Consider the following 57,671-nt stretch of genomic DNA (forward strand, 5'->3'; position numbering starts at 1 on the left):
TGGTCATATGTCTTAAACTTCTTACAATAATGATTGGAATTGTGCGCAAGGGTTAACTGTTCGACTTTAGCGCCCGGGATATAAGAAAGTAGCTGATTGAAGATCGGCTGTCCGGTAAAAAATGTACTTTTGGGCATAAGTTCAAACTTTGGGTGTGGTAATTCAAAGTTAAACTTTACAGGGGCTATTTGCCCCTGTTTTTTTCTTTAATATGTTTACCGGACAACAGTGAGTTGTGAGTTGTGAGTTGTGAGTTGTGAGTTGTGAGGAATCGACCAGAGACTTTATTGTTTTAATTATTTCAAACTATTTTTCGAAAAGCGACAATGACCAATGACAGCGAAGCGAAATGACTAATGACAAGCGCAGCGTAAATCATGGCATCGAATTTGCATTAGACACATTATAAACATAAAGAGATATGTGCCGGCTTTTGATAATTGACGATAACCCGATTGAACACCTGATTTTACAGCGGATGATTGACTCCGGTAAGCTCTTTCAACATGTTACACATAGCTCGGATGCCCGGTTGCAAATTCAATCTTTAAGGGAAAACAGCAGTTTTAATGATAAACTTCCTGATTTAATATTTTTAGATCTTCATATGCCCGATTTTAACGGCTGGGAATTCCTGGCTCAATTTAAGGAGTTAATTCCCCTTTTTAAGAAAACAGTTGATGTATACATTGTATCGTCATCCATTGATCCCAGGGACTTTTCAAGATCAAAGAATTATCCGTTCGTCAAATCCTTCGTCTCCAAACCTTTTAGTAAACAAACTTTAAACGATACCTATTTAAGGTACTCGGCGGCGTAACAGGTCAAACGCATCTAATTGGGTTAACATAACTTAACATATTTCAGATAAAATATTTACAAGTTATTGATAGTCAATATTTTATATTTTGTCATGGTTAACACTAAACCTGATAGCACAATTCGCTCTGCCGAAACAGTATTTAGTAATCCTGCGTTTTTTTCCACCATTTTTCTATCGCCGATAGTATCTCATCCACTTTTATAGGTTTGCTCAGATAATCATCCATGCCGGCAGCAAGGCATGCCCCACGGTCTTCGGGCATAGCATTCGCTGTCATCGCCACAATAACGGGCTGATGAAGATGTTGCTGCCTAATTTGCCTGGTGGCCTCCAGCCCATCCATCTCGGGCATCTGAACGTCCATAAAAATCAGCCCATAATTTTTGCGGGTAAGCGAATCCAAAGCTGCCAGTCCATTCGGGGCCACATCAGGTGCATAACCCATTTTTGTGAGTACCCGCATGGCCAGCTTCTGGTTAATCAAATTATCTTCTGCTATCAGGATATCTATCGGATATTGCCTGGCAAATTCTTCAGTAAACAGGTTTCCGCGCACATGGGGTTCGTGGGCCACATCAACCTTTTTTAACTGGCTAATGATAGTGCTATAAAGCACATGATATTTAACAGGTTTGGCTACTACAGCGTTAAAAAGACCAGGTTCTTTTTTGTACTGTTCATGGCTTGCTGGCCCAAGCAAAATCACACGCACAGCGGGGTAGCTGGCCAGTATAAGTTTTGTCATCTGGAAGCCATCCATTTCGGGCATATTAAAATCGGCCAATACCAGGTCAATCTTATCATTCACAGCCAATATTTCCAGGGCCTCACTCCCCGACCCTACCGCTGTCGCAGTAAATTCCCATTGTGCAAGTTGCGCCTGCAATACCCCGCGGCTTGCATCATTGTCATCAACAATCAATATATGTTTTCCTTGCAAGCCGGCATGGCTTTCCAAATGCTCGGCTATACCACTTTCATGCCCCTTTGCCGATTTAATATGGAAACAAAAAGTAGTACCTTTCCCAAATTCGCTTTCAACTTTAATATCACCGCCCATCAGTTCAATCAGTCGTTTGCTAATGGTAAGGCCTAGCCCGCTCCCACCGTATTTGCGGGTTGTACCCGAGTCGACCTGTGAAAAAGCATGAAAAAGTTTGTCTAATTTTTCGGACGGAATCCCTATACCTGTATCGCGGACGCTAAACGATAAAGCGAAATCCTGGTTGTGGCCGGGCACCATACTTACATTAATAACAATCTCGCCCCGTACAGTAAACTTAACGGCATTACTCACCAGGTTTAGCAGTACCTGCCTCAGGCGCAGCTCATCGCCAAAAACAACTACCGGAACATCGGGTGCAATCTGGTAAAGCAACTCCAGGTTGGGTTTAAACGCACCACCTGCAAACACATCGAGGGTACCCTCAATACAGGTCCGCAGGTCGAAATCGTTTTCATCCAGCTCCATTTTCCCCGATTCTATCTTCGAAAAATCCAGGATATCGTTAATTACAGATAACAACGCATCGCCGCAATTTTTAATGGTTTCGGTATACTCTTCCTGCTCGGGGGTAAGCTGCGTGCCCGATAAAAGCATGGCCATGCCCACTACACCGTTCATCGGCGTGCGTATCTCGTGGCTCATGGTAGCCATAAAAAGGCTTTTGGCCGCGTTGGCCTGCTCGGCCTCCATTCGTGCTTTATGCTCATCAATTGTCATTTTGGCCAGCAGCTCGGTACGTTCCTGTACTTGCCGCTCCAATACCAGCTGCCGCAGTTTGATAAACCTTACCCGGTACCTGAAAAGCCCATATATAGCGGACGCTAAAACGATAACGGCGAGCAATTTGAACCACCATGTTAACCAAAATGGAGGTACAATGGTAATTTTAAGTGCAGTTGTCACCGGCGACCATTGCCCGGCGCTACTCTGGTACTTTATTTTAAAATAGTATTCGCCGGCAGGCAGGTTGGTGTAGGAGGCAGTATTCCTGCTCCCAACTTCACTCCACTGGGTATCATAATTCTGCAGGATAAAGGCGTATTTTTTCCTGTCGGCAGAGGCAAAGTCGAGGGCAGCATATTCCATCGAGATATCAGATTGCCTGTAGGATAGGGTAATACTCCTGGTATCAGCTATGTCCTGCTTCAGCGCGTTTGGATCATCCGCACGTAATACGGTGCTTACAGGTTTGTTGAAAACAAGAAACGATGTTATAACCACCGGCGAAAATGGTGCCGGCCGGAGTATCCGCGCCGGATAAAAAGCGTTAAAGCCATTAATGCCTCCAAAAAAAATCGCCCCATTGCTTGTCCTTAAAGCCGAATGTGGTTTAAAATCATCGCCCTGTAAGCCATCTTCGGTTGTGTAATTTTTAAACAACCGCGTAACCGGGTTGTACATCGATATGCCGTTGTTGGTACTGGCCCAAAAATTACCGGCACCATCCTCTTTTATCGCATAAATTATATCGCTGGCCAGGCCATCTTTTTTGGTGAAAACTGTAAAATGCTTAGTAACCGGGTCAAATAAATTAAGGCCACTAATGGTACAAAGCCATAATTTACCTTTGCTATCTAAAAAAATATCTGTAACCGTATTACTGCTCAGGCTGTTCCGCCCGTCCTGGTGCCTAAAATGGGTAAAAACGCCTGTTTTACTATCTAACATATCAAGCCCATTATCATTTGTGCCAATCCACAAGTTGCCATCACGGTCTTCGCACAAATCATAAATGCGGTTGCTGCTGATGCTTTGCGGGTTATGCGCATCGTACCTGAAATGTTTAAACTTGCCGATTTTATGATTATAAAAGTCCAACCCGTCATTAAATGTTCCCAGCCAGGTGTTTTGATCTTTGGTATGCAGTATGGCGTAAATATTATTGCCGCCTGGCCCATCCGGTTTGGCGGGGTTTGCCTTATAATTTTTAAATGCGCCCGTTTTAGGATTAAATATACTGAACCCATCGCCCCAGGTGCCAATCCATAGGTTTCCATCGGGGTGTTGGGTTGTAGTTAGCACGTAATTGCCTGCAATACCGTTTTTGCCGGCGGGCGGTTGTTTATAATGCCTAAAGGACCCAGTTGACCGGTTAAACAGGTCGAGCCCGCCGCCATCGGTACCTACCCAGATATTTTTATCCCGATCCTCAAACAGGTCAAGCACAAAATTGCTCGAGAGGCTTGATGGTGAAGAATTGTGCTGGTAAAGTGCAAAGCTGGAAGTTGCCTTTTTATAAAGGTTGATTCCACCACCAAAAGCGCCCAGCCACATATTGCCGGTTTTATCTTTATAGATGGCATTAATAGTGATGCCTTTTATACTGTTATTGTCAATATCGTCATGCTGGTAATTATAAAGATTGCCAGAAGCATCCAATAAATTTAGCCCGCCATGTTCGGCCCCTATCCAAATATTGCCATCATCATCCTGCCCCAGGCTATTTACTGTGTTTACCGAACTGGTATTACCCAGGCTATCTTTATTGTTTATGTGCCTTAAAGTGTGCTTTGCAGGATTAAATACAAAAACCCCCTGTGATATAGTGCCCAGGTACAGGTTGCCGGCCCTATCTTCATAGATGCAAAAGATATGATCGCCTGATGCGCCTACATCATTATCTGAATATTTAAACCTCGAAAAGTTATTACTTGCCGGCTGGTAAAGGTTTAACCCGCCGGCCGTTCCCACCCACAGGTTGTGGTGCGAGTCGGTAAAAACTGTGTATACGGTATTATTGCTCAGGCTATTACTATCCACGTCGGAATGTGTGTAATGCCTGAATTTGTTTGAACGCACATCGAGGTAATCAAGCCCTCCGTTTTGGGTCGCTATCCACAAATTGCCCGCACTATCAAAACTTAGCCGATTAACCACATCTACAGCCAAGCTTGCGGGGTCATGGTCGTTATGCAGGTACCTGATAAAGCGGCCGGAAGCCCTGTCAAACTTATTTAATCCACCTTTGGTGGCTATCCAAATATTTCCGGATTTATCTTCTGCCAGGTCGCTGATAACGTTGTTGCTTAACGAACTGATGTTAGCCAGGTCAAACCGATAGTTGGTGAATTTATACCCATCGTACCGGTTAAGACCATTGCCGGTGCCAATCCACATAAACCCGCGGCTATCCTGGATAATACTGCTTACATCAATCTGCGATAGCCCGTCCCGGGTTCCGATATGCTCAAACTTCAGGCTTTGGTTTTGCGCAAAACAAGCCAGCGGCATGCCCGCAAATAAAAAAACACTAATCCATAAATGAATGATCTGGCTGGCTTTAAGCACGAATTGTATAATTAGGTCTGTGCACTGTGGTTTATGGCAGTACTACACGTAGTTTACGTATTTTTACGCCACAAGTTTCGTTTCCAGAACGGCGGACCCGTTTTTTTAAAAAACAGGGCGAAATTTTGGCACTTTTATTTTTAAATGCTATAAATTCCTTATTCCGCATTATTCACCCTGGGTGCGGATCTTAACTTAATTGATTTGCCCTCCGCTTTCTCCACTTAACAATTTCATACCAGGCAACAGATGAAAATCCGGCACCAAAAGCAAACGCTAATTGAAACAAACTCAGCGATGCAAACCCAAAGAAAACGGATAAAGGTTTTACGTAAAGCAATAAACCAGTAATGATTATGGTGATACCAATTATGAGCAACACCAAATTGTTTTTATACTTTATAGTTGTAAAAAGTGAATAATAAAAGGAGCGATTTACCAGCGTGAGCAATACATTGGCAGCTATAAGGCAGGTAAAAACCATGGCGCGGGTTTGCGGCTCATTTAACCCGGCTTTTACCGCCCATTGGTAGGTAACTAAAGTTCCGGCGGTTATCATTAGCCCCTGCACAACGCTGGTGGCTAACTCCTTCCAGTTAAAAAAAGTAGTAGTAAATGGCCGGGGCTTTTGCAGCATGGTATTTTTTTCCATGGGTTCGTTTTCATAGATGATAGAACAGGTAGGCCCCATAATCAATTCTAAAAAAATAATATGCACCGGCGAAAATATGTTGGGATATACCCAGCCGAGTGCCAGAGGGATAAACACCGTTAGTATGATGGGTATGTGGATGGAGATGATATATTGTATTGCCTTTTTAAGGTTAGTATAAATCTTGCGGCCCATGGCCACTGCATCTGTCATTTTTGATAAATCATCTTCCAGCAATATGAGCGACGCGGCCTGCCTGGCAATTTCTGTTCCCTTTTTGCCCATGGCTATGCCAATATGAGCGGCTTTAAGTGCAGGGCCATCGTTAACGCCATCGCCTGTCATGGCTACTATTTCCTGTTGCGCTTTTAATGCATTAATAATCCTGAGCTTTGCATCGGGGTACATACGGGTAAAAATGTTTAGCTTTTCAACACTATGCTCAAGCTGTTTGCTATCCAGTTCCATCAGTTCATCACCACTGATGCATTTATCGGCGCCCTTAAAGTCAATTTGCCGGGCAATTGCGGCTGTGGTAGCAGCATTATCTCCGGTTACAATCTTCACTGTAATACCTGCCTTATAAAAGGTTTCGAGTACTGCTTTTATATTTTTTTTAGGCGGATCATAAAAAGCCACCAAACCTTTAAACCCAAATTCAAACTCCTGTTGTGTAGCAGGAAAATTGTCTCCGGCAAAATGGGCCTCCGCCACCGCCAAAATACGATAGCCTTCAGATGCAAGTGCATCAATAGTAGTTTGCAACTGCTGTAGTTCGGTTTCAGCCAGTCCGGCTACCTTCATTATCGCCTCGGGTGCGCCTTTGGCTGCTATAATCCGTTCCTTATTGTCGTTTTCAAACAAGTGGGTCATCATGGGCGGCTTACCACCCAGCGGGTATTCGTGAACCATTTTATATCGGGGCCTTTCATCGGTTACGGCCGTTTTTGTATAGGCCTCATGCAAAGCAATTTCCATAGGATCAAAAGGAATAGGCTCGCTGGCCCACATCGCCAGCCTTATAAGTTTCCGTTCAGGTTCATCGTATGTTCCACCGGCATCCGTAACCTTGCCCGATTCGAGTGCGAAAACCTTAGCCAGGCTCATTTTATTTTCGGTAATGGTACCGGTTTTATCGGTACATATCACAGATGCGCTGCCCAGGGTTTCAACCGTTTTCATTTGCTTAACTACTATACCCATTTTCATTAAGCGCCAGGCACCTAAAGCCATAAACGAGGTAAAGGCGACCGGTATCTCCTCGGGCAAAATACTCATAGCCAGGGTAAGCGCCTTAATCAGGCTATCAGTAAGGTTGCGGGAATGCGTGTAGTTAATAGCCCATACTATAATAAAAATAATGGCGCCGGCAACCACCATTTTTTTTACAAAATTGTTAATCTGTAGTTCAAGCGGGGTCTTTTCTTCGCTAATTGCTTCCAGGCTTTTGCCAATAGCGCCCAGCCGGGTTTTATTGCCAATAGCCGTTACTTTGGCAATCGCCAGGCCGCCGGCCACCGTAGTACCTCGCAAAATTGTATTATCTGTTGACGATTTATCTTTATAAACCGGCAGCGATTCGCCGGTAAGGATACTTTCATTTACCGAAAAATCATTCGATTGGATAATTACGCCATCGGCCGATACAGAAGTACCTTCTTCAACAATCAAACAATCGCCAATAACCAGGTCGTCGCTTTTTATTTCTACTATAACACCATCCCTTATCACTTTGCAGGTTGGCTGCGAGTAATCTTTAAGCTTATCAAGGGCATTCCTGCTCCGCGAATCCTGGTATAGCGAAATGCCCGATACCAATATAACGGCCGATGCCAGGAAAAAGCCGTCGCCATTTTTCCCGCTGATAAAATAAATAGCCGCGGTAACCAATAATAAAATAACCATTGGCTCCTTTGCAATACTTTTTAGGGCATCAATAAAACCGTTTTCTTTTTTATAGGTAAGGCTGTTGGCGCCATACCGCTGCCTGGCCTCTGTAACCTCCTTGCTGCTTAGTCCTTTTATATCCAGGTTATTTAATGTCATTTGGGGCTTTTGAATCGGCAATTAGTAAAACAATCGTCAAACAAACTACTTATTGAATGTCTGCGGGAATAACCATCAGTGGGATATGATGGTGACCAAGCGCTTTCTCGGTGGTAGATTTCTTAAAAATACTTGAAAGCAAGCCATGCTCATAATGAACCAGCGCAAGCATATCCGATCCGTTCTCTTTGCAAAGGTGGTTCAGCCTGTCAATTACATCTTTCCCGCGTATCTGTTTATAAACAATGGCCGAATCTTCAAGCTTTTTGATATGCCTTAGCAAAGCTTTTTCTTTATCAGTATCCTCATACTTTTCAAACACCGATATATGTACTATTTCCAGCTCAAAACCCAACTTGTTGCTCAGATTGGCCAGGTAGGTGACGGCAAAATTATCAAACGGTTCAAATGCAGTTGCTAAAGTGATTTTCTTCAGCTTTTCCAGCGTAACCTTTGGAGGAATAATTATAACCGGGCATGATGCATGGTCAATCACATCCATAGTATCGCTACCAAAAAAAAGATGATTAAGCGGGCTGTTTAAACTGCCGCCCATTACTATAAACGATACTTTTTTTTCATTAATAACTGCCGCCAGGTTATTTCCCAGCGAGCCTTCGCCACATTGCATGTGGATTTGGGGCTTAAATGCTTCATCAACCTTCCCGTTGTGTAAATGGYCCAATTGCCTGGCCAACTGATGAAGCGCGGTGTTGCTGTCCCCTTTCCGAAAAACAAGCTCATCAACCGCTAAAGGTCCACCTGCATAAACAGGTATTACCGGATGGTTATAGTATGAATTAAAAATAATGATGTCGTTGTGCAATTTCGCGGCAAGCAGCGGGGCTGCCTTGGCTGCGTGGTTTGCATTTTCAGAAAAATCGGTAAGCACGAGGATGTTATTCATATCGCCTGAATTATTAAGTAAAAATAACCTTAAATAAAAGCGTAACTTATAATGCAAGTCATTAACAAATCTGATTTCCATCACTTTATGAACGCTGTAAAAAGGCATGGGATGAGATTTATTGGGAGGATGCTTTTTTCGCGCTAAAGCGCAAAGCACAAAAAACAATCAAATCGCTTAGTTTCTTAGCGCCTTGCGAGTTGTAAAATCGGGAACTCTGAAGGCCAGATGATGTACATCGCATGTCGGCGAGTTGACTCACCCCGACGAGGCTGCGCCCGTCTGCCCCTCTCTCCGACTGCGTCGCATAGAGGGGCTAAAAAAATATTTTTCTTTCCTCAACCCTCTTCGCGGCGCAAGCCGGAAAGAGATTCGGCCAGCGCAGCGTAGCCGGGGTGAGTCGTGACCAGCGTTCAAATCAAATGTGCGTGTGAACCAACATGTCAGGCAGATTCGATTGCATGCGGGAGACGCATGTGATGCGTCTCTACAAAAAACATTGCAACCTCCACCTATTTTGCTTTATACCCGGCAATCGCTAACTTGCCCTTATGATTAAACCGTTATTAATAACATTGCTTGCACTATCTGCCGGGGTGGCAAACGCTCAAAGTTCAAATGCTATTGATAGTTATTACCCCCTTTTGCGAAATACATTTATTGAGGCCAATGCTTATAAAACGGTAGCGTTTGTTGAAAAACGCTGGAGGATTCCCGGTAATTCGGGCTTTAACGAAAGTATATACGAAGTTGAAAAAACACTACAGCAGGCCGGATATAAAAAAGAGGTAAAAGGTGAGGCCGACGGTCCGCTAACCTACCGCATTGAAACCCGCGAAATGCACCGCCCCACCTGGGAACCGGTAAACGCGGTTGTAACCATTGAGGGCGACGCAAAACCCTTGCTTACGTTTACTACCAACCGCAACATGCTGGCTATTTATTCAGCAAGTACCCCGCCGGGAGGAGTTGACGCCGATGTGCTTTTTGTTGATGAAGCCGGCATGAAAAACCTCGACGGCAAGGATTTAAAAGGCAAAATTATTTTTGCCGAAACTAATGTGGGCAGGTTTTATACATCGGCTGTTAAAAACGGCGCGCTTGGTGCAATGGGTTATAGCATGCCAGCCTACACGCAGCCCGAAAAAAATGTAAATTCTATCCAGTTTGGCGGTATCAGGTACCAGGATTCGTTAAGCCAGAAATTTGGGATCCTGCTTTCGTATGCTGCTAAAGAAAGGCTCAAAGCGGCTTTACAAAAAGGGCCGGTTAAGGTTCACGTTGAGGTGGAATCAAAAATATATCCGTCAAAAGAGCTCACCATTGTGGCTAATGCCCGCGGCACAGCCAAACCCGACGAACGTTTTGTATTTAGCGCGCATGTACAGGAGCCGGGCGCCAATGACAACGCTACCGGAGTAGGTACGCTTGCCGAAATGGCAAGGGTAACCGCGAAGCTTATCGCACAGAAAAAATTTAGCCCTAAACGTACCATCACGTTTTTATGGGGCGATGAAATTGTATCAACAGGCAGGTATATTACTGAAGATACCCTGAGGGCCAAAGGTATTAAATGGGGATTAAGCCTGGATATGGTGGGTGAAGATGTAAGCAAAACAGGCGGCAGTTTCCTGATTGAAAAAATGCCCGACCCATCGGCTATCTGGACCCGTGGTAAAGATAAGCATACTGAGTGGGGTGGCAGTGAGTTAAAAGAGTCGGATATGTTTCCGCATTATTTTAATGATCTGGTGCTTAACCGCTGCATGCAGCAGGGCCGCGATAATGGCTGGGTAGTAAAAAGCAACCCTTTTGAAGGCGGCAGCGATCATACCCCATTTTTGCAGGCCAAAATTCCCGGTTTATTGATGTGGCATTTTACCGATGTATTTTACCATACCGATGCCGACAGGTTAAATATGGTTTCGGCACAGGAAATGAAGAATGTGGGTGTAAGTGCGTTGGCTACAGCCTATACACTAACCGCGGCAGATGAACCAACTACGTTAACACTGATTGACGAGCTGCAAAAAAACGCGGCCGACAGGCTAAAGGATGAATATGCTTTGGGCGCGCAGGCCATTAAAGACGGATTGCCGGCCGATGCCGAAAAACATAAAATTGATGTATGGGCAAAATGGTATACCGATGCTTTAAGCAAAATGACAGATATTAACGTTGAGGGCAGCACAGCGCCAATAAATACCAGGATAGCAAACGCAAAGCAGGCAGTGATGAATTTAAATTTAAAAATTGACGCCGATCTTAAATAACAAGTAACATTTTGCCGTTTCAACAATTCAGCTAACTTTGAATAAAAATACTATGCACGCATAATGATTGCACAGGCTATATTTATCATCATTTTAGGGGCGGCCGTTTACCTGTTTGCCAAAAACGCAGTCAAAATAAGGCGCAACATATTATTGGGTAAGGATGTTGACCGCAGCGACGAGCCGGCAACGAGATGGGAAATAATGGCCAAAGTAGCCCTTGGCCAAACCAAAATGATTAAGCGCCCTGTTGCGGCCATAATGCATTTTTTTATCTATGTAGGCTTCGTTATCATCAACCTGGAAGTGCTGGAGATTATGATAGACGGCATTTTTGGGTCGCACCGTATTTTTTCGACCCCACTGGGTGGCTTGTATAACCTGCTGATAGGCGGTTTTGAGGTGCTGGCGGTGTTGGTACTTGTTGCCTGTATTGTTTTCCTAAGCCGGCGTAACATTGTGCACCTGAAGCGCTTTTCGGGCACCGAGATGACCCAATGGCCAAAATCAGATGCCAACTATATCCTTTGTATAGAAATATTGCTAATGACCGCGTTTTTAACCATGAACGCGGCCGACTATAAACTACAGCTATTGCATTTTGAACATTATGTAAAAGCAGGCAGTTTCCCCGTAAGCTCGCTTATAGCGCCGATTTTGCCCGATAGCGCAGCTTCATTGGCGATGCTGGAAAGAGGTTGCTGGTGGTTTCATATTATAGGTATCCTTGCGTTTTTAAATTACCTGCCCTACTCCAAGCATTTTCATATCCTGCTGGCTTTCCCCAATGTGTATTACTCAAACCTGAACACCAAAGGAAAATTTACCAATATGGCATCGGTTACCAACGAGGTTAAGGCCATGCTCGATCCTTCCTTCGTTCCGGAAAACACAGGCGAGCCTGCAAGGTTTGGCGTAAAAGATGTAACCGACCTTACCTGGAAAAACCTGATGGAGGCCTATACCTGTACCGAGTGCGGCAGGTGTACATCGGTGTGCCCGGCAAATATTACCGGCAAACTATTATCTCCGCGTAAAATTATGATGGATACCCGCGACAGGCTTACCGAAGTGGGCAACAACCTGGATAAACACGGCAAGGATCATGATGATGGCAAATCGCTGTTGGATAATTATATCTCCCGTGAAGAACTTTGGGCCTGTACTACCTGCAATGCCTGTGCCGAGGCCTGTCCGGTAAATATCAACCCGCTGGAGATAATTGTCGAAATGCGCCGCTACGTAGTGATGGAAGAATCACAGGCACCGGCAAGCCTGAACAATATGTTTAGCAATGTAGAAAATAACGGCGCCCCCTGGAAGTACAGCCAGGCCGATAGGTTGAACTGGGCAAACAACGATTAATTACAGGTTTTATTAAATACAGATATGCTGCAGGATACCGCAACCATCGAACTGAAATATAATTTATTTATTGAACGGGCAGCCGCAGCCAAATCGGTATGGGGATTGAAAAGTAAAACAGGCTGGGCCAATTCGCACTCGAGCGATGATGAAGACATTAGCGTGATTCCATTTTGGTCGGACAGGGCTCTGGCCAAAGCTTGCGCACGTGATGATTGGAAAGGCTACCTGCCGGTTGAAATTCTGATAGCCGAATTTTTAGAAAGCTGGTGTGTGGAAATGCACGAAAACGACGTTCTGGCCGGTATTAACTGGGATGCCAAATTGTTTGGAAAAGAAAGCCCCGCCTTAAATGTAGCACTTGATATCCTGAACCAGTTAAGTACCAACAACACAGCCATTGTATTTAAAAACTACAATGGCGTAGATGACTTTATAGCCAATATAAACGAGTTGCCCGACGACTTATAATCCGGATTTTATGACAAACTTCAAAATACCCACCATGGCCCAAATGGCCGCCGACGGCATTGAACCCGAAATACTGTTCTGGGTAGGCTGTGCAGGTAGTTTTGACGAGCGGGCGCAAAAAATAACCCGCGATATATGTAAAATACTGCATCATGTAGGTATCAATTTTGCCGTTTTGGGTACCGAAGAAAGCTGCACCGGCGACCCCGCCAAGCGGGCCGGTAACGAGTTTTTGTTCCAGATGCAGGCCATGACCAATATTGAAGTGCTTAATGCTTATAATATTAAAAAAATAGTAACCGGCTGCCCGCACTGTTTTAACACCATCAGGAACGAATATCCGGGTTTGGGTGGTAATTATGATGTAATACACCATAGCCAGCTGATACAACAACTGATTGATGAAGGTAAGCTGAAAGCCGAGGGAGGCGAAAGCTTCAAAGGCAAAAAAATCACCTTTCATGACCCCTGTTACTTAGGCCGGGCAAATAATGTTTATGAGGCCCCGCGTGCCGCGCTGGAGATACTGGATGCCGAACTGGTTGAAATGAAACGTTGCAAAAGTAATGGTTTATGTTGCGGCGCAGGTGGCGGGCAAATGTTTAAAGAACCCGAACCTGGTAAAAAAGAAATTAACCTTGAACGCATGCAGGATGTAATTGAGGCAAAAGCAAATATTGTAGCTGCCGGCTGCCCCTTTTGTATGACCATGCTTACCGATGGCGTTAAGCTCCAGGATAAACAGGACGAGATACAGGTGTTGGACATTGCCGAAATAACGGTAAGGGCAAATGGGTTATAATAGCGCTTTAAACAAATGAAGATTTATTGGCTAGCTTTTATGTTGATGATTACTACCGTGTTGCGGGCAACGGAGCGCGCCACTTGTATGATTCACCCAATTAATGAAAGCGAGTGGATTGAAGGGCAGTTAGCAAACAAATTTTATAAATTACATGAAGTTCACGTTGTTGTTGAGCAGTTGCATCGGCTAAACTTCCATCTTTCAACAATGGTTGTAAAAAGGCCGACTCCGGATGAGCCTTATTATATAGTAGACGTAGGCCACTCTGGTATTTATCGGTTTGAAACCCGCTACGAATTTAAAATAATGAAAGTTGATGTTAACAAGATAGACATTAAACCTTACGTGGCGGTATGGGATGGATTTAAAGGCGATTACCTGCCACTATATAAATATCGAAAAATCCATCGCCCTAAATAGTCGATATTATAAGCTCTTCGCTTTAAAGTAATTCAACGCTATTTTCAAACTATCCAATCTTGCGGGGCTCATGTGTTTTACGGGCAGTTCAATGGCGGTAGCCATCGAGTCTAAGTCACCTTTAGGGTCTTCGTAAGTTTGTACAATAATATCGTCGGTTAGGGTACTTAGTTTAAGGGTTCCTGTGGTATCACTGCCCAGGTATTCCACGTTGTTGAGGCGGTGTAAATTAAACGAAAAATACTCTTGCCTGTCGTGTTGATAAGTTTTCCTTAAACGCAAAAAATAATCGTTGGTAAGTATTAATTCCCACTTTTTCAGTGCGATATCCGGCGGCGGATTAAATGACTCTGTAAGGCATTTGTTGCTCCAGGCAAGCCATTCCTGGTCGTCCAAACCCGGTTTAAAACCGTAAATAAAGCTACTGGAGGCCAAAATTGCCATAATTGCCGCAGCTTTTTTTATTAACGACGAGATTGATGTTTCCATGACAACAAAATGTTACCCTAAGTTAATAAATTGATATTTTTGCAAATGGAATTTTCTCAACAGTCAAGAGTTTGGATCTACCAGGCCGACAAAAAATTAACCGACGAAGTGGTGCAACAAATCCAGCAGGAACTGGATAAATTCACTACCGGATGGACAGCGCACAACAACCAGTTAAAGGCCAAGGGCGAAGTGCGTTACAACCGTTTTTTGATACTCATTGTTGACGAAAGCCAGGCAGGCGCCAGCGGCTGTTCAATTGATAAGTCGGTACACTTTATGCAGAATATCGGGCAGCATTTTAACATCAACCTGTTCGACAGGTTTAACCTGGCCTACCGAGATGGCGAAGAAATTTTATCCCTCCCCCGCCATGCTTTTGAGGATATGCTGAAACAAGGCAAAATAAATACCGAAACCATTGTATACAACAACATGGTACAAAACCTTACCGAACTGGAAACCAAATGGGAGGTACCATTTAAAAACAGCTGGCATATTCAGTTGTTCAGGGATTTGGTTAATGGTTGATAATCATTAAATTTGTATATGACAACTTTCACTGTACAAGTAAAAGATAGCGATGCGGAGATGCTGCTAACGATCTTGAAAAAATTCAAGGCAAAAGTTATTGAGTTGCCAAAAGAAAGTGAACTTACTCAGGAGATAGCTACGGCATTAAACCAAGTAAAACAGATCCAATCCGGCGAGATAGAATCACTTAGTCTTAAGGATATATAAGATGCCTAATAAGATCTTTTATACGCCTATTTTCATCAAAAAAGCTAAGGAGTTAAAGAAAAAGCACCCGTCTCTGTCTGAAGATCTCGAAAAGCTTCAAGAGCAGCTAATTAACAATCCAAAACAAGGCGCTGATCTGGGCGGAGGATTATTTAAGGTGAGATTGACCATAAAAAGTAAAGGAAAAGGAAAAAGTAGTGGGTATAGAATAATAACCTACCTTGTTAGCCAGGCTGACGAAAACATATTTATCAATATGCTTACGCTATATGATAAAAGTGAAGAAAGTACTATCAACAAACAATTCCTGTTGAAGCTAATAAAAGAGCTTTTCTGATGTAACCCTTTACTACACAATTTATCTGTTTAACGCAATAAAATGCCCCTCCAAAAACCGTTCTGTGCCAAAGGGCTTTCAGTCTGAATTGACATCAATTAACCCTATCCAATCTTACCGGCTTTTCACCCGGGAAATTAAATACTAAATATTTTTTGCTGCCTTCTGTTTTAAAGTTGATATCGGCCTTTTCATCCTCATACATAAAAAATGAATCTTTGGCGTAAGGCGCAAACTCCTGGGGCAACTGGTCGTTTTGTTTAAAGTATAGTTTATCTCCCGACAGGTACACTTTAAACGTATCTTTTTCGTCGCCGGCTACCTTGTAATTACCGCTGTACGGTTCAAGCTCTTTTGCGGTTAGCATGATTGCTTTATGTTTTTGGCAATACGCAAAGGCTATGGCGTTTTGCATTACCTGTGCCAGGGCTGCACCATGATTTGCGCCCGGGGTAATAGCAAAATCAATATCCAGGTTTTTACAGTTTTGCTTTTTCATGTAAGTAGTAAACTGCTCAATATTCTTTGCATTTTCGTGCTCGTATGATCCCACGCCTAAAAACACCCGGCAATTAAGATCGGTATGACTTGCAAAGTATTTTTGCGCCGATGGTATTAGTTCCCTGCCGGTATTACCGGGTGCGCCTATGAATACCATATTAAACAAACCGGGATGGTTAAACAATACCATGGTGGTAAACATTCCCCCGAATGAATAACCATATAAAGCCTTATTATCATTAACCCTGTATTTGCTTTGTATAAAAGGTATTACTTCCTGCTCAATAAATGATATAAATTTCGGCCCGCCGGTTTCGGGGTTAAGATCCCGGTTACGTTTGTTGGGGCGACTGCCATAGCCTATGCCTACAATCAGGGCTTCGGTAGTTTTATAATCCTGCCTCAGCATGTTAAAGCAGTTCATGGCAACGGTCATATTCCAGTCGCCATCGGTCATGTACAGTACCGGGTATTTGATTTTTGTGGTATCGTAGCCCGGCGGAAAATGTACATAAATGGTATAATCTTCGCCGATGATTTTTGAGCTGTACTCCCATGAAACCATATCCTTATCAGTAAACGGGCTGGGCGAGGTGGTTTTTACCTGGCAGTAACTGGTACCAATAGTAAAAGCCAGTATGATGATTCCAGTAAATAACCTGAATACTCTTATAGTCATAGCCTTATATGATTTTGTGTGACGAAATTACCTGCTTTAGCTAAGATGCAAAATATCTCTTAAACGTTGCAAGCCGGTTGCGATTTAACAATTTGTTACTAAATTTATTTCATGGAACAATACGATAGTCGCGTTGATGCTTTTATTGAAAAAGCCTCGGATTTTGCCAAACCAATATTGGAATACATCAGGGAAATTGTACATGAAACATCCCCCTTATTGATGGAAACCGTAAAATGGGGCTTCCCTTTCTTTGATTATAAAGGCCCGGTATGCCAGATGGCTGCTTTCAAAGAGCACTGTTCATTCGGTTTTTGGAAGGCAACGTTATTGAATGATCCTCATAGTGCATTGAGCATTGGAGATGGTTCTGCCGGCAGCTTTGGCCGGATAACCAAAATAGAAGACCTGCCATCTAAAGAAATCCTGCAAGATTTTATCCGGCAAGCCATCGCCCTAAACGAGAGCGGCAAAAAAACACCCGAAGCAATAAAAAAGGCGTCAGCGCCCAAAACCGAATTGGTTATCCCCGAATACTTCACGGAGTTTTTAAAAACCTACCCTAACGCGAGTTTTAACTTTGATAAATCCAGCTACTCGCATAAAAAGGAATATGTGGAATGGATTGTAGATGCTAAAAGCGAAGCTACCCGTCAGAAACGCATGGAAACTGCCGCGGAATGGATTGCCGAAGGTAAATCAAGGCACTGGAAGTATAAATAGAAGCGAAGCTCCTGAAGCTACAGTGTACCCACATCTTTTAATAAAAGAAAATTGTCATTTCGATGGAGCAAGGGAGGGCAAAGAGTGGGAGCGCGAAAGAGAAATCTTGAACGCCCTGCATTCCAATTGGCTGGTTTGGATGTAGGGCGTTCAAGATTTCTCCTCACCCCTGCGCAAAAGCCCCTCCTGGTTCGCTCGAAATGACATTCGGTTTTATTAATTGATGAGATCCAAAAGATGTGGGCAAACGGTAGCTCCTGAAGGGGGAACGAAAGTTCGTAAAGACCATACTAAATGCAACTGTTGTTCCCCCTTCAGGGGGTTAGGGGCTAAAAATCCAATGGCCCCAGCCTTTTCATGTTTTTCATGATCAGATACTGCCGGTGCTTTAAATACCTTGTAGGATTTGTGGCCGACCATTTAAGCGGACTTGGGAATATTACCGCTATAGCGGCGGCCTCGTGTTTTGTAAGCTCCGAGGCATGTTTATGGAAATAGGCCTGCGATGCAGCTTCGATACCGTAAATGCCGTCGCCCATTTCAATCTCATTCAGATACATCTCCATAATGCGTTTCTTACTCCAGAAAACTTCTATCAGCACGGTAAAATATGCCTCGATCCCTTTACGCAGCAACGAGCGGCCTTCCCACAAGAAAACGTTTTTGGCTACCTGCTGCGATATGGTGCTGCCACCGATCAGTTTTTTACTGTGCGCGTTTTTTTCGATAGCTTTTTCTATCGCCCTGAAATCGAAACCATGGTGCTCTAAAAAGCTTTGGTCTTCGGCGGCCACGGCAGCGCGTTTCATATTGTCAGATATCTCGTCGAAACTTACCCATTGCTTATCTACTTTCCAGTCTACACCACGGGCTTTTTGTTGAAAACCACGCTCAATCATCAGCCAGGTAAAGGGCGGGCGCACAAAGCGAAACAACAGCACGCCGAACAAACTAAGCCCGAAAAAAAGGATAAATCCCAGCTTAAAAACTCTGAAAACAAGCTTAAAAATACCGTTAAACCTGCTTTTTGATACCGAACTTTTTTTACCCGGCTTTGAGTTGGATAATTTTGATGAGTTGTAATTGCGCTGCACTATTGTAATAAGTTTCTATAAAATGAAAAAGGTGCTTTGCATTGCAAAACACCTTTTAAAATTCTAAAATTTAAGTCAGAATCCGAAATCGAAACTCCAAATTCCGGAATATAAATTACTCAGCTACTACCGAGAAAGGAACTTGTACCTTAACTTCTTTGTGCAGGTTAATGTTTGCGATGTAATCACCAACAAACTTAGGTTCCTGATCAAAGGTGATACGGCGACGGTCAACATCAAAACCTTCCTTTTTCAATGCATCAGCAACCTGGATGGTATTGATAGCACCGAAGATTTTTCCGCTTTCACCGGCTTTAGCACCAATGTTAAGTTTAACACCTTCTAAACGGGCGGCAATTGCATCGGCATCCTTGCGGATTTTTTCTTGTTTAAACTGAGCTTGTTTCAAGTTTTCAGCTAAAACTTTGCGTGCACTTACAGTAGCTAATATGGCGAAGCCTTTAGGTAAAAGGTAGTTACGGCCATAACCTGGTTTAACGTTTACTACATCGTCTTTATCACCCAGGTTTTTTACATCTTGTTTTAAAATAACTTCCATTTCTTAAATCTCCTATTATTTTAATGAATCTGTAACGTAAGGTAATAAGCCAATGTGACGGGCACGCTTAACAGCCTGGGCCACTTTGCGCTGGAATTTTAATGAAGTACCTGTTAAACGGCGTGGCAATACTTTACCCTGATCGTTAATGAACTTCAATAAAAAGTTAGCGTCTTTGTAATCGATATACTTAATACCATTCTTTTTAAAACGGCAGTATTTTTTACGGTTATCCTCCACCTTTGGAGCAGTAACGTATTTAATTTGTTCGTTTGCCATTATTTCGAAGCCTCCTCTGTTGCTTTAGGTTTCTTGTTAAAGGCACCGCTACGTTTTTTGTCGTTGTACGCAACAGCATGCTTATCTAAAGCAATGGTCAGGAAACGCAAAACACGCTCATCGCGCCTTAATTCAACCTCCAATTTGTTAATTAATTCACCCGGAGCCTTAAATTCAGTTAAGTGATAGTACCCTGTAGTCTTTTTTTGAATAGGGTACGCTAATTTTCTCAAACCCCAATTATCCKCCTGGACAATTTCGGCTCCGCCATCAGTTAAGATTTTGCTGAACTTGGCGTTAGCCTCGGCAGCAACTTCTACTGATAACAACGGGGTTAGAACGATCACGATTTCGTACTGTTGCATTATTATACTTTGATTTTTAATTAATTACCCGCTATTACGGGGCTGCAAATGTAGTGATAATATTTTTACCATTCAAATATTTTCAGCTTGAAAATTAGCATATTTACCATCTAAAAATAAATTGTCAATTTATTTTTGCGACAAACAAAAACATGAAAAAACATCTACTCGTTTTCACGGCTATTCTTACATTAATTATTACGACCGCTAAATCCCAAACGGTTACTCCCGGCCCAGTAGAAAGAAGACTTGCTGACAGTATCTGCAGCAGCCTTTCAAAGCTCGACCTCTCAAAAATTACTACCAAGAGCGAGGCTGTTAAAGCTTATACAAGTTGCGTGATGGCGCATGCCGATATGTTGCCGGATTTGGCAGCTGAAAAGAAAGTGGACATGACTGATCAGGCGGCTATGCGCCTTGTTGGTATTGAATTAGGCAAAGACCTGATGAAGCAAAACTGCAAGTACTTTTTACAGCTATCTACAGCAATGGCAAAAAAAGAGGACAGTGAGGAGGCCGCTACCAGTTCAACACTCGGCACATTTAAAAGGATTGACTTGAAAGGGTTTAATTATATCGTGATAAAAGATGATCAGGATACCGAAAAATCTTTTTTATGGTTCGGCAATTTCCCGGGTTCTGAAAAATTCATAAAAACACCCGCTTTACTTTTAAATAAAAAACTCAAAATAACCTGGGCCCCAAAAGAAGTTTATATGCCCGAAGCAAAGGGGTATTATACTATTAAAGAGATTTTAAGAGTCGATTTTCTTTAATCCGTTATTTGGCAACAAACATACCCTTCTTACCTCTTGTTACATATCATATAAAACATAATCTAAATATGGCCATATCTTTAATGCGTTCGGCAAACATTGAGCCGGAAAGTTTTTTAGCTAAAATGAACACCAATGTATTGTCTTTGGGCGGCGGGAATGACGATGAGATTGAAGGCGATTGGGACGATGAGGACGACGAAGATTTTGACGACCAACTGGATGCCGAAAGCGACCTGCATGATATGCAGACAGGCAATGATATTGACGACCCCGACCCTGACGATGATGACCACCTGCCGGATGACGATTTGCAATAGTGTTGGCTGGTTTTATCCGGTAAGTTGAAAAAAAAGTGTTAGTTATTGGTTACGGCAAATAGCTCGTCCAAATTCAATATAAAACCAGGTAATATGGGGGTGCTTAATTTGTCGCCGGTGGTGAGCAGCCTTGATGCCTGGTAGATGTTGTCAATTAAAGTATATTTGAGAAATGTTTTTTCGGATGGATGGATGATCCAATATTCAAGAACACCATTTTCTTCATAAACTTCATATTTATTTTGAAGTTCTTTTTTATTGTTTCCTGGCGATAAAATTTCAACAACGATGTCTGGCGCTCCCAGGCACCCTTTTTCATCAATTTTAAGAGGGTCGCAAACTACCACAATATCCGGCTGTACTACAGTTAAAATGTCTTTGTTGTCTTTTTTTGATCTCGTAGTCAATCGTACATCAAAAGGAGGGTGGATTACCTTGCAGGGTTTGCCTTTGAGATAGTTATAAAGCTCATTAAAAATAGCGCCCGAGATTAGTTGATGAGCAGATCCCGGGGCAGGGCTCATTTTAAAGATTTTGCCTTTAATTAACTCCAATCGTTCATCAAAAGCCCATTTTAAATAGTCGGCGTAAGTGTATGATTTAGTAATATCAAGGTCTGATAACTGCATGGTATTTGAACTTTAATCAAAAATACGCATTTAATTCATTTGGTTAACGCTATGGTAGTGTCTCAGTTTGAAAATTAAATTTATTTTTTTATTTCTTACTTTTGCTTCATGTCTAAAGAAGAAAAGAAACGGAAAGATATGAACCAACTCGCTAAACTCATAGTAGATAAGGCGACAGAGGAGAAAAACATAAAACAGCCAACTGTAAAGATGTCTGTTTCGGCGAATAAAAAGTGATTGTTAATTATGTTTATTTCTCATTTTCTCTTCAAATCTTGCTTCTTTCTCAATTTCTAACTGTACAAGGCCCGCCCATATTACGAATATAGCATATCCTATAGGGATAAAATATCCGACCCATTCGGGTAGTCTGTCGAAATAAAGGCGTTTTCTTTCGTCGAAGTTTAACATAAAGAAAATTTGGGACGTTATTAATGCCGATAAAAACATCCAAACTACAGTCATCTTTGTCATTACTTATCTAAAAGTTACAACTACTTCTGTCGGAGGTATGCGTTCCCGGCTTGTTCGCCACCAATAGATTTTCCCATCTGCATGTGCGTACATCATTTTATAGTCCCAATAATGCCAATTCATTTGAGGTGCATAAACTTCGTGGGCATAGATAAGGACTTCGCCGCCGTTGCCGTCGCTTGTTGTTCTGGCAGGTGGCCCCCATGACATTATAAGCCTACTGGTTGGTTGACCCATCCAAGAGTCCATAATTTTTCGCTGGCTTGTGCAGCCAATGATTATGAGAGACAAAGCAATGGTGGTAATAATTTTTCGCATGGTGCAATAAGGCCTTTAGTGCCTTTAGCCCCTGCCTGGCGGATTTAAGATAAGAAGCGTGGGGCCTCACCGGACAGCAGGCACGACCAAGCGCCTATATACGAGTGAAAACTCCCCACGCTGTTGCGTACGGCAGTATCTCGGCTCGTATAGTTCGGGTGTTGTAATTTGGTCGTTTCGCTGCCCTGAACGAGTTCGCTTGAAATAAAGATCAAATATAATTATTGAACGGTAAAAAAAAATAAAAAACTCGCTTGTTTTGCCAATACAAATCTATATATTCGCATATGGAAATTGAGATATTAAAAGGTGCATCCTTAAAGTCACTAAAACAGCAGCGGGATCAATTCGCCGCTTGTGTTTCCAAGCTTGATGAAGCTATAAGAATTTTAGAAGGGAATCCTGAAAAACCAATAGATTGGAAAAACACAGCATTAAGATGCCTCAAGCATCAGGATAAGTTCATGACTACTGTAGGTATACTTGAATGTATGTTCTATAATGAGAAAGAAAAACTGGCTGATGATAGAAAACGAAAGAACTATATTAATGCCTTGTCTTTGGCATTAAATAATTTATGCGAGAATGAAAAGCTAGGACGTTTGACTTATACCGGAAAAAAGGGGTACTTGTATGGGTTAATCGATTGGTATGAACAGGATAATACAATTAAAGAAATATACAGTCGAAAAATAGATGAAGATTTAGATATTTTTTAAATAAAAAACCGCATTTCGAAGTTTGAGACTCGGAGAAATGCGGTTTTTAAAGACATTGCAAGTAAACTCGCTGTGAGGGCGTTGATTAGGGACGGAGGCCATGGAGGTTTAGCCGTCCCATCTTGCTTTTTGCTTACACAAATGTAAGCAACTGTGACCTTATTTACAAATTTTTGCTTACAATGAATCGTTTACCTCTTGCCAAAAGAGTTCAAATCATAAATTTACTAGTCGAGGGAATGAGTCTTCGAGCAACTTCGAGGGTCGCTGATGTTAGTATAAACACAGTTACCAAATTATTAGTTGACGTTGGTAAGGGATGTTTAGATTTTCATGATGCTACCGTCCATCATATTAAATCAAAGAGAGTTGAGTGTGACGAGATATGGTCTTTCGTTTATTCAAAAAATAAAAATACTCCAGAAGAGGATAAAGGCCATAAAGCCGGCGATGTCTGGACGTGGGTTGGAATAGATCCTGAAACCAAACTTGTTTTGTCCTGGTATGTGGGCAATAGGGATGCAGATTCTGCGTATGCGTTAATGAAAGATATAAAGAGCAGATTAAAAACCAGGGTTCAGATGACTACGGATGGTTTTAAGCCATATTTAGAGGCTGTGAGCGAAGCTTTCGGATCGCGGGTAGATTTTGCTCAACTTGTAAAGATATACGGCTCAAATGCAGAAGATAATACCATTGAGAGTGATGATAAAAGAAAAAGATATAAAGGTGCTAAAAAAGTAAGAGTACAAGGTAAGCCAGATCCCAAGTATATTTCTACAAGCATGATTGAGCGGCAAAATTTAACTATGCGGATGCATATGAGACGATTTACCAGGAAAACAAATGCGTTTTCAAAGAAAGTTGAAAATCATTGCTTAGCAATAGCACTTCATTTCGTTTATTATAACTTTGCTAAGATTCATACAAAACTGAGAGTGACGCCTGCAATGGAAGCTGGGTTAACTAAAGACATAATGACTTTGGAAGAAATTGTAGGCTTGGCTAAATAAAAAAATCAAACTGAGACACTACCAACGCTATACTCCTTCCAAAATTTTACCAACATCAGCTTTAAACAAACCTAATTTCTCATTAACTTAGCGGCTGTGGATAATTTCATTGTTTCGGCCCGTAAGTATCGCCCGGCTACTTTTGAAACCGTTGTTGGTCAGCAGCATATAACCAATACGCTCAAAAACGCTATTAAAAACAACCAGCTGGCACAGGCATTTTTGTTCTGTGGGCCGCGTGGTGTGGGCAAAACTACGTGCGCACGTATCCTGGCTAAAACCATTAACTGTACTAATCTGCAGCCAAATGGAGAAGCTTGCGGCGAATGCCCAAGCTGCAAGGCATTTGAAAACGGCAACTCCTTTAACGTACATGAGTTGGATGCCGCGTCCAATAATTCGGTTGATGATATCCGGAGCCTTATTGAGCAGGTACGCATACCGCCACAGGCTGCCCGCTATAAGGTTTATATTATTGATGAGGTGCACATGCTGTCGCAGGCGGCTTTTAACGCTTTCCTGAAAACACTGGAAGAGCCGCCCCATTATGCCATATTTATATTGGCTACTACCGAGAAACACAAAATACTGCCCACCATATTATCCCGCTGCCAGATTTTTGATTTTAACCGAATCAGGGTTGATGATATGGCTGGCCACCTGGCTTCTATCGCAGGCAAAGAAAATATCAGTTATGAACCCGATGGCCTGCACATTATAGCCCAAAAGGCCGATGGCGGCTTACGGGACGCGCTTTCGATGTTTGACCAGATAGTGAGTTTCTCGGGCGGTAAGGTTACCTATCGTTCGGTTATTGACAATCTGAACATACTTGATTACGATTACTACTTTAATATAACAGCAAGCCTACTCAAAGAAGACACGGCCAAAGTACTATTGTTTTTTGACGAGATATTGTCGCGCGGTTTTGATGGAGCGCATTTTATTGCCGGCTTAAGCGAACACTTCCGTAACCTGCTGGTAAGTAAAGATCAAACCACTTTAAAGTTATTGGAAGTAAGCGAGGGCATCAAAAATAAATACCTGCAGCAATCGCAGGCAGGCTCGGTATCGTTCCTGTTATCGGCCATGAATATTGCCAACCAATGCGACATCAGCTATAAGCTAAGTAAAAACCAACGGTTACAGGTAGAGCTGGCGCTGCTCAAAATGTGCCACCTGCCTTCGGCCTTTAATATGGCAACCACGCCACTTAACGCAACGCCCATCGCAGATGGGGGATTAAAAAAAAAACCTGATACCCCAGCAATAACCCCTCTGCCGGCAGTTAATTTAGCCAGTGAAGCGCCGGTTTTAAGCGCTGCACAGGCTATCAACAAAACAGTTCCCGCAACTAATGGACAGCCCGCCCCGGCAAATCAAGCTGTACAGGTAAAAGAAGCTGCTGCCGAAAAGCCTAAAATTATTATGCCGCTTAGGAGTACGCTAACTCCGTCGTTAACAGATACCGCTAAAACAGAAGAGGAAATACTTGAAGAAGAAGACCCGTATATAAAAGGCGATTCCCGGGATGATTTTACAATGGATAGTTTTTTAAAATACTGGAGTGATTTTGCCGCTAAAGTTAAAGCCGACGGTAAAAAAAACCTGGTTACCATTTTTACATCAAACGCGCCGCGGATGATAAGGCCGTACGAATTTGAAATTTTGGTGGGCAATAAAGTGCAGGAAAATTTATTCAGAGAAGAGCGGCCAGAGATGCATAATTTTTTGCGAAGTAAGCTAAACAACTTCACTATCGAAGTAAATGCACGCGTTGATGAACAGGAAGTTGTACGCAAGCCCTACACCTCAATAGAAAAATTTCAGTATATGGCATCCCGCAACCCCGAACTAATGGATTTGCGCAATCGCTTTAATCTCGATTTTGATTAATCAAGTTGTGAGTTTTAAGTAATGAGTTTTGAGTTGTTTTTTAACTTACCACTCAAAACTCATCCCTCAAAACTTAAATATTCTTAGGATACCCCTCTTCGTCCAGGTCGTCCCTGTCATCTTCTGGTGTATGGGCAAGGGCGGCATCGGCGGCGTCCACCTCAACAATGTCGCCATCGTCAATATGCATCCCCAGGTCATCAACATCTGTTTCAATAGATCTTTTACTGGCGTATTCACCGTCTGCCGTATCATAGGGATTGGCTTCATCATACGTGGAGTTCATGTCCTCGCCATTTTTTACTGATGTTTTATACGGATCCGGGTGGTCATAATCCGGGTCGTCGCTTTTTACATCGTATTCAAAGCTGTCCTCTTCCTCGTTATAACTCAGGTCTTCCTTGTCAATAGTTTCGCCAAGTTCATCTTTCAGCGTCAGGTCGCGGTCGCTGGCATTATCGGTTAATGCATCGTCATCTTCATTGCCGGGGTTGATATTTTGAATGCTCATAGGTTTTGTAATTTGTAATTAAAGATACAGTAAAAACCTTGCCAAAAAAAACAGCGAGTATAATATCGGGTACCGGCAGTAATGCAAAAATTAAGTGCTTACCTGCTGTATCAATAATGAATTTGCTTACGGTACGAGGTAACGCCGCCAATAGCAAATTTTACCCCTATGGTAAATTGGGCATACGCATCGTTATTAGCTGTGCTCGAGTTGTAACCATCCAGGTTATCGCTAAATACAAAGTTATATTGGTAACCCAAGTCAATTCTTACACTGGGTTGGCTATATTGATTATAGAGTTTAAATTCGTATCCTATCCTTACGGGTAAAAAGGGTACCTGGGCATTGTAGTCGCCGGGTATAATATATCCACGCTTATCATCACTCCTGTATACAATATGGTTCACTATATAGCCAATTCCTGCCGAGGCATACCAGTTTTTCATCACATTCATGAACGGACTTGATGAGTAATCCAAAAACTCACCAGCTTGTAACTGTCCTCTGAATGAAAAGGCTGTAAAGTGGTTTTCAAATTTCCTGCCCGACGATGATTCCAGCGTTCCACCTTCTAAACGGCCAACCTGTAACTCAAATACATAATTAACAAACGGGCTTTGGTTATAATTAAAATTAAAGTGAACTGATGGAGTAACCGTGAATGAATTTACATCGGCCATAGCGGCAATGTTAACCCCTACCGCGGTACCAATATCATATTGGGCATAGTCATATCCAACCTGTGCTTTTGCTAAAAAGGAAATTGTTGAAAGGGTTATTATCAGAACGGTTTTAGCGATGAATTTTATCATAATACAAATAACAGGGCTTTGATTTAGCTGCCCGTTGGTGTAGTAACGTTTAATTTTATAAAAATAGCATCAAAGTTTATAAAAACAATAAACTGTTTCAATAAATCGTCATTAAACAGCCATCAATTATTTTCATGTGTTATTTAGTTAGTTTGATAAACTCAAATTAATATATTTGAAGCCATTAAAATAAAGAAACAACGTCAGCTATGTCAAAAATTAAAGTAGAAAATCCGGTAGTTGAGCTGGATGGCGATGAAATGACCCGGATCATCTGGAAATTCATCAAAGACAAATTGATAATCCCTTATCTTGACCTGGATATCAAGTATTATGATTTGGGTATTGAGTATCGCGATGAAACTAACGATCAGGTAACTGTTGATGCCGCAAATGCTATTTTAAAATATGGTGTAGGTATTAAATGTGCAACCATCACTCCTGATGAAGCACGTGTTGAAGAATTTGGCTTAAAACAAATGTGGCGTTCGCCAAATGGTACTATCCGTAACATTTTGGATGGTACTGTTTTTCGTGAGCCTATTGTTATGGCAAACGTGCCACGCCTGGTGCCAAACTGGACAGCCCCTATTTGTATTGGCCGCCACGCTTTTGGCGATCAGTACCGTGCTACCGATTTTGTTACCAAAGGAAAAGGTAAATTAACCATCACTTTTACTCCTGAAGACGGTAGCGCCGAGCAATCATTTGAAGTGTTTAACTTTAAAGGCGACGGCGTGGCGTTGGCTATGTATAACACCGACGAATCTATCAAAGGATTTGCACACGCTTGTTTTAACCAGGCTTTAATGAAAGGCTGGCCTTTGTACTTATCAACCAAAAACACCATCCTTAAAAAATACGATGGCCGTTTTAAAGATATTTTTGAAGAGATCTATCAAAACGATTACAAAACAAAATTTGCCGAAGCAGGCATTACTTACGAGCACCGTTTAATTGACGACATGGTTGCATCGGCCTTAAAATGGAACGGCAATTTTGTTTGGGCTTGTAAAAACTACGATGGCGACGTACAGTCGGATACGGTAGCCCAAGGTTTTGGTTCATTAGGTTTAATGACATCAACACTTGTTACACCCGATGGTACTGTAATGGAAGCCGAAGCTGCGCATGGTACAGTAACCCGCCACTACCGCGAGCACCAGGCCGGCAAGCCAACATCAACCAACCCTATTGCATCTATTTTTGCATGGACAAGAGGATTGGAGTTCCGTGGTATATTAGATAAAAACCAGGAGCTGATAGATTTCTGTAAAGCTTTGGAAGAAGTTTGTATTGAAACTGTTGAAAGTGGCAAAATGACCAAAGATTTAGCCATCACCATTAAACCAAAAGTTGAACACGGCACAGATTATTTATATACCGAAGAATTTTTGGCCGCAATTGACGAAAACCTGAAAGCTAAATTGGGTAAATAGTTGCCTGATTTCAATTTATAAGAAAAGTCCGTATAGAAATATGCGGACTTTTTTGTTAAATTTAGTTTGTAAAAATGAAAAAGTTAAAAACCTCAATCGAAGATCACCTAGTCAATAAACCACCTGAGATAATTGCAATGTTTCAAAAATTGCACAAAAACATATCGTCACTGCCAAATGTTGTACATAAGGCAACGGATCCTTACATCGGATATCGATTTAAAATTGATGATGAAAGGGTTAAATTATTTGTGGAGGTTCATCTTCAAATTAAGAAAGTACTACTTCATTTGGAACCTATAGAGTACATCGACCCATTTTCAAAAATCATCATTAAAAATAACGACGGGTGGCGTTTAAATAGGCTAATGTATATTGAAAACGAAACGGACTTGGATTACGCGATGGAAATAATTAGGCAGGCACATAAAAACGTTTTATAATATGAAATATGTCCCAATTATAGAGGAAGGTGAAAACGGCTGGCTTGTTGGACAGATCGCGGAAGTACCCGCAGTGATCTCTCAAGGTAAAACTATTAATGAATTAATGGCGAATTTGTCAGACGCACTGCGTTTAATACTTGAACAAGATTTACCATCGTTAAGCAACAATTCATCTCGGCAGGTGTCTTGATAAATTGCAGGAACGAACTATTTAACCCCGTTGATTTAATTTTATTTCGGGCTTTTTATATTTAACTTTTAACTTAGCGTTTCAAAAAACAACACTACTATGTCGGCATTATATCCCTTAAAATTTAAAACCATATTTAAAGATAAGATCTGGGGAGGTCAAAAGATTAACACCTATCTGCATAAAGATTTTGGCAGCTTGCCAAACTGCGGCGAAACCTGGGAACTTTCAGGCGTAAAATCCGACGTATCTGTAGTAAACGGCGGTGCACTGGACGGCGAATCATTGGCTGATTTGCTGGAGCAATATAAAGACGAGCTTGTTGGTAAAAAAGTTTACGCCCATTTTGGTAATATTTTTCCCTTACTGATCAAATTTATTGATGCTAATGATGATCTTTCTGTTCAAGTGCACCCGGATGACGAGTTGGCCAAAAAACGCCATAACTCATTCGGCAAAACCGAAATGTGGTATGTGATTGAAGCCGATCCGGGTTCCACGCTGATAGCTGGCTTTAACCAGGAGATGACCGAGCAAAAGTATATAGACGCGCTAAACAGTGGCCATATCATGGATATCCTGAACAAAGAGGATGTAACCGCGGGCGATGTTTTCTTTTTACCGGCAGGCCGTGTGCATACAATCGGCAAAGGATTGTTAATTGCCGAAATTCAGCAAACATCTGATATCACTTACCGTATTTATGATTTTGACAGGGTTGATGATAAAGGCAACAAACGCGAACTGCATACCCAGGAGGCATTGGCTGCAATTGACTATAAACACTACCCGGAGTATAAAACCATATATCAACCTCAAAAAGACGAAACGGTTCATTTAGTAACCTGCCCGTACTTTACCACCAACATACTTGATTTTGATAAAAGCACCGCAAAAGATTACTCGGCGCTTGACTCGTTTGTGGTACATGTTTGCGTTGAAGGAGCTTATAATGTAACCTATAACGGCGAAACCTACCCTGTAAAAATGGGTGAGTGCATCCTGCTGCCAAAAAGCATTGATAAAATTGAGTTGGAAACCAACAGTGGATTTAAAATTTTGGAAAGTTATATCGAATAATGTTATCTTTATGGGGATATAACCTAAATCATGAAGAAAATATTTTTACTTGGTGTGGTAGTATTGCTGGCGTTTGATAGTTGTAAAAAAGATAGTGCCGGTAATACAGCAGATACAACAATTAAGATTAATGCAACAGGTACTTACAGCCTTGTATCAGTAGTTAATACTAACCTTACAAGTACCGGATCTGAAACTTTTACCAGTTTACTTACGCCTTGCCTTGCCAATAACAAAACAACATTTAAAGGTGATGGTACTTCAAGTTCGGTATACAGTGGAACCGATAGTTGTTATGTTAAAAAGGCGGCCTTTTCGTCTTTAATCATCGGGATAAAAGGGCAATCCACAACGAGTGCATGGTTGCAAAAAGGCAACCTGATAAAGTTGAACGTGCTGACACCATATACAGCTACCTCCTACGGACAAATAAGTGATGTAGGAGGCAGTATCCAGATAGTATTCAAAGACACTATCAAATCAATTGGAAGTGTAGCAATATCAACATACGTAAAACAATAGAACACTTTTAAACGGGGCTCAATTAGTCTCGTTTTTAAACCTTCGGTTGTCAATTTGATGGCGTATATAATCAAATATGCTGTTAAGCTGGTGTTCATTGATAGGCTTAAAAATATAATCCTCAACATCAGCAATATTTTTTGACCGATAAATATCGTTCAGGTAAATAGATGAACTGAGCATATAAATTGTGATTTTTTTGCCCAGCTGGGATTTTATTTCCGCAAATTCATGCAGAAATTCCCAGCCGTCCATATTAGGCATATTAATATCAAGGAATATTACATCGGGCAAATTTTGAACGTTCAACGGGTTATTTAGCCAGTTAATAGCCTGGTATCCGTCGCCAAAATTAATTACCCGGCTATTAATCCCCTTTAAACTAATCATTTTTTTGAACCCGAAAGTATAAACCTGGTCGTCGTCAATTAAGCACACCCTCACGGTATCCTGCTCTGCTATCATCTGCTTTATATTAAATTGGCAATATTTATACCAGCCTAATAGTAAATTTTGTGCCAATATTTACGGTACTGTCTACTTTAATGGTGCCGCCCAGTGCTTCTATCTGGTTACGGGTAATAAATAGCCCAATACCTTTTGCATCGGGGTTTTGATGAAAGGTTTTGTACATGCCAAATATTTTATCGCCAAACCGCTCCATATCAATACCAACCCCATTATCTTCAAAAATCAGGTAAATACGGGTGCGCTCTTTTAAGGTATAGCATTTTATAACCGGCTTCCTATCTGGCGAACTGTATTTGAGCGAATTGGTAAGCAGATTTTGCAAAATACTATCCATATAAGCCGGAATATAATTTACCTGCGGACACCTGCTAAAATCATACTCTATGGTGGCATCAAGCGCTTCAATATTGCTTTTTAGTGCCGATATGATATTTTTAAAGCGCGTTTCAAAGTCAATCTCCGTGCGTTCATTTGTAATTTCAGTATGAATCTGAACTATCTCGTTTAAATGCTCAATTGTTGAACTGAGACTATCACTAATGGATTTAATGTGCGACAAAATTTCGGCCCTGTCATCGGGCAATTCTGTTTCATCGTACAACTTTACCATAAATTGCAAATTGCCCGTGTGCGACCGAAGGTTATGTGATACAATGTAAGCGAAATTTTGAAGACGACGATTTTGATCGGTCAATAAATTTAACGACGATTCCAATGCCAGGTTTTTTCGCTTTTTATTGTCAATATCTTGTATAATACCCCTTATGGTAATACATTTTCCAAAATCGTCAATAACAGGTATCCCCTTTGCCTTTACCCATTTTACATTATTTTTTGCCGTTCTGAAAAGCAATTCCAGCTCATAAGGCTGACAATAATCCCTGGCATTATCAATAGCGTTTTTGATTACCGGGCGATATGGTGGCTCAAAAAAGCTAATAGCTTCATCAAGCGAAAGTATTACATGATTTTGCAGCTCGTAAATATCATACACTTGCTTTGATAAAGTTAGAACCATGGTACTTGTATTTAGCTCCCACCCTCCCAATTTGGCAATTTTAAGGGTCTCGTTATAAAACAGGTCATCATGCGCAGCCTTAATCTGGGCCTGCTTATATTTATTGACATTAATGATTGACCCGTAAATTATTTGCCCGGTTTCATCGTTGTATCTTTTTACAGTACTCTCAAACCAATGATAACCAGATGCTTTGGTAAGCAACCTTATATATAGGGGGGCGACAGCGTTTGATGGCTGGCCATTCAGGGCGGCCAAAAAAGCAGTTTTATCAGCGTGATATAGTATGTGTTCGAAAAATACGTGGTTGGAGCATTCTATTTCGTCGGGCTCATACCCCAAAACGGTATAAAAGCCAACAGACCATTTAATATTTTTACTTGTAACGTTATATTCCCAAATACCGGCGTTTATATTATCGATGATTTGAGCAAGATGTTGCTTGCTATCGTCAGAAAATTTGTGCCCTTCAGAAAAACTCATACCTTAAATAACCTCAYTTACTTAGCTAAATGCCTTATGCTCTTAGTAAAATATGTGCCACAATTACAAAATCAATTAAATTACAACCTCTGGTTGTTTATGTTTAAACTAAACTTGTTATTTTTTTATTAATTATGGGATTCCAAATATAATGTTTGGAATGATATAAACCACTCTAATACTGACAATTACAAAAAATAAATTACCGACTTGTAATTCAGGCGTTTATTAAAAAATCTTAATAAATAATGCCAATTGCTATGAGTTAAAATCTGATTTTTAAAGCTTTATACAAAAAAAGGGCACTGAAATAATACTTTTAAGGATTGTACATTTAAATAAGTAGCAAAAAACCTTTAAAATGACAAAAAAGTACTTTTTTATGACTGATAAGTTCTTTTTTTAGAGCGTTTTACGATTTTAAAAGGAGTTTTTATGGCTTGCCAACTCGGTCAATGCATTGGAGGCAATCCATTTAGCCGATTTGTAATTTTGCGTTAAAATACGGTTGGCAGTTGCAATCGCTTCCATTTTCAGGGTGCTGTTTCGCTTACCTATCTGTCGTAATGCCCAATTTACCGCCTTTTTTACAAAATTGCGGTTATCCCAGGCCTCACGTTCCATCAAGGCAAAAAAGGGGATAAAAATATCGTCGGCAGCCAACTTGTTGTGTATAGCGTATTCGGCCATTAAAACAAAACCTGCACGCTTAACATATTCTTCGTCCCGCGCGCTAAATTCAATGGCTTTGGCTATGGCAAAGAGGGTACGGTCAAAAAGATTACCACATACCTGGTCGCATAGATCCCATGAGTAAAAGTCGTTTGTCCAGCTATCTATTTGCTGCTCGGTAACCATCATAGTATCGTCAACCAATGATGCCATAATTCGGGCTTCGTGGATACCCGTATCCCAAAGTTGCTGTGCCAGCAGGTGATCTTTTTTTATGCTTTTGGCTAGTTTACGCAAATCCGGGAGTTTAACGCCAAGCGCCCTGGAGTTATTAATGCCGAAACGCTGCATGCCGGCCAAATAAGAGGGACTGGCCTGTTGCCTAAGCAGGTCTATAACCAGGTTAACGTCCATCGCCTTAATCAGAAAAACTTGCGCTCTCAAGTGTGTGGTGAATTTTCACCACCTCCATTAATGCGGCCGAGCAATAAAAGGGGTGCAATTCCATTATTAACGAACCTGCTTTTATGGCCGGATCGGTTTCGGTAAGCTTTTTTGCTTCTTCAATGGTTTCTACATTGAAAATGAAAATGCCTTTAACGGGCTGGTCATCTAAAAACGGGCCGGCAACAACCAACTTGCCTTCATCGGCCAGTTTTGAGATATTTTTTAAGTGGGCCATTTGCAATTGCATACGCGCTGCCGAATCTGTAAGGCGGGCAGGTCCTTCCTTTAAAAAAGCCATTACATGCTTTTTCATCCCATATTTATCGGCACCCAATTTTTTGGCAAGGGCGGCATCGTAAGCAGGCTTTGTTGTTTTTTGGGCAAAGCAGTTGAAACTTAATGCAGCAATTGCTGCTACTAAAAGGATGAGCTTTTTCATATATGGGTATGGGGGTATTGGTGTATCAAATATACAAGGATGAATGAAACCTTCCGTCGCACCATTAAATTTATGCACAAAAGTGCTGTGGCTATTGTACAAATTGCAAGTTCCCTGCTGGGTAATTGAAGTTTAATGGCTGATTTGGATTTACAAATTCAGCTTTACGTTTTTAAAAAGCGAAGAATATCTGCAACATTCGAAACTACATAAAGCTTTTAAATTAGCGGCTCGAGCGCGGAGGTAAACCAATTATAAGTTGTTTATTTCGCAATCTTCATCCATTAAAACTCCATGCCCAGGTTGCCTGACAGCTATTTAATAACTTTTTTAAAATAGCCGATGGATGGATTGGCTATAAAATTTTCCATCTCTATAAAAGGATAAAAATCCCCGTAAGCGTTATAGCCTGTAATTATAGGTTGGCCGTATCCATCTGGAAAATTCTCTTCATCATCGGATATACTCCAAGTGCCATTGAACGTTCTTTTAACGGTTTCGCCAATATAATAGGCGGCTTCGAGTAACAGATCGCTATCCTCTTCAAAAGATGGGTTTAAATGCATTAGCAACAGCTCAACGTACTTTAGCCCTTCCAGTGAATAATCGGCTTTATACTCCACCGTTTTTTTTAAAAGAGCTTTAAAATCTTTCAACCGGTTGTCAATATCAGTTACATCTTCAAGCAGCTTAGCATATTCACCGGCTATGTATTCACTGCTAAATTTGCCTGTATTTGATTTCGCATCCATAATGGTTTTTATATGATCACAAGTTTCGGTTAAAGTCTACAAAATCCTTTGGATAAAAAAGTTTGTCCCTGAATAATGTGTCATCAATATTTAATAAGCAAACTACAGCAGCCAACTCAAAATTCCAATAACCATTAAAGGCGCATTCGTTTTCGGTATTTTTATGCGAATTGTACCAGGGAGCTTTGCTCATGCTTTTATACCAGCCCGACAGGTATTCTGCAATAATATCGGGCTGTTGCTCACTTTTCGCATCAAAAACAGCATACAGTTTCTCGAATGATTTTGGCCAAAGCAGTTTACTGCTCATTTTTCTTCCGGGTATCACGTATGATATCATCCTGTCTGTCAGTTTATCGCTTCCTAAAGTATCGCAAACCGCTGCCAGTTTTTCCATCAGGCCGCGGCCACTTTTAACAAGTATATTTAACGATAAGATTGTCAGGTATTCCTGGTACACCAAAAATAAATCTTTCATCGAAGTATTGTCTTCTGGCGGGTAATTTTGATAGGCAATATAATTTTCAGTCGCTTCTGTTACCAACGGCACCAGTTCTGTTATACTGTTCCCCGCCGAGTATTTATAAATTGCGTAGTTCAACTGTGCATCATAAAGAAACGCGTAAACCGTATCCCAGCTTTTTATCTCCGGTGGCCTGGTAGCAATCTGCTCCTTATTCTCATTAATTTCGCTTTCAAACTCAGTACAACAGCTTTTCAGGTGTTCCAGGTTTAGCAATGGCTCTCGTTTCATCATGGTGCAATTGGTACTAATGTCACTATTCCCCGTTCATCAACTTTTACAAGCAGTTTTCCAAGCGTTTTATTTTTCATAGCGGCCTTAATTTCATCCCTTGTTGCCTTATCCAATGTTTCAAGATAACCTCTTATCCATTTATCCGACATTTGGCCAGGCTTTAACTGTGCAGTTCCATATTTGGTTTCTGTTACATAAATCTTGCCATTTTTCTTCCATACACCATCTAACCCTTTTCCCTGCGGTGGCTTATTATAATCTATCAGTTTACCTCCGTTGTTTAATTTTTCGAAACCCGCATTTTTTAAATGCAAATCTGCCTGGTACTCTCCCAATCTTCCCTTTAACGTGTTTTTAAAGCCGCCTTTCCTTAACTTTGTTTTGTTGTTATACTTACCATCGAACCAATTGTTAAAATTACGTGGTTTTTGCCCAGCTGCCTTCTTTTTTGCTTTGTATTCGTCATAAAACTTTTTAATTTTTTTGGGGTTGCCCAGCAAATTTTTCTGAACTTTTGCAAAGTTTTCCGCTTCTTTCAACTTTGCTTCAAGGGTCTTCAACTCTTTTAGGGCAGCTTTGCTTTTCGGACTTTTCTTCAGCTTAGCTTTTACCTTTTTCAACTCAGCCTTTAAATCAGGATTATCCTTAAGCGCTTTTTTGTATTTAACCTCAAGGGCTGCGCAGGTTGTACATTTGGCCGCGTTCCCGTCTTTGTCAACTTTTAAATCATGGCCGTCTTCGGTTTTATCCTTGGCTACCACGCCTTCATCATTCTGGGCCTTCTCAGCAAATTCCTGTGCATTTTTTTCTTCGGCAGTATCCGCGGTTGGTGTTTCGGTGGGCTCTTCAGCCGGTAGATCTGAGGCCTCCTTAGGGGCCTCCTCTGGGGTTTTTTCGGATGATACTTCCCCAATTTCTTCCGGTGAAACTTCAGTCGCTTCCTCAGGAAATGTTTCCGGCAGTTCTTCGGGCGATTTTCCGGGCACTTCGTTCGTATCGCCTTCTATACCGGTTTTTACTTCTGCCGGTTCATCAACTACAGTAGCTCCTTTGCCTGTATTTTCGGGTGTTACGGTCTCGTGGGTTACCTTCCGCTCGCCTGAAGGATTTTCGGAAATTTTAGCTGGATTTGACGGTTTAGCAGCGGTGCCGCCAGATGGTGCAGGCAATTCAGAACCAGCAGGGCCCATATCAATCCCATGATTATTCTTCATCCAATCGTGGTATTCCTGCAAAGTGCTAAACTCCAGTTTTTCCCTCTTCATACTAACAGGGTCCGGATAGTCTATCTTATATGGTTTTTCAACCCCCGGTTCATAGGAGAATAGGGTAAATTCATTCCCTCGTGGTGTTTTGAAATCAATTTTTGAGGTCACCGGTTTATTGCCCGCGCCTACGGATTGATCCCTTATTAAACCAAAATCTCCTGCCGAGCCACTTGGCAGCCTGTCCTGGGGCATTACAAAGCCATTTTCGCCAACGGGGTGGTAATGGGATACCAGCTCAAACTTATCTTTGGATTGATCATCAAGAATTTCCTTCCATTTTTGAGCCCGGCCAGGTGTAGGCCCTTCTATTTCGCCGGCCGGCCCTTTAACGTGTACGTTATCCTCATTCCCCTGGATCACCACAAATTCTCCGGTTTCGGTATTTCGATAAATTCCTACTTCCCGGCCAGGAGTTTCGTTTATTGAGCTTCTGTACATCCTGGCGGCATCCACTTCTGATGTTGCATCTCCGGCCATCATCACATCGCCAGGCTCAAATTCATAAAATTCGCCCTCTGGATCGGGTACACGGTTACCCGACTCGCGTTCGCCAGGCGTTTTTGCAGTTTTAGCAGCTTCCGGATTTTCAGTATTCCCTACTTTTTCTACCGGTTTTTCGTTTTCTACCGCTTTCTCCTTTGTTTTTGGTGTTTCATTCTCGGGATGCTGCGTTACCCCTTCTTTTGTTTCTTCAACTTTTGTTCCGGTATTTTCTCCCGGTTTTTCGGTTCCTTTTTCAACAACAGGTTTTTCCGGCTCGCCCAATCCTATTTTTCTTTTCGCCGCGTTAATCTTCTTCTTCATTCCGGCCCTGCCTTCATTAAAAGAGGTTTTGGCTTCGCTGAGTTTTTGACCTGTTTTACTTTCCTTTATACCCTTTAATGCGCTATCAATTGCCTGTACGGGCTTGCTTTCTTTTACGCCTTTTGCAAGGCTTTTCATTGATTCGGTAAGCTCAGGCATCGCTTCGGATAATATGCCGCCAAGTTTCTTTAAGCCGGCCGACAATGCTTCGGCAATTTTTCCGCCTATAGCGCCCAGCAAGAACAACGCGAGCATAATGCCCAGCGTTAAGCCGCTGTTGGCAATGCGTTGATAAGCAAATAGTATCCTGTCTCGCCCGGTTTTAACCTGCGAGGCGGTGTACATACGCGGGCCTTGTTTTTCGGCACCTTCGCCTGATGGTGGCGCCTCATTCCTGGTTTCAGAATCACTGGGGGGTTCAACCTTTTTCGGCTCAGGTGGCGGCGCGGGCGATTCTTTTCCGTCATCATCGGTTACCGAGAGATCATAAACAGCCTTGGTGATAACCAGGGTTTCAGTTGCTACCATTGAAGCCATAATGCCTTCGCCAATGGCCACACCGACTTCAAAACCTGCACCGGCACCCGGAATAGCGCCTACACCACCTCCAAATATGGCACCCAATATCGCGCCTACCACAGCACCGCCTATGGCTATCCAGCCGGCAAATGCACCAACTGTATTGTTCAGCGCCTGCATCCATTCCAGGCCTTCGTCGGTAACTTTGCTATACTCTCCGGCTTTAAAATCCGTCCACATTTGTGGTATCAGGTGCCACAATTTAGGTCCGTCCTCATACAGCGGGCTACCTTTTGCGAACGGCCAGATCAGGAACCAGATCATGTTTTTAGCCTGTCCCCACCAATCGGCTACCAAAGCGTTTACAGTTGGGGTAAGGTATTTCATGATACCGGTAAGGTGCTTAGCGGCCGACAAACCGGCTACTGCAAGCGCTTTTTCAACTGCGCCCTGGGCGCTGCCTGGTATTTCCTGTATGTGAGGTTGTAAAAACTCTTTGGCCTTATCTTCTAATATTTGCGGATTATTCCATATCAACATAAAGCCGTCAATCATGGCCTTGAAAAGTTTATATTGCTTTTCAATATCTAATAGGAAGTCCAGTATCTTCAACGATGCCACCACAACTGCTTCTGTAATCGTTAAGGTGATATCCCAGGCCTTTTGCACAATGGCCAGCGCTGTATCAACAATGGCGGCATAAGTATCAATTATTGCAGCTACTACCTCTTTAAAAATATCAAATGCCTGGTTGGCAAAGGATACTGCATCATTAACCGCTGCATCAATTTTCGCGTTTAATTCGTCGCGTATTTCAGGGAATGCGGCAAATACAACGTCGACAAAGCCTTTCAATATTTCGCCAAACTCCTTAATAAGGCCTACTACCACCTTGCGGGCCAGCTCAATTGCCGCCATGGCGAGTTCCTTGGCCTTCTCAAAAGCCCATTTAACTGCAGCGCGTAGCTTATCAAAAATAAAGTTAACCGCTTTCTTTAAACCGTCTATCAAGGCCGAGGCTTTATCAGCAAGCCAGCCTAAAAATCCTTTACTTTCATTTCGGGCTTCGTTCTTTTTATCGTCGGCTTCTTTTTTTGCCTCGGCCTTCTTTTTAGCTACTTTGTCATTAGCATCGTCGTAATGCTTTTTGGCTTCATCATTTCCTTTTTTAGATTCTGTATTTACCTTGTCGATATGGCCTTGCGCTGCCTCGCCGGCCTTGGTTTGAAAAGTTAGTTCCGTTTCATCAAGCCGTTTTTGCCATTCAATGCGCGAGGCTCCTACATGGCTTTGAGCATCGTCCTGCGCCTTGTTTTGCAATTGGTTTGATTTGGCGGTCTCGGTATTTATTTGCTTGTCCGCATCCGTTTTACCCGCGCTTATTTTATTGCGGTATAAAATTTCTTCCTGCGCGTATTTCTGTGTTTGTTCGCCAATTTTTGTATTGATGTGGCCGGCTGCCGATGCATCGATCTTGTCTTTAAGCTCAGCCGGTACCGCGTTGCCGCCGTTCAAGGTAGAGCCCCTGCCTGCACTGACCTTAAATGTGCGTTTGGTTTTTATGTTATTGGCCGATGGTTTTGGTATTACATTATTTTCGCCAAAATCATTGTTTATCTCCATGGCTGCTGCAGCCTTCTTTGTAGCTACTTCGTCTGCCTGCGCCTTAGTTTCATCGTTAATGTTATTGGCGTCGGCTTCGCCGGTTAACGGCACAACCGGGGCATTGTCCAGTTTGTCAGGTATTGCGCTGTCGTCAAATGATACGCCGTCGAGTGCATTTTCGGCGCTGGCAGGATCAACCTGGTTAGGCTCTTCCGTAGTAGGTTGCGTTTGCAGTTTCGACGGAACAAATGCCGGCACAGGTGGAACCGCAACCTCCGTTTTGGCCGGCGGGCTCCATCCTCCCTTACCCTCGTAAGTATTTTTTGCAGAAGCGGATTCCTTGCTTATCGAATATTTCTTTTTACTGCCATTTTTCCCACCATAGGGACTGCCGTTCGCTTCCGGAACTATTGGTATTTGTTTTACTGAATCATCCTTTTGCATCTCCTCACTTTGCGCTCCTGCATCCTTAGCCGTGTTAAATGCCTGGGCAATTTCGGTAACCGGAGTTTTTTGCAATGCTTCAAGTACATCGGCAGGATTGCCGGTGGCCGTTATCGGCGGAGCTTCCATTTTACCGGGTTTATCAGCGCCATTTGTTTTTGCATTTGGCGCACCGGCAGCGTTTGAAGCTGTTGCCGCAGGTGCCGACGCTTTTAAAGGTGATGCTTTAACTGTGTTTTGCGGCGCAGCGGTTGCCGTACCTGGTACTACAGAAGCTCCGCTATTATTAGCCGGAGCGGCCGGAGCCGACGCAGGGTTATTATTGGCGCTTTGCGGCGCAACAGGTGCTGCCTGTCCGTTTGTATCACGCTGAATAACCGTTGTACCTGTTTTATCAAACTTATTATTTACTCCCTCATCCGTTTCGCGCTTTAATTGTACAGAACCGTTTTGCTGCACTACATGCGTTAGTTCATGCGCCAGCAAATGTTTGCCGGTATCCGTTTCTGGCTGATAATGCCCATTGTTGAAGTAAATATTATTTTTTATGGTAAACGCCTTCGCATTTAAAGCCTTGCTCATCTGAGCCGATTCGTCGCCGTTATGAATCTTAACATCTCCAAAATCGGTTCCGAAACGATTTTCCATAAAAGCTCTTGTACCGGCCTCCATTGGTTTGCCGGCGCCCATACTTGATGTTATCCGGTTAGATAGCGTATCATCAACTGTGCCCGACCCATCACTTTTTTTGCTGACCGCGGGTTGGGTTTGCGGAGCGGATTCCTCTTTAAGACGCACATGTTCATCGTCATAACCGCCACATCCGCATCGTTGTATAAACGGCGTAATTTGGCTGGATAATGGTTTAAGCTGAATGCGCTCATCTTCATCATCGTCAACTACATCAGGTCCTGTGGATTTATGATAGCCAAATGGCGCAACGGGCTCTATTGGTTTAAGCCGCACATGTTCATCATCATAATCGCCACAGGAACCGCAGCGTTGTATAAATGGTGCTATTGGGGTTGATAGTGGTTTAAGCTGAACGTGCTCATCGTCATAATCATCAACACAGGATGGCATTGATTTATGATAGCCAAATGGCACAACCGGGGGTATTGGCTTAAGCTGCACATGCTCATCATCGTGACTGCTGCACGAATTGCATCGTTGCAGAAAGGGTGTTACCTGGTCAGCCAGCGGTTTAAGGCTTAGCTGGTCGTCATCAAAAGTGTCCGCAGCATCTGCTGGTTTACGCTGTACGTCCCGGCTTTCGGGCATCCGCATAACTTTATCGGCCATTTCATCGGCCTCGTGCTCAAACGGATCATTTGGCGCACCAACAGAAAGTTTTAGCTGAATAGGATACCTATCAATAAGCAGTTCTTCTTTTTCAAAGTGTTGCTCCTTTACCGGGGCAACTTCAACGGCCGAAGCAGCCGGGCTGCTTTGCGGTTGATGAGCTATTGAAGCGGTTTCGTGCATATCGTTTAAATTATCCTGTTATTAATTTTATTGGGCTTTCATTTTTAAAATGGGAATTGATCTTTTTTTGACCTTGAGCTTCGGGGAAATGTAGGCACAACAGTTGTATTGCCCTGATCTTTTTCCAGCCCATGTATTTTTGCTATGATAGCTTTCTGATCCTCGTCTGAAAAATTTTCGGAGTTTTTTTCTCCGATAATAAACGCGCTGTCTTTACCCAGTCCCGTTTCGGAATGCGAGCCTCCGATATATTCGTGCCTTGCTTCATGAGCTATGGCCCTGCCAAGCGCCGGGCCCAGCATATCTAAAGGGTTCCAGCTTGTTGTTCCTTTTTTGGATGTTACGGTAGCCGGCCATTTAGCAATGTCGGTTCCGTTACCAGGGAGTTTGACCATTTGATCGGCCAAAAGCGAATCAATGTTTTCTAAAAACGATTTCACCACTTCGCGCATGTCAACGGCACCTGCCATTTGTGGTATGGCAAATGAATTTGCACCTTCTTTGATTATATGTTTTGACTGGCCGCCCCGTCCTATCAATTCGGGCGATCGCGCTTCGCGGGATTGGCTGGCCGCTTTGCCAACGGGTACTTTTTGAGTGGTGAGCCAATCGTCAATTTGTTTTTGCTGCAGTGCAAAAGCATTGTCGAGATACGCGCCCACATCTTCCTGAATTACCGAAACGATTGATTCCGAAAAGTCGAATTGTTCGGGAAGTTGATCGGAGCTCAAAATTTTAATGCTAAAAGGTTTTTCGCCTGCCGTTTTTCCAACAAAAGCAAACACCCTGTTCAATTCATTTTCGGCACCCGTTCTGACTGCAGCGGGCAAGCTTCTCCATACGTCATTTTGAACTACATATAAAGTTCTGTTCAGCCCGGTTTGTTTAGGTGGCGCCGTGGGCGTGTTGTTGGTAGTTGCCTGGGAGTTTGTTTTAGCGGGCTTGCGTTTAATAGCTGTGCCTTGTTGCAAAGTATGTGTTAGCTCATGAGCCAGCAAGTGTTTGCCCTCAGGAGTTTCCGGCCTGTATTGGCCATCATTAAAGTATATGTTATTGCCTACGGTAAATGCTTTGGCATTCAGGGTCTGGCTTAACTGGGCCGGTTCGGCTCCGTTGTGTATTTTCACATCGTTGAAACCAGTGCCAAAACGGCTTTCCATAAAACTTTTCGTGCTGCTGTCCATTGATTTACCGCCGTCATGGGTGGCTTGAATACCGTTTGCAACGGCAGGGCTGGCAACCACACCGCCACCATCGCCTTTTGCTTGGATAAAAGGAGTTATTTGGCCAGATAACGGCTTGCGTTTGATATCTTCATCATCCATATCATCGGTCTGACGCTGAACCAACGGTCTTTCGGGCGTGCGCATTATTTTATCGGCCATATCATCTGCCTCATGCTCCATTGGGTCGTTTGTTTCGCCAACTGTAAGCTTACGCTGTATATTTACCGCACCGGAAGATGCGATTGCCCGGTTGCCGCCTGATGACCTGTGTCTGTACCGTTTCATCGTTTAGTCGTTTTCTGTTCTTATTAAAAAATCAGGGGTATTCTTCCATATTGAAATTCAACTTCTGCATTGTCTCAAATAGTTTTTCCCTCTTTTTTGAATTCTTTTTTTATTCCCTGCAAAATGTCGTCGACTGCAATTATTTTATCGCCCCTGTTTAAAGCCATCAACGACGAGTAATGAACAACATTCATGATGGAACCGCCCGAAAGTTCATGCTGCCGTGCTATTTGTTCCAAATGATTTTCATCGGGCGGTGTGCATACCTTACTAAAGGCGTTTTTCCAGATCATGTGCCTTTCCCGGCTTTGCGGTTTCTGAAAATGAATAATTGAATTTAAGCGGCGCGTAAAAGCTTCGTCTACGTTGTTGCGCATATTGCTGGCCAATATCACCAGGCCCGGATAATCCTCCAGTCGTTGTAAAAGGTAGGCTACTTCCTGGTTGGCGTATTTGTCGTTCGAGTCGGATATCGAGGTTCGTTTACTAAACAGCGAATCGGCCTCATCAAAAAATAATATCCAGTTTTTATTCTCGGCTTTTTTAAAAACCTTCTCCAGGTTTTTCTCGGTTTCACCAATGTATTTCGATACCACCATGGATAGATCAATCCTGTACACATCCAAACCAAATAACTTCCCTAAAAGCATAGCAGTTAGCGTTTTGCCTGTACCTGGCGAACCATGAAACAACGCTTTGTAGCCTGGTTTCAACTTTTTATTCATCCCCCATTCGGTTTGCAGGATTGATCCATATTGAAGCCAGATGCGTATCTCGTCCAACTGCTGCATCGTGTACTCATCAACCACCAGGTCGCTCCATTCCATCCCTGTTGTCAATCTTTTTGCCGGAAAATCGGGGCTAAACTGGGGCTTACGCAAGTTACCCGAGGTAAAAAAATCAACATATTCGTCGGTAACGGTTATGGTGCTACTGTAAAAAGGTTCGGAACTGCTGCCCTGATCCAGTTGCAATATATTGTGGGCCAGCAAAACGTGATCAGTCTCAAACAAACGGCTCAGTTTAAAACGATGCGCCAGGTCATTCCCTGCCAATAAAAACATGGCTGTTTCAATGGTAGGTATAAAGCCGCTGTGGCGGCTGCCTTTTACGCCGCCAAATTCGGTATAACCACGCCCGAGCGCTTTGTTTACCGAAAAAAAGGGATCCAGAAAATTGGGTTGCACATACGGAATAAGTGCCAGTATCAGCAACAGCCTTTCGTCGGTATTTAATTTATAGTAGTTTACAAAATCGGCATAAACGGAGTGGTCGTTGGTAAGATCAGGAACCGGGGCATCAGCTAAAATATAGCCCGCACCGGCAATGGGGTCTTGCGAACTTTCGCCCGCTTTGTCGCGCGGAAAAAAATCCTGGAGACTTTTGTTCACCAGATTTGCAAACCAGGTAATTTCGCGCGTGAGCGTGTCGGCGTTACGGTTAAGAATGCTTACTTCGGGCTTTGCCTGTTCGGCTTCAGCGGGTGTTGGCTCAATATTTTTTTTTGTCTTCGCCATATCATTATATTACCATTCAACAAAAATCAAATCGCGGGTCCATACTAAACTTATGGTCGAAAAGCCCCAGGGTATACTGTCCAGCAGTACATCAAGCGTTTTTCTTTCTACCTGTAAAAGCCAGCCATTTTCCTTTCGGGTCAGCAATCCGTCGCGTTTTATAAAACTTTCGCGCAGGCCATCAGTACTCGTGTTTTTGAGTACGTTCCAATGGGTTATTACCGCTTTTAAAAGTGATTCCGATTCGGCTATCTCTTCATCAGTTAAAATTACATCAAGGGGTACGGGCATATCTGCCGGCAAACCGCATAGTATTTTTTCGAATACAAGAGCGTATTCCGGCACTTTCTTTTGCCCGGTCGCCAGAAATTTCAACAGGTGCACCGCCCTGAATGCCGATTCTGTGCTCTTCCATTCCTTGCCGTCGAGCAAATTTAATTGAGTAAAAAATGGCTTAAAAAAAGGAGCAAGCAATACAATGCCTGCGTATTTAACTGAATATTTTTGAACATCATCTGCCGCGGCTCCGGTCGAAGAGGATGCTATTACAGGATCGTCTTGTGTAGGCCGTTTAGCTTCTGCCAAAACTCCGATCTCGGGCTGGCTAATGCCGGTAATAACGGATAGCTCGGCTGTGGCCTCATCTGCAAGGGCCTGATTTGCCTTAAAAACTTCGTCTATGTGCGATTGAAATACCTGCTGCAAAACATTAATACTGCTACTGTAGGCAAATATTGCCGGTGCATTTTTGATGATGATAGCATTTATATCGCTAAATTCTTTTTGTATATCTGTACCGGCAAAATCAACCTTGGAACTGCCGGGAGCAGTTATCTTACTTACAATTTGTGTTACCCAGTTTAAAAATACCTCCTGAGCCTTTTTAAGTTCAGCCGATAAACTTATAATTACTTCTTTTGATGATGCATTAAATTGCCAGGCCAGCCTTTTCCAGATGTTTTCGTTTGATTTTACATGTGCAAAAAAGCTTTTTAGCACTTCGGCGTGATTAAGGGCCACGTTGCGGAATATTTCGTCGAGGTTGATGCCACCTTCGTCTGCAAACCAGGGCAGGGAGCCGTTGGACAGGAAATACAAAAGCATTTCGGTATCCGATAGTAATCGCGAAATCTGCCTGCTTTGCGGGGGAATGGCTGCCAGCTGTTTGGCCAATTCGGCCCGCAGTTTCTGGCGAAACACGGTTCTGAAATCAGTTCCGAATGTATGCCGGCTGAAAGATCCCATGTCCAGTTCTATCCTGTCAATTTTTATCGATTCATCCTCTCCCACACTTTCAGAACATACTTCGTCAATAATCTGTGCGATCTCCTGCTGAACCGTTTGCGCAAAATTTTGACGCAGGTTTAGCGATAGCTCTTCATCAGAACATACTACCTCAAATTGCAGCCGGTTAACTACATGTGTCATTTATCAGCATTTACATTAGGCACATTTTCGTGCGTGCAGTCGTCGGCACAAACGCCGCAGGGCACCAATGAGTTAAGTACATCAACCAACGGGTTTACCACATCGTATTCGGGCACTTCTGTTTGTGCCATCTCAACCAGCCAGGCGGCGTAAGCTTTTTCAAAACGCTGCATTTCTTCAATACCTATCCACATCACGCGTGTAATAACATGCGCGGGCGATTCGGATATGATGGTTTTTTCGACCAGGTTCCTGAACGATGGATTGCGGAGGCGCTTTGGCCAGCAAGGCAAAACAACGGTAGTATGGAATGAATACGGATCGGTTGAGGCATCGCAGGGATAGGAATTGCAATACAGGTAAAGCCGGTAGCCAAAATACTCCATCAATACAGCAATCTCCTTTTCAATATCAAAGGTATCGGTGGTATCGGTGCTTTTGTTGAACAGGTAAAGGCTTTGTGCCAAAACCACCCCGTTTGCACCATTGATGATAAACCCATATTTGGCCGGGTTTCCATTATCGGCAACTATCTGATAATTTATCCGTTCTGAACCAAATTCATTCAAATCCTTGATGCGCTGAACCATATCTTCGTATTTCCTGAATTTCAGCAGCATCGGGTTGGTGCCGTCCAGGTAAACTTTCTGATAAAGTATAGATCTGGCAGGCAGGTCTTCGCCCGGCTGTGTAACATTGTCCTCAGTGGCCGACCTTATATATTGCAATACCCATGGCATACTATCGTAACATTTTGCGGCAGGGACCCGGGTTATTTTTTTGATGTAAGGCGGCTCGGTAATTTGTTCATCATCGCTTGCGTTTAAATCGCAGCTATTGAGGCAAATATCCAAAAGACTAACTGCCTGGTCGCTTCCGGTTTCATCAACTACCTCATCTAATTTAGGGCGCAGCAAAATATGCTCAATCATGTGCATCCCTTCGTTGGCGTTAATGTGCTTCATTAACTTCTCCAGTTTGGTAAAGGCCTCGTCGCGGTCGCTTTTTTTCGAAAACATTTCGCTGGTGCCCAGCAGTACTGCGGTTGCAGGGTCGGTACTGTCATACAATTCGAACCAGAATTTACCTACCAACCCGGCAGATCTGCGGCTGCGTGTTTTTACCTCGTCGCTGAATTTAAAGTAGGCACGGTCATCGGCATGCTCCAAAATATCTTCCATCAACAATTCGGTACAGCAGCCCTGCATTACTTCAACACTTGTAAAAATCACGGTTTCATTTTCCAGCGGATCGATTATTTTAATAACATTTAATGGCACTCCCGTTTTTGTTAGTTTTTGTTTAGGCGACGACGAAGGATCGTCCTGCACCAACAGCGCTTCGCTCATCAGGAATGAAGGAACAAGCGAGCGGCGTTTTACATTTTCGAAACCCAAAAGCCGCCCTATGCGGCGCTCGGCGCCCGATACATTGCCCGAATCCCAGGTATTAGGGAGTGCATAATTATATGCCTGGGCCCTATCGCTGCTGATGCGTTCATACTCTCCTTGTTTGAGTATGCGGGTTTTATCGCCAATTAACCTTGCATCTGCATTTTTCGGATCCATCCATTTCATCAGGGCCTCATAGTCGGTCAGGTCTTCGCTAAAACGGGCCAGCATATGATCAAGGAAACCGTTGCGCCGGTTGCGGAATAAATCGTGGTTTTCGGTAAGGCCTTTAATCACTTTTTCAAAATCCTTTACTACCAAGTCGAAGTTTTGAGGGCCGTGGTTGTTTTTATCAATCAGCAACTGGTTTAAATTCTCAATTTCGGTAAGCGCGGTAGTAAAATAGGTGTGCCGTGGTTCGTCATCAAACCTAAACAGCTCGCGCAGGTGGTTTAGTTGCACCAGGTAATCTTTTAATACCTGTTCAAAAAAAAGCAGGTAGCCGCCAAGTTGCAGCGCCTGTGCCGTGCGACCAGAATCGGCGTTGGCCGGAAGACCGCCACGCTCGCTGACACCGTAAGTAACCGGCAACGAGTAAGTAACCGGGTAATAGTCTTCAAGGTTCACGTATTCGCCGTTAGGTACAGCAAAATCCAGTTCGGCGCCTATCAGTTTATATTTACGTTCAACGGCTTTCATATTGGTAAAAAGCCGAAGCATTTTATCGGGTTTGCGGTCGCTGTTGCTACCTGCGTAGTAGGTAATAAACTGGCGTTCTTTGCAAAACAATACCTGGGATTTGGCAGGTTGGATACGTGCAATTTTACGTTCGCTTTGCAGGTTATCAGCCCAGGCATCAAAATACAGATTGCCGGATGTATCGGTATCGGCCGCGCCGGTAAATGGCAGGTGCAGATAAGTAATTCCCTTAATGCCCGGAATATTGGCGATATCGGATATTAATTCAGATAACATAATATTGCGGAACAAGTCTGTTTTCTCCAAATCCGTCGAATCAATAAATCCGTGTTCCAATGCAGGCCCCTCAAATATTTCATCCACCTCGTAATTTTTGTCCAGCATTTGCTGTATGGTGTGAAAAGGCACCGAGGGCGTAAAATATTTATAAATGGTAAAAAACATCTGCGCCAAAACCAGGTCCGGGTCGGCATTTTCTTCCAGCACTATTGAGGCTCCTATCCCAAAATCTTCGTATTCCACCGCGTCGATGCTTAAAAAGTCTTCGCACAAGTTGCGGTTTGCAGCCAGTTTGTCAATAACCAATTGCCGTACCTCTTCGCGTTTGCCGGCATCAATAACATCCTCCTCATATTCAACCATTACATTGTACAAGCCTTCCATTTCCAAAATTTCGGGACGTACAAACGTTGGATTTTTTGCATCGGCTATTTCCTCCAACAAAATGTTTCTTTCGTCGGTTAACCGGGCTATTTCGGCTGTTAATTTATCTAAAGCTATATAGTCCGTATCAGGCGGCGGCGGCAAGGCATTCAGCGCGGCGGTTTTTTTATCCAAATTTGCCTGTAGTTTAGTCAAGATAGCTTCCAGCTGTGTTAGTTTTGCCTCGCGTGCGGTTTTTGCGGCTGGAACGGTTACCTGGTTAAGGCCCAGTTTCCCGTAGCAAACCTCCTCTTCCTTGTCTTCACAGTCGCAATCATAATTCACCCTTTTTTCAAAACTGTTATAGTCAATCCAAATAGGCACCTCGTAATCTTTGCTCATAGTAAGCCATGCATTGCGCACACCTTCAATATCAATGATTAGTTTACGATAATCATTAATTGTAAGCGCGCTGTTGTGCAAAATATGCTTGGCGGTATAAAAAATCTCTTTCCAGGTATTGTTGGTCAATTGCTCCGGAGCCAGCAGGTCTTTAATATCAAAGTCAGTCCGATATGATAGGTCGGTTATAGCGTAGCATACAGCTTCCAAAATGGTGATACCCGGATCCGAATAGTTATAGTTTGTCCAGATATCGCTGCCCAATTGTTCAATCAGTTTAATCCCCTGTGAACGCAATGCCTGGTAATCTTCGGCAGGAAGAAGCGGATTTGCCTTTATTAATGAAACTGGAGTAAGCATAGGAATAGATTTTATATAGATGATTACGGATCGATTGGTTATTATTTTAACTTGTTACTATTTGAAGATTGATCATCTGCCGGAGGCAACGCTTTAGTGTCTGACGCCGGATCAATTTGCTCCGGGCCCGAAGATTTACCCTTAACCACGTTTTTAATAAAATCTTCTGCTTTCTTAACCGCCGCCTTGCCCTTTTCGGCAATGTTTTTGGTTTGGGCACCCAAGGCCTTATCAAAATTTTCAATGGTTTCTTCTACCACATTGTGTTTTTCTACTGCAACAGCGGCTTCCTGCGGAGCAAGCTCTTTTATTTCACCGGCGTTACGCTTATTCTCCAGGTCGGTTGCTGCCGGTTTTACCTCTTTAGTTGCAGGGGCCGCTGCCGCCTCCTCAGGTGCAGCAAATGGCGCTGGTGCCGGTGCGGGCGTTTGTTCGACTGGGGTTTCAACAACAACCGGAGTTGGAAAATGAACTGGCAGCGGTACTGCTTTTTGCAGCTTTTCGCAAACGGTTAATTCCTTCGGGGCTTCATAAAGCAGGATAATATGTTTTGGCGCAGATACCAGCAGCGACCTCTGGGTTGACGGCTCTGCAATTACATCGCCGATAAAATAACCCTGATTTTTCAAAAATGCTTCAATATCGTTACAACCCGATACCTGGTTTAAGGCAGTCACAAAGTTTTCTGCGGTAACCGTGGTTGTATCCGGCGTTTCGGGTACGCAGCATTCGTCGCGGCAAACGCCCATTAAAAAGTCGGTGATAAAATCAACGTAGCTGCGTTGTTGTATAAAGTTGATTATAGACGACGCGTATATTTTTTTGCCAAAATCAGCTTCAATTTCAGCATTAAATGCCCAGGGCGTAAGGTATTGAACAATTTCTTCGTTCAGCTTTTGCAGATGATATCCCTTGTCTATCCCGCTTAAAAATTTCACCCTGAAAAACACAATCACCTGCTCATAAACCGGATTTTTAGCATGCACCGTTACAAATGGTGAAGTTAAGGGGGTTAAATAGTTTACTATCTCGATGAGGGTTAACCGGCTTGTTTTAGGCTGAAGCGGGTTTTCGGCGTTATTGTTCTTAAGATTAGGAACAGGCACAATTAAAACGTTGCCGGATGATTTAACCGGTCCGCAGCATTTGGGGCTTGTCAGCAGGTTAGTATCCCGCGTTTCCAATAAAGATGGAGGATCCGGGCACAGGCATCCGGGGTCGACGTTAGTGATACATTTCACTTTAAACACTTCAGGAAACTGTTCCAACACCAGGCGCTCATAATCCCATGGGGTAACTGCACGCCTTTTGTGCCTTAGCCTTTCGCTTACGCGGGTATAATATTCTTTTCCTTCCTCTTTGTGTTTACCATCAAACGAGGCGTACGGCTGTGTTACACCCTTTACCTGCGAAACTGCAACTGATAATTTACTGATACTGCCGGCAGGCAGTGCATTATTATAATGCGAAGGACTGTTCGCCTGGTCATAAAAAACAACTTCGGTAGCCTGTGCAATTATATCGATCAGTTCCGGAATGCGATCCGACTCGCTGGTTACACTTGCACAAAACCAGTACAAGCCATTAGTAACTATCGTATGGCTGTCGTTGGCATCAGCAGGAACGCTCAGCTTGACAATACCGGTGGTCTGGAAGCCATAGGTACTGTCGGATATCAGGCACTCGGCCTCAAGCGGCCGCCATTCGTTATATATCAGGTACGACCAATTGATGATTGGTGGGTCGTCATCTTCATTTATAGCGCTTCCCGGTGCAAATTCAAAAAGTAAGGAGAGCGTTTGCAGCGGTTGTAATTTTTCCACACCGATAAATAGCAACCCTTCTTCCTGTACGGTGTCGGAATATTGGTTATTGCCACCTTTAATTATCCTGTTTAAACCACTGGCGTCATATATTAATCTGTCGAGTGTCTCGTCGCCTGAATATTTGGCCGATTTAATGAGTAGCTCTGTATGTATCTTTGAACCCTTACGCGACACAACGTCTTTGTAAACCGCTGTGGGGTTTAAAAAGGTAAACTGTGGCAAAAGGATGTTTTTTGCGTCGACCATCAACGGTTTTTGCTGCAATATCAATTGTTTGTTTACAGTTTCGGTACCTGGAGGGGTAATATAAGTTTCAACAGTGCCAAATGGATAAATATGAAAAAACTGGTCGATTTTAGGGTCGAGCGCGGTTAATACCGATTGGTAGCTCAGCGAGAGCCCCTGTATCTGGAATTTAGGCGCATCCCGTATTAATGATTGAATATCATCATCAAAGTTGGCCTGGTTATCAATCCTGATAAAATTTTTATAGGCACTTATATCATAACCGGTATAATATTCAATTGGCGAACGGTTAAGGCTTATCGGAAAATGATAAGCGGTGCTTGCCGCCTCGTTAATTACTCCAGTAAATTCAACAACCTGGCCGGCGTCTGATTGGTTAGCCACGTTTAATATATTAAACGTGAGGCTATAGGTCGAGAAATCGCCACCCCTATAATCAATTAATTGTTTCCAATTATTTCGGGCGAGTACACTCACATTATATGGAAATGAGTAATCGGAATCCTTCTCCTCGGGAATAGACTTGGTTATATTTACTGACAGCTGCCCCAGCGGCTTATTAAACACTTCATCGCTTTCAATATAAAACGACATGCCCTGGTAAGGTACTTTAGTAAACGGATCAAACGGTTTACCAGGCGTTACCAGGCCGGTATCGGTTTGAATGTTAACCTTCTTTAAGCCATCATTATTAATATCCTGGCTCTTATTTTTTATGTCATTAATGGACCCCACCTGCACAGCTATCGACAGGCTGTCAACCTTTAGGCCGTGGAAAAAGCTTGCCGGGAAACCAAGCCCCGACCCCATTAAAATCTGCATAACAGGATAGGCCGTTTGGTAGTTGCCGGTGTGCGTTTTGGCATTAAACGGCACAATACCTTGTTCGGATATCGGCATAAAAATGTACAATACACCCGTTACTGGTTTGCCGTTAGTATCCTCTTCCTGGGCAAGGAAAAAGCCGCTTTCTGAAAGGAAGCCATTGGTTGGATCGGGAGCAGGAAATAAACCGAAGTCCATTACCTGTTTAATAGCTTCAGCCTCTTTCTTGTCCATTTGCCGGCTGATGTTTAGCCAACTCTTTTCGCCGGTTAATACTACCTGCAAATTAAGGCTCTTCAACATGTTCGCATTCACCGGGAATTTGGAAAAATCAAACGGCATGCTGCATTTTATAAGCCGCGTACCTCCCTGCAATACCAACTGGGGCGATGCGACGGCGAAACCTATTTCGGTATTATTTGGCGGGGTTAGCGCGGCCTGCTTTTGGCTGATATATTCGCAAATATTTTTGGGGGCAGTTCGCATAACGCCTCCCGACCCGAAGGTTGGCCATTTTGAATTTGGAATGGTGAATTTTGCACCTTCACCATCCATTGAATTTGCTACCGGATTGGCATAAACTGCGGCAACTGTTTTGTTGGCTTCATCGGCAGTAACAGGTGTTTTTTGTATGAATATATTTTTAAGCTCCCTTACATTGGCCTGGTTAATAACAAAATCGGCTTCTGTCTGGTAAACCTGGTCTACGCCGGATGCATCTTTTCCTGCAGATAACGATGTGCCCTGTGGCAAATCATATTCGGCAACGTTTTGGGCCAATTGAAATATTACAAATACTTTATCGGGCACTGCTGCTTTTGGGGCAAGGCGCAATACATCACGGTAATAAAAATCGAGCATGCGGCCGGTGAGTCCGTTCATCTGCTCCTGCGCAAGGGCAAATAATTGCAGAAATGCAATATACAGCGCCATATAAGGCTGGTGCGAAGGATATTTCGTAATGGCAAAAGTAAGGTAGCCTGGTGCGTCATCAACAATGTTACTGATAACACTAAAAAATGCCTGGAAAATATCATCAACATATGGCACCGCATTTAATATCCGGGCTTCGGGTGTCGTGCCCAGGTAAATATCAAACTCGGGGTTAACAGCAGCATTTAAACCCCACTCCTCCTTATTTTGCAGTTTTGAAAAATCAATATTTAAAACCGTTTTTGAATCAACTACTATAAAGCCTTCCTCGTAAGCAATTAATTTTTTTAGCTGTGCACTCAACGATGATTTAACTGCCAGGTCAATATCGGTGTGTAAGGGATTTTGAGGAATGGCAGCAGTATACCATTGGTCAATTTGCGCGGCAATGGTTACTATTTGGTTAAGCAAATCGGTATATAACTCGGCCGAAGGGTCAAGCAATATCCGTTCGCTGATGCTTTCGTAATCGTTCTTGATTTTATCAAGATTGACAGATGCAACCGATGCTGCAATTACAGCCATATCTCTTTTAAAAAATTCAGCCCAGCTAACTTTTGCTGCCGGCGTAGTGTCATTTACCTCATCGCCGGGCATATCATAAAACCTGATCTGATCGGCATAAGCCGCGGCAAATGATAGCAAATCCTCAAAGCTCCTGCCATCAATCGACACATAGGATGGGTCGAGGGCTTCGAGATAACGCTCCAACCGGCCCGAACCCTTCAGTATTATTTCGGTATGGCAATTACAGTTTTCCATTTTTAAGAGTATTTTGATGTCCTGGCTTTAAGGGCCATTGGTGTAAAAAATCTATTTTATTGGCAGATAGGTATTATGTAGCAATATTGGTGGCCTCGTTAATATAAAATGGATACACATAGTTATACCGCGTATTGGTTGTTATAATGCTATACTGCACATTGATGTTCAATACGCCATTTACCTCGTCGGGCGTTGCTATAACACTTTCCACGATGATCCTTGGTTCGTTGTAAACCAGTGCATCGTTTACTATTTTTTGTATCATGGCGATGGTGGGTACATTCATAACATCGAAAACGTGGGGTTGCAAATTGCATCCAAAATTGGGCAGCATCACCCGCTCGCCATTTATGGTTGATATTATGATCTGGATGCTGCTTTGCACGTCAGCTTCATTAGTCAGCATATCTACGGTTGCCGTTTCCCTGCGAAATGTTAGCGGAAAGCTCCACCCTGTTCCTAAAAAAGTTTGGTTTGTAATAGCCATTTTTCAATTTTTTTTTTAATCAACCCCCAATTAGTACGGTGGGGCAACCTAAAACTATGGTGCCGCCGTGCGCCGTTGAATCGCCCAGTCGCGCGGCCGGCGTACCGCCTATAAGCACTGTTGATGATCCCATTATAATACTGTCGGGCGGCCCGGTACATGTGCACATGCTGCCAACCGTTGCGGCCGGCGTACCGCCAATTAATACGGTGGGCGCACCGGGCGGCAGTATCGGCCCACCTACATGGGGCACACCGCCGGGATTTACCATGGGGCAAACATGATTGTCAGAAACGCGGGCAGCTGGTGGCATATTGATATTGTTTATTGTTAAACTTTAATTAATCATTACGGTAGTACCTTTGATGATAACATTGCCGGTACCTGCTTGTATGGTAATGCCGCTCGGGTCCATTTTAATACTATTTTGATTTTCATCAGTCATTGCAAAAGCGCCCGAAGAATCATTAAGGATGATGGATTTTTGCCCCGTTGGCGTGGTTACCGACAGTGTAAGCCGGCTATTGGTATCGTCGAAGATGAGCTTTATGCCCTGTTTGCTTACAAAGCCATATTGCTCGGCGCCGCTATCTACCGGTAAGGGCGATTTTTTTGAGCTGCTGCTGTGCAGGTATCCCAGTATAACAGGCTCACGCGGATCGTCGTTTAAAAAACCCAGGATCACTTCGTCAGTAGCCTGCGGACGAAAATAAGTTCCGCGATTGGCACCTGCATCAAGCGTGGCCACCCTGGCCCAAATGCCGTCGCTGCCCGAAGTAATGGTTGGCACCTGTACCTTCACGCGGTATTGGCTTTGATCGGTGTCGTTAACATCCAGCACGGTGCCGATAAGCAAGCCATTAACTCCGGGTAATAATCCGGAGGTAGGCTTGTTCATCACATCTTCTTTTTTATAAAACCAGTCTTCACTCCAGCCAAACTGAACGTCGGTTGACCAAAAGCCGTCAAAAACGTGCATAATGCCGCTTACAAACACGTTGCCGTTAAAACGGTCGCCAACACCGGCAAGGGTTATCATGGTGCCTGGTTTTACCTTGGCATTTCCCTGGATGCGCACACGGCCAACATTTTTAGAAAGATGGTTCCTCATCTCGTACGAATCGGACCAGTTTTGCAACTGCGGCTGGGTTAAATGTCCCGGGTGGTTCAGTTGCACCTGAGCGTTCAACACCGTAGCAAGGTCAGAAACCTGAATATTGCCATTGTCGCCGAATGAAGTGCTACCAGGGCCTGATTTTTCAAGCTGTTGCTGTGTATAATCCCATGAAATACTCGAAACTGAAGAAAACTGGCGACGAGCGTCCATTTCGGCCTCAAACTCAAAAATACTTTGCCCATAAGTTGCGGTTAATACCGGCGGGCCGCTTGTGGTTGGTTTTTTAACAACCAGCTTGCCATCGTCGGCAAGTACCAGCATGCCATTGGCTTCGGCGCGGGTTAGTATAAAATCCCAGTTGGTGGCGTCAAACTGTACCAGTTGGGGTTGGGTTACTCCGGTGTCGTCAATATCGGTATCCAGGTTGCCGGCCAGCGTGGTGATTACATCACTGTCTTTTTGATTAATGTAGTACGCGCTGTTTCGGTTTGCCGTTAGTGTTATTGCCTTATCCTTTGCTTCAATGGTAAGCAACGAAGCGCCGTTTTGCTTTGCCTTAATAGCATGTTTTACAATAATCCCCTTAAATACAGTGTCGGTTTGCCCGTGATAGCCTAATTGTATTTCCACCGTATTGCCCGGCTTGTAGGTATCGTCATCGCTAAGCGGGAAGTCGGCATCAGAGGCCGATCCATCCAAAAACACAATTTTAGCGTATGAAACTTTATTAAAAGTTTTATTTACCAAAATCCGCGAAAGCAAAACACTGGTGCTCAATGCAGTCCCGTTTATAAGAACCTTTTGGGTAACCAAATCTGTTGCATGTGCAGCACCCGGTGGTAAACTATCTAACATAACTTAGCTGATTAAATTGGGGTTTTTATTTGTTTGAAATCGGCGGAAAAATGAGCGAACTGCCTGCCGTGAGCTTCCTGAAATTTTTAAGCTTGTTAACCTTTGCTACCTGCAAATAATAGCTTTGATCTTTATATATCCGGTAGGTTAACAAAGGCAGCAGGTCCCACTGCTTTACCTGTACGGTATGCGTAAGATCGGGCGACGACAGCATGCTTAATATGCCGCCCAATGCCTGTGGCGTCCGTTCGGTAAAGGTGGCGCTTATTTTTGCCCGTATTGGCAAACCGAACATATCAAACATGGTATAAGTAACCGTTGATGATTTTAAAGAACAATTGCAGATAAACAACCCATACTGAATCAGTAAGTAATTAGGTTTATGAATTAAGCCATTAACAGTGGTTGTAGCCGCCCGGAAGAGAAGCACCTGCGCTGTAACCGGAATTTTTACACCGTTGGTATTTACCCCGGTTCCGTCAAGAGTCAGGTCAATGGTAAAGGTGCGGGGTTGTATGCCAATAAAAGTTGGGTC

General features: G+C 43.0%; 50 protein-coding genes (1 of these 50 running past the window's edge). 21 read left to right on the forward strand and 29 right to left on the reverse strand.

Translation table 11 applies throughout. The features are described 5' to 3' along the window. Nucleotides 1-137 (reverse strand): DUF4372 domain-containing protein (locus AC1DV1_RS07825; protein ID WP_477357647.1); only part of this gene is annotated, 137 nt, incomplete at its 3' end. Nucleotides 138-421: 284 nt separating this feature from the next. Here AC1DV1_RS07825 and AC1DV1_RS07830 point away from each other — a divergent pair. Beyond that, the gene (locus AC1DV1_RS07830; protein ID WP_477357250.1) at nt 422-820 is read left to right on the forward strand and encodes a response regulator; all 399 of its coding nucleotides are present in this window, start codon (nt 422-424) and stop codon (nt 818-820) included. A gap of 142 nt (nt 821-962) precedes the next feature. Here AC1DV1_RS07830 and AC1DV1_RS07835 read toward each other — a convergent pair whose 3' ends face one another. The 3 genes from AC1DV1_RS07835 to AC1DV1_RS07845 form a co-directional block, all read right to left on the reverse strand. After that, a complete protein-coding gene (locus tag AC1DV1_RS07835; protein ID WP_477357252.1) occupies nt 963-5,117 on the reverse strand; it encodes a hybrid sensor histidine kinase/response regulator in 4,155 nt (1,384 codons plus the stop codon). Nucleotides 5,118-5,307: 190 nt separating this feature from the next. After that, nucleotides 5,308-7,815 (reverse strand): cation-translocating P-type ATPase, encoded by a 2,508-nt coding sequence (locus AC1DV1_RS07840; RefSeq protein ID WP_477357254.1) that lies wholly within the window; start codon nt 7,813-7,815, stop codon nt 5,308-5,310. Between the two features lie 49 nt (nt 7,816-7,864). After that, nucleotides 7,865-8,722, reverse strand: a complete 858-nt coding sequence (locus tag AC1DV1_RS07845) for a universal stress protein (RefSeq protein WP_477357256.1) — start codon at nt 8,720-8,722, stop codon at nt 7,865-7,867. 551 nt (nt 8,723-9,273) lie between these two features. Between AC1DV1_RS07845 and AC1DV1_RS07850 the strand changes: the two genes are divergently transcribed. The 5 genes from AC1DV1_RS07850 (at nt 9,274) to AC1DV1_RS07870 (ending at nt 14,056) form a co-directional block, all read left to right on the forward strand. Continuing rightward, complete coding sequence (locus AC1DV1_RS07850) at nt 9,274-10,995, forward strand: M28 family peptidase (RefSeq protein ID WP_477357259.1); 1,722 nt, start codon at nt 9,274-9,276, stop codon at nt 10,993-10,995. Nucleotides 10,996-11,058: 63 nt separating this feature from the next. Then, nucleotides 11,059-12,360 (forward strand): 4Fe-4S dicluster domain-containing protein, encoded by a 1,302-nt coding sequence (locus tag AC1DV1_RS07855; protein ID WP_477357261.1) that lies wholly within the window; start codon nt 11,059-11,061, stop codon nt 12,358-12,360. A 24-nt stretch (nt 12,361-12,384) separates the two neighbouring features. Beyond that, entirely contained in the window at nt 12,385-12,831 is a 447-nt protein-coding gene (locus AC1DV1_RS07860; RefSeq protein ID WP_477357263.1) for a DUF2750 domain-containing protein, read from the forward strand. A gap of 10 nt (nt 12,832-12,841) precedes the next feature. After that, on the forward strand, nt 12,842-13,633 hold the full coding sequence (locus AC1DV1_RS07865; protein WP_477357265.1) for a (Fe-S)-binding protein: 792 nt from the start codon (nt 12,842-12,844) through the stop codon (nt 13,631-13,633). Between the two features lie 15 nt (nt 13,634-13,648). Next, nucleotides 13,649-14,056, forward strand: a complete 408-nt coding sequence (locus tag AC1DV1_RS07870) for a hypothetical protein (RefSeq protein WP_477357267.1) — start codon at nt 13,649-13,651, stop codon at nt 14,054-14,056. 6 nt (nt 14,057-14,062) lie between these two features. Here AC1DV1_RS07870 and AC1DV1_RS07875 read toward each other — a convergent pair whose 3' ends face one another. After that, on the reverse strand, nt 14,063-14,545 hold the full coding sequence (locus AC1DV1_RS07875) for a hypothetical protein (protein WP_477357269.1): 483 nt from the start codon (nt 14,543-14,545) through the stop codon (nt 14,063-14,065). A 45-nt stretch (nt 14,546-14,590) separates the two neighbouring features. Here AC1DV1_RS07875 and AC1DV1_RS07880 point away from each other — a divergent pair, with 45 nt between their 5' ends. Genes AC1DV1_RS07880 through AC1DV1_RS07890 form a run of 3 tightly spaced genes read left to right on the forward strand, consistent with a single transcriptional unit; the run spans nt 14,591 to nt 15,623 of the window. Then, complete coding sequence (locus AC1DV1_RS07880) at nt 14,591-15,076, forward strand: ABC transporter ATPase (protein WP_477357271.1); 486 nt, start codon at nt 14,591-14,593, stop codon at nt 15,074-15,076. Between the two features lie 18 nt (nt 15,077-15,094). Beyond that, the gene (locus AC1DV1_RS07885) at nt 15,095-15,286 is read left to right on the forward strand and encodes a hypothetical protein (RefSeq protein WP_477357273.1); all 192 of its coding nucleotides are present in this window, start codon (nt 15,095-15,097) and stop codon (nt 15,284-15,286) included. 1 nt (nt 15,287) lies between these two features. Beyond that, the gene (locus AC1DV1_RS07890) at nt 15,288-15,623 is read left to right on the forward strand and encodes a type II toxin-antitoxin system RelE/ParE family toxin (protein WP_477357275.1); all 336 of its coding nucleotides are present in this window, start codon (nt 15,288-15,290) and stop codon (nt 15,621-15,623) included. A 94-nt stretch (nt 15,624-15,717) separates the two neighbouring features. Here the strand turns inward: AC1DV1_RS07890 and AC1DV1_RS07895 are convergent, their stop codons facing one another. Continuing rightward, complete coding sequence (locus tag AC1DV1_RS07895; protein ID WP_477357277.1) at nt 15,718-16,803, reverse strand: alpha/beta hydrolase; 1,086 nt, start codon at nt 16,801-16,803, stop codon at nt 15,718-15,720. 111 nt (nt 16,804-16,914) lie between these two features. On the opposite strand from AC1DV1_RS07895, the gene AC1DV1_RS07900 reads away from it, so the two are divergent. Continuing rightward, complete coding sequence (locus tag AC1DV1_RS07900) at nt 16,915-17,526, forward strand: YdeI/OmpD-associated family protein (protein ID WP_477357279.1); 612 nt, start codon at nt 16,915-16,917, stop codon at nt 17,524-17,526. Between the two features lie 329 nt (nt 17,527-17,855). Here the strand turns inward: AC1DV1_RS07900 and mtgA are convergent, their stop codons facing one another. From mtgA to rpsF, 4 genes are all read right to left on the reverse strand, one after another. Beyond that, on the reverse strand, nt 17,856-18,620 hold the full coding sequence (mtgA, locus tag AC1DV1_RS07905; protein WP_477357281.1) for a monofunctional biosynthetic peptidoglycan transglycosylase: 765 nt from the start codon (nt 18,618-18,620) through the stop codon (nt 17,856-17,858). A 115-nt stretch (nt 18,621-18,735) separates the two neighbouring features. Beyond that, entirely contained in the window at nt 18,736-19,179 is a 444-nt protein-coding gene (rplI, locus tag AC1DV1_RS07910) for a 50S ribosomal protein L9 (RefSeq protein WP_477357283.1), read from the reverse strand. 15 nt (nt 19,180-19,194) lie between these two features. Further along, entirely contained in the window at nt 19,195-19,458 is a 264-nt protein-coding gene (gene rpsR, locus AC1DV1_RS07915) for a 30S ribosomal protein S18 (RefSeq protein ID WP_022833472.1), read from the reverse strand. Next, nucleotides 19,458-19,823 (reverse strand): 30S ribosomal protein S6, encoded by a 366-nt coding sequence (gene rpsF / locus AC1DV1_RS07920; protein ID WP_477357285.1) that lies wholly within the window; start codon nt 19,821-19,823, stop codon nt 19,458-19,460. Before rpsF ends, rpsR begins: the two co-directional genes overlap by 1 nt. A 152-nt stretch (nt 19,824-19,975) precedes the next feature. On the opposite strand from rpsF, the gene AC1DV1_RS07925 reads away from it, so the two are divergent. Together AC1DV1_RS07925 and AC1DV1_RS07930 are read left to right on the forward strand one after the other, a co-directional pair. Beyond that, entirely contained in the window at nt 19,976-20,599 is a 624-nt protein-coding gene (locus AC1DV1_RS07925) for a hypothetical protein (RefSeq protein WP_477357287.1), read from the forward strand. Nucleotides 20,600-20,667: 68 nt separating this feature from the next. Beyond that, a complete protein-coding gene (locus AC1DV1_RS07930; RefSeq protein ID WP_477357289.1) occupies nt 20,668-20,919 on the forward strand; it encodes a hypothetical protein in 252 nt (83 codons plus the stop codon). 38 nt (nt 20,920-20,957) lie between these two features. Here AC1DV1_RS07930 and AC1DV1_RS07935 read toward each other — a convergent pair whose 3' ends face one another. After that, nucleotides 20,958-21,548 carry a Uma2 family endonuclease gene (locus AC1DV1_RS07935; RefSeq protein WP_477357291.1) on the reverse strand — a complete coding sequence of 197 codons (591 nt, stop codon included), beginning with the start codon at nt 21,546-21,548 and terminating at the stop codon, nt 20,958-20,960. A gap of 108 nt (nt 21,549-21,656) precedes the next feature. On the opposite strand from AC1DV1_RS07935, the gene AC1DV1_RS07940 reads away from it, so the two are divergent. From AC1DV1_RS07940 to AC1DV1_RS07955, 4 genes are all read left to right on the forward strand, one after another. Then, the gene (locus AC1DV1_RS07940) at nt 21,657-21,785 is read left to right on the forward strand and encodes a hypothetical protein (RefSeq protein ID WP_477357293.1); all 129 of its coding nucleotides are present in this window, start codon (nt 21,657-21,659) and stop codon (nt 21,783-21,785) included. 842 nt (nt 21,786-22,627) lie between these two features. Beyond that, the gene (locus AC1DV1_RS07945) at nt 22,628-23,059 is read left to right on the forward strand and encodes a hypothetical protein (RefSeq protein WP_477357295.1); all 432 of its coding nucleotides are present in this window, start codon (nt 22,628-22,630) and stop codon (nt 23,057-23,059) included. Between the two features lie 182 nt (nt 23,060-23,241). Further along, entirely contained in the window at nt 23,242-24,072 is an 831-nt protein-coding gene (locus AC1DV1_RS07950; protein WP_477357297.1) for an IS1 family transposase, read from the forward strand. A gap of 96 nt (nt 24,073-24,168) precedes the next feature. After that, entirely contained in the window at nt 24,169-25,968 is a 1,800-nt protein-coding gene (locus tag AC1DV1_RS07955; protein WP_477357299.1) for a DNA polymerase III subunit gamma/tau, read from the forward strand. A 73-nt stretch (nt 25,969-26,041) separates the two neighbouring features. On the opposite strand, the gene AC1DV1_RS07960 is transcribed toward AC1DV1_RS07955, so the two are convergent. Continuing rightward, a complete protein-coding gene (locus AC1DV1_RS07960; protein ID WP_477357301.1) occupies nt 26,042-26,479 on the reverse strand; it encodes a hypothetical protein in 438 nt (145 codons plus the stop codon). A gap of 110 nt (nt 26,480-26,589) precedes the next feature. Continuing rightward, complete coding sequence (locus tag AC1DV1_RS07965; RefSeq protein WP_477357304.1) at nt 26,590-27,291, reverse strand: hypothetical protein; 702 nt, start codon at nt 27,289-27,291, stop codon at nt 26,590-26,592. Between the two features lie 209 nt (nt 27,292-27,500). Between AC1DV1_RS07965 and AC1DV1_RS07970 the strand changes: the two genes are divergently transcribed. The 5 genes from AC1DV1_RS07970 to AC1DV1_RS07990 all read left to right on the forward strand — a co-directional run bounded on the left by AC1DV1_RS07970 (nt 27,501) and on the right by AC1DV1_RS07990 (nt 30,968). Further along, nucleotides 27,501-28,730 carry an NADP-dependent isocitrate dehydrogenase gene (locus tag AC1DV1_RS07970; protein ID WP_477357306.1) on the forward strand — a complete coding sequence of 410 codons (1,230 nt, stop codon included), beginning with the start codon at nt 27,501-27,503 and terminating at the stop codon, nt 28,728-28,730. A gap of 74 nt (nt 28,731-28,804) precedes the next feature. After that, nucleotides 28,805-29,173, forward strand: a complete 369-nt coding sequence (locus AC1DV1_RS07975) for a DUF5655 domain-containing protein (RefSeq protein ID WP_477357308.1) — start codon at nt 28,805-28,807, stop codon at nt 29,171-29,173. Between the two features lies 1 nt (nt 29,174). After that, nucleotides 29,175-29,366: a type II toxin-antitoxin system HicB family antitoxin gene (locus AC1DV1_RS07980; RefSeq protein WP_477357310.1), complete on the forward strand. Its 192-nt coding sequence runs from the start codon at nt 29,175-29,177 to the stop codon at nt 29,364-29,366. Nucleotides 29,367-29,465: 99 nt separating this feature from the next. Beyond that, nucleotides 29,466-30,446, forward strand: a complete 981-nt coding sequence (locus tag AC1DV1_RS07985) for a type I phosphomannose isomerase catalytic subunit (RefSeq protein WP_477357312.1) — start codon at nt 29,466-29,468, stop codon at nt 30,444-30,446. A gap of 30 nt (nt 30,447-30,476) precedes the next feature. Continuing rightward, entirely contained in the window at nt 30,477-30,968 is a 492-nt protein-coding gene (locus AC1DV1_RS07990; protein ID WP_477357314.1) for a hypothetical protein, read from the forward strand. Nucleotides 30,969-30,986: 18 nt separating this feature from the next. Here AC1DV1_RS07990 and AC1DV1_RS07995 read toward each other — a convergent pair whose 3' ends face one another. The 16 genes from AC1DV1_RS07995 to AC1DV1_RS08070 form a co-directional block, all read right to left on the reverse strand. Then, nucleotides 30,987-31,433, reverse strand: a complete 447-nt coding sequence (locus AC1DV1_RS07995) for a response regulator (protein WP_477357316.1) — start codon at nt 31,431-31,433, stop codon at nt 30,987-30,989. Between the two features lie 25 nt (nt 31,434-31,458). Beyond that, complete coding sequence (locus AC1DV1_RS08000; protein ID WP_477357318.1) at nt 31,459-32,940, reverse strand: PAS domain-containing sensor histidine kinase; 1,482 nt, start codon at nt 32,938-32,940, stop codon at nt 31,459-31,461. A gap of 420 nt (nt 32,941-33,360) precedes the next feature. Then, nucleotides 33,361-34,056 carry a DNA alkylation repair protein gene (locus tag AC1DV1_RS08005; protein ID WP_477357320.1) on the reverse strand — a complete coding sequence of 232 codons (696 nt, stop codon included), beginning with the start codon at nt 34,054-34,056 and terminating at the stop codon, nt 33,361-33,363. Further along, complete coding sequence (locus tag AC1DV1_RS08010) at nt 34,031-34,498, reverse strand: YciI family protein (protein ID WP_477357322.1); 468 nt, start codon at nt 34,496-34,498, stop codon at nt 34,031-34,033. Before AC1DV1_RS08010 ends, AC1DV1_RS08005 begins: the two co-directional genes overlap by 26 nt. 314 nt (nt 34,499-34,812) lie before the next feature. Beyond that, a complete protein-coding gene (locus AC1DV1_RS08015) occupies nt 34,813-35,250 on the reverse strand; it encodes a hypothetical protein (RefSeq protein WP_477357324.1) in 438 nt (145 codons plus the stop codon). 16 nt (nt 35,251-35,266) lie between these two features. Further along, nucleotides 35,267-36,007 (reverse strand): PoNe immunity protein domain-containing protein, encoded by a 741-nt coding sequence (locus tag AC1DV1_RS08020; protein ID WP_477357326.1) that lies wholly within the window; start codon nt 36,005-36,007, stop codon nt 35,267-35,269. Continuing rightward, nucleotides 36,004-42,132, reverse strand: a complete 6,129-nt coding sequence (locus AC1DV1_RS08025) for an eCIS core domain-containing protein (RefSeq protein WP_477357328.1) — start codon at nt 42,130-42,132, stop codon at nt 36,004-36,006. Before AC1DV1_RS08025 ends, AC1DV1_RS08020 begins: the two co-directional genes overlap by 4 nt. Nucleotides 42,133-42,176: 44 nt before the next feature. Further along, complete coding sequence (locus AC1DV1_RS08030) at nt 42,177-43,643, reverse strand: eCIS core domain-containing protein (RefSeq protein WP_477357330.1); 1,467 nt, start codon at nt 43,641-43,643, stop codon at nt 42,177-42,179. Nucleotides 43,644-43,717: 74 nt separating this feature from the next. Further along, nucleotides 43,718-45,160 (reverse strand): ATP-binding protein, encoded by a 1,443-nt coding sequence (locus AC1DV1_RS08035; protein WP_477357332.1) that lies wholly within the window; start codon nt 45,158-45,160, stop codon nt 43,718-43,720. Nucleotides 45,161-45,169: 9 nt separating this feature from the next. Further along, nucleotides 45,170-46,588 (reverse strand): contractile injection system tape measure protein, encoded by a 1,419-nt coding sequence (locus AC1DV1_RS08040; RefSeq protein ID WP_477357334.1) that lies wholly within the window; start codon nt 46,586-46,588, stop codon nt 45,170-45,172. After that, nucleotides 46,585-50,082, reverse strand: a complete 3,498-nt coding sequence (locus AC1DV1_RS08045) for a hypothetical protein (protein ID WP_477357336.1) — start codon at nt 50,080-50,082, stop codon at nt 46,585-46,587. Before AC1DV1_RS08045 ends, AC1DV1_RS08040 begins: the two co-directional genes overlap by 4 nt. Before the next feature lie 41 nt (nt 50,083-50,123). Further along, nucleotides 50,124-54,674, reverse strand: a complete 4,551-nt coding sequence (locus tag AC1DV1_RS08050; protein ID WP_477357339.1) for an antitoxin — start codon at nt 54,672-54,674, stop codon at nt 50,124-50,126. A gap of 73 nt (nt 54,675-54,747) precedes the next feature. Beyond that, entirely contained in the window at nt 54,748-55,164 is a 417-nt protein-coding gene (locus AC1DV1_RS08055; RefSeq protein WP_477357341.1) for a GPW/gp25 family protein, read from the reverse strand. Nucleotides 55,165-55,183: 19 nt separating this feature from the next. Further along, nucleotides 55,184-55,477 (reverse strand): PAAR domain-containing protein, encoded by a 294-nt coding sequence (locus AC1DV1_RS08060; RefSeq protein ID WP_477357343.1) that lies wholly within the window; start codon nt 55,475-55,477, stop codon nt 55,184-55,186. Between the two features lie 24 nt (nt 55,478-55,501). Next, nucleotides 55,502-57,136 (reverse strand): type VI secretion system tip protein VgrG, encoded by a 1,635-nt coding sequence (vgrG, locus tag AC1DV1_RS08065; RefSeq protein WP_477357345.1) that lies wholly within the window; start codon nt 57,134-57,136, stop codon nt 55,502-55,504. A 25-nt stretch (nt 57,137-57,161) separates the two neighbouring features. Further along, nucleotides 57,162-57,671: the 3' portion of a CIS tube protein gene (locus AC1DV1_RS08070; RefSeq protein WP_477357347.1), read on the reverse strand. Its footprint extends 174 nt past the window's final position; only the last 510 of its 684 coding nucleotides appear in the window; the start codon falls outside the window, past its right edge — the gene reads right to left on this strand; its stop codon occupies nt 57,162-57,164.

Source organism: Mucilaginibacter sp. P4_D1 (assembly GCF_056401935.1).

Excerpts from the sequence above, each read along its gene's own strand:
- AC1DV1_RS07830 (WP_477357250.1), top strand. The coding sequence starts at position 422 with ATGTGCCGGCTTTTGATAATTGACGATAACCCGATTGAACACCTGATT.
- AC1DV1_RS07840 (WP_477357254.1), bottom strand. The coding sequence starts at position 7,815 with ATGACATTAAATAACCTGGATATAAAAGGACTAAGCAGCAAGGAGGTT.
- AC1DV1_RS07850 (WP_477357259.1), top strand. The coding sequence starts at position 9,274 with ATGATTAAACCGTTATTAATAACATTGCTTGCACTATCTGCCGGGGTG.
- AC1DV1_RS07855 (WP_477357261.1), top strand. The coding sequence starts at position 11,059 with ATGATTGCACAGGCTATATTTATCATCATTTTAGGGGCGGCCGTTTAC.
- AC1DV1_RS07860 (WP_477357263.1), top strand. The coding sequence starts at position 12,385 with ATGCTGCAGGATACCGCAACCATCGAACTGAAATATAATTTATTTATT.
- AC1DV1_RS07865 (WP_477357265.1), top strand. The coding sequence starts at position 12,842 with ATGACAAACTTCAAAATACCCACCATGGCCCAAATGGCCGCCGACGGC.
- AC1DV1_RS07870 (WP_477357267.1), top strand. The coding sequence starts at position 13,649 with ATGAAGATTTATTGGCTAGCTTTTATGTTGATGATTACTACCGTGTTG.
- AC1DV1_RS07875 (WP_477357269.1), bottom strand. The coding sequence starts at position 14,545 with ATGGAAACATCAATCTCGTCGTTAATAAAAAAAGCTGCGGCAATTATG.
- AC1DV1_RS07880 (WP_477357271.1), top strand. The coding sequence starts at position 14,591 with ATGGAATTTTCTCAACAGTCAAGAGTTTGGATCTACCAGGCCGACAAA.
- AC1DV1_RS07885 (WP_477357273.1), top strand. The coding sequence starts at position 15,095 with ATGACAACTTTCACTGTACAAGTAAAAGATAGCGATGCGGAGATGCTG.
- AC1DV1_RS07890 (WP_477357275.1), top strand. The coding sequence starts at position 15,288 with ATGCCTAATAAGATCTTTTATACGCCTATTTTCATCAAAAAAGCTAAG.
- AC1DV1_RS07895 (WP_477357277.1), bottom strand. The coding sequence starts at position 16,803 with ATGACTATAAGAGTATTCAGGTTATTTACTGGAATCATCATACTGGCT.
- AC1DV1_RS07900 (WP_477357279.1), top strand. The coding sequence starts at position 16,915 with ATGGAACAATACGATAGTCGCGTTGATGCTTTTATTGAAAAAGCCTCG.
- rplI (WP_477357283.1), bottom strand. The coding sequence starts at position 19,179 with ATGGAAGTTATTTTAAAACAAGATGTAAAAAACCTGGGTGATAAAGAC.
- rpsR (WP_022833472.1), bottom strand. The coding sequence starts at position 19,458 with ATGGCAAACGAACAAATTAAATACGTTACTGCTCCAAAGGTGGAGGAT.
- AC1DV1_RS07925 (WP_477357287.1), top strand. The coding sequence starts at position 19,976 with ATGAAAAAACATCTACTCGTTTTCACGGCTATTCTTACATTAATTATT.
- AC1DV1_RS07930 (WP_477357289.1), top strand. The coding sequence starts at position 20,668 with ATGGCCATATCTTTAATGCGTTCGGCAAACATTGAGCCGGAAAGTTTT.
- AC1DV1_RS07935 (WP_477357291.1), bottom strand. The coding sequence starts at position 21,548 with ATGCAGTTATCAGACCTTGATATTACTAAATCATACACTTACGCCGAC.
- AC1DV1_RS07940 (WP_477357293.1), top strand. The coding sequence starts at position 21,657 with ATGTCTAAAGAAGAAAAGAAACGGAAAGATATGAACCAACTCGCTAAA.
- AC1DV1_RS07945 (WP_477357295.1), top strand. The coding sequence starts at position 22,628 with ATGGAAATTGAGATATTAAAAGGTGCATCCTTAAAGTCACTAAAACAG.
- AC1DV1_RS07950 (WP_477357297.1), top strand. The coding sequence starts at position 23,242 with ATGAATCGTTTACCTCTTGCCAAAAGAGTTCAAATCATAAATTTACTA.
- AC1DV1_RS07960 (WP_477357301.1), bottom strand. The coding sequence starts at position 26,479 with ATGAGCATTCAAAATATCAACCCCGGCAATGAAGATGACGATGCATTA.
- AC1DV1_RS07965 (WP_477357304.1), bottom strand. The coding sequence starts at position 27,291 with ATGATAAAATTCATCGCTAAAACCGTTCTGATAATAACCCTTTCAACA.
- AC1DV1_RS07970 (WP_477357306.1), top strand. The coding sequence starts at position 27,501 with ATGTCAAAAATTAAAGTAGAAAATCCGGTAGTTGAGCTGGATGGCGAT.
- AC1DV1_RS07975 (WP_477357308.1), top strand. The coding sequence starts at position 28,805 with ATGAAAAAGTTAAAAACCTCAATCGAAGATCACCTAGTCAATAAACCA.
- AC1DV1_RS07980 (WP_477357310.1), top strand. The coding sequence starts at position 29,175 with ATGAAATATGTCCCAATTATAGAGGAAGGTGAAAACGGCTGGCTTGTT.
- AC1DV1_RS07985 (WP_477357312.1), top strand. The coding sequence starts at position 29,466 with ATGTCGGCATTATATCCCTTAAAATTTAAAACCATATTTAAAGATAAG.
- AC1DV1_RS07990 (WP_477357314.1), top strand. The coding sequence starts at position 30,477 with ATGAAGAAAATATTTTTACTTGGTGTGGTAGTATTGCTGGCGTTTGAT.
- AC1DV1_RS07995 (WP_477357316.1), bottom strand. The coding sequence starts at position 31,433 with ATGATAGCAGAGCAGGATACCGTGAGGGTGTGCTTAATTGACGACGAC.
- AC1DV1_RS08000 (WP_477357318.1), bottom strand. The coding sequence starts at position 32,940 with ATGAGTTTTTCTGAAGGGCACAAATTTTCTGACGATAGCAAGCAACAT.
- AC1DV1_RS08010 (WP_477357322.1), bottom strand. The coding sequence starts at position 34,498 with ATGAAAAAGCTCATCCTTTTAGTAGCAGCAATTGCTGCATTAAGTTTC.
- AC1DV1_RS08015 (WP_477357324.1), bottom strand. The coding sequence starts at position 35,250 with ATGGATGCGAAATCAAATACAGGCAAATTTAGCAGTGAATACATAGCC.
- AC1DV1_RS08020 (WP_477357326.1), bottom strand. The coding sequence starts at position 36,007 with ATGATGAAACGAGAGCCATTGCTAAACCTGGAACACCTGAAAAGCTGT.
- AC1DV1_RS08025 (WP_477357328.1), bottom strand. The coding sequence starts at position 42,132 with ATGCACGAAACCGCTTCAATAGCTCATCAACCGCAAAGCAGCCCGGCT.
- AC1DV1_RS08030 (WP_477357330.1), bottom strand. The coding sequence starts at position 43,643 with ATGAAACGGTACAGACACAGGTCATCAGGCGGCAACCGGGCAATCGCA.
- AC1DV1_RS08035 (WP_477357332.1), bottom strand. The coding sequence starts at position 45,160 with ATGGCGAAGACAAAAAAAAATATTGAGCCAACACCCGCTGAAGCCGAA.
- AC1DV1_RS08040 (WP_477357334.1), bottom strand. The coding sequence starts at position 46,588 with ATGACACATGTAGTTAACCGGCTGCAATTTGAGGTAGTATGTTCTGAT.
- AC1DV1_RS08045 (WP_477357336.1), bottom strand. The coding sequence starts at position 50,082 with ATGCTTACTCCAGTTTCATTAATAAAGGCAAATCCGCTTCTTCCTGCC.
- AC1DV1_RS08050 (WP_477357339.1), bottom strand. The coding sequence starts at position 54,674 with ATGGAAAACTGTAATTGCCATACCGAAATAATACTGAAGGGTTCGGGC.
- AC1DV1_RS08055 (WP_477357341.1), bottom strand. The coding sequence starts at position 55,164 with ATGGCTATTACAAACCAAACTTTTTTAGGAACAGGGTGGAGCTTTCCG.
- AC1DV1_RS08060 (WP_477357343.1), bottom strand. The coding sequence starts at position 55,477 with ATGCCACCAGCTGCCCGCGTTTCTGACAATCATGTTTGCCCCATGGTA.
- vgrG (WP_477357345.1), bottom strand. The coding sequence starts at position 57,136 with ATGTTAGATAGTTTACCACCGGGTGCTGCACATGCAACAGATTTGGTT.